Below are 57,671 nucleotides of genomic sequence, written 5' to 3' on the forward strand. Positions count from 1 at the left end.
TCAACAAGGACGGCAGCCTGCGCGGGCGTGCGGTGATCGTCGGCGAGGCCGGGCATCAATCGATCGACCGGGCGCGCAGCAAGGAGTTCATGGCCTATGGCGCGATCGACTACGACTTCACGCCGCGTACGACGCTCTCGCTCTCGGGCGGCTACGAAGTCCTGCCGATGTACGGCCTCGACTACGGCGCGAGCGGCGTGCTCAATGCGGATCAGACCGCACTCGTCGGCCGCGTGCCGAGTTCGTATGCACAGAACTTCAGCCCGAGCTGGAACACGTCGTACACGTCGATTCAGGAAGCCAACGCGAACCTCGTGCATCGCTTCGAAAGCGGCTGGAAGTCCTCCACGACGTTGTTCTACCGGCACATGCTGACGCGGGCGTACTACGCGTACTCGGGACCGGGCGCGACCACCGATGGCCTCAGCTTCTACGGCGATCAGAATCAGCGCAACACGTACGACTGGTTCGGCGCGGACAGCAACGTGTCCGGTCCCATCCGGCTCTTCGGGCAGACGCACACGTTGACGGTCGGCGCAAATTATTCGGTGATGTCGTCGACGGCGCTCTCGGGCTTCCAGTCCGTCGATGGCCCGTTCGACGGCGGCACCTTCAGCCTGTTCGATCCCAACGCCGTGCCGCAGGTCGATACGCCCTTCAGCTTCGGCACGAACGAGCGCACCGTCCAGTACGGCATCTACGCGCAGGCGCGCATCAAGCTCGCGAATCCGCTGACGCTCGTGCTCGGCGCGCGCGAGGCGTTCGTACAGGATCGCACGCAATCGACACTGCCCGACCTCTCGGACTGGGCGACGAACTCGCAGATCAACCATCGTTTTCTGCCGTCGGCGGGACTCGTTTGGGATATCGTGCCGGCGGTCACCGCGTACGCGAATTACGCGCGCTTCCTCGACGCCCAGACGCAGACGACATTCTCCGGCGCGGGCATTCCACCGCGTTCCGGCGAGCAATACGAAGTCGGCGTGAAGAGCAGCGTGCTCGGCGGACGCCTGAATACGAACATGGCGCTGTTCCGTATCAACGACAACAACCGCGCGGTCGACGATCCCGATCATCAGTTCTATTACCTTGCCGCCGGCAAGGCACGCAGTCAGGGCGTCGAACTCGAAGTCACCGGACAGCCGATGCCGGACTGGAACGTCTATGCGGGCTACACGTATTTGAACGAGCACTTCGAGAACGATGCGCCCGGCCTCACCGATGGCACGGACCCCAAGCATCTCTTCAAACTGTGGACGCGGTATCAGTTTACGCAGGGCGTCATGCGCGGGGTATCGGTCGGCGGCGGCATGCTCGCGCAGACACGCATATCGCGCGGCGTCGAACAGGGCGCGTATGCCATCTTCGATGCGCAGGTCGGATATCGCTTCAACAAGCATCTCGAAGCGACACTGCAGTTGAACAATATCTTCGATCGCGGCTATTACATTCGCCCACCCGGCCAGTTCTACAGTGTATTCGGCGACAGGCGTAACGTCATGTTGAGTGTGCGGACCGACTTCTAAATTTACGATGACGCTTGGGCGACTGTCGGGACGGAAGCACTGACCTTCCACCGTCGGGTTGTCCGCAGACAGGCGATGATCGCCATCGGCTGTCTGCTTCTGAGTAACATAAAGAATCAGCAAGAAATTTCGTGGGACGAAGTCGCCGCTAACGACATATGACGGAAGTTGGTAAGTCTCGGTCAAAGATTCTCAGTGACACCAAGCAACGCAAGTTGGTGCTCAGCAGCCGCCGTCATCCAACCCAGCAACCTAGAGTAGACTGCAACCTCAACATCAAAACCCCGCACCTCGGTCCTCACTGTTGGGAGCACTTCAAATGAAAGTTCTCGTAGTGGACGATTACACCGACACCACCGACATGCTCGCCGAAATCGCGGGGTCCATGGGTCATGCGGTCACTCGCGCCTACACCGGCACCGAGGCGCTGAAAGCGGCCGCAGGCGAAGGCGCGTTCGAACTCATTCTTCTGGATATCGGGCTTCCCGATATCAATGGCCACGCTCTGTGCATGCGACTCCGCGCATCCGAGAAATATGCCTCCCGTCGCATCTTCTCGCTGACCGCACACGACGACATTCACGAACATTTCGATATGTCGTGCTTCGATGGCCACTTGTCCAAACCGCTATCCGTCGCCGCCATCGAATCGTTGCTGTCGGGAAAGAAAGCCGAAGAGCCGGTTCGCTAATCGAAACTCCGTCGCTTGCACCATCGTGCGCTTCGACGTATCGAAACCACGGTGCAGACGATCAAATCAGGGAGGCCGCAGTGCCAGACATCAATGGATTCGCTGACGACCGTTCCGATCACAAACTCGAATCGTTACGCCCACTCGCCGATTATCTGGAACGCGCGCTCGACAAGGCGACAAGCGTCGTCCTTATTCGGCATACCGCCGACGTTTGCACGGTTTATCTCGGCGACCCATCCGGGCCCAAGGAAGAGTTGAAACAAGTAGGCTCGATTCCAAAATCGCTCGCCGATGAAATGCTGGAACTGACCTCATCGGGTGCAAATCGAATCGAGATCGACGAGCAGTCGTATCGCTTCGTGCGCAGCTTCACGCAGATCGACGACACCGCCGCCATCGTCTTCAAGGCTGACTAATCGCCGCTGCCACTTCAACTGCATCAAGCAACGGAGGCGTCAGTTGAGCAACGCTTTGGATGCGATTCTGGCGCAGACGTGGAGCCATCTGCTTTCAGGCGCCAATCCCGGCCGCGAGCGTTCCGCCTACACGTTGACGCAGTTCGCGACCATCGGGCTCGATGGCGCGCCGAAACTGCGCACGGTCGTAATGCGGCGTGCCATCCAGGACCGCGCGCTCGTGAGCTTTCACACGGACGTGAGATCGGAAAAGGTCGCTGAGATCGAACAGGAGCCGAACGTCTCCGCGCTTGTCGGCGACTGGCGTGCCGGCATCCAGATTCGACTCGAAGGGCGCGCGCAACAAGTCATCGACGATGACGAAAGACTCGCCGTGTGGAACGCGAGCCGCCCCGGATCGCTCACGCTTTATCGTGCGCCGTTGCCTCCGGGAACAGTAGTGGACACTCCGCCCGATGCGCGCCCGGAAGCCGACGACACAACAGCGCACACTCAGACGGATGGCTTCGAACACTTCTGCCTCATCGACGTCATCGTCAGTAAGATCGATTTCCTCGACGTCTCGGGCGAAATGCACCGGCGCGCAAACTTCTGGCTCGAACGCAACGAGTGGCACGGTCATTGGATCGCGCCATGAATGCTGCCAACCTCGACTTCATGCGTGTGAAACGAGCGGCAAGCGAATAATGAAGACGCAACCGTGGCCAGGAATGTCCTTCACTTCCACGGTTCCCCTCAAAGTTTCTACGTTGCGCCTCACAATAGTCAGTCCTAAGCCCAGTCCGCTGCGATCTGCGTTGAATTGCACGAAAGGATCGAACATCGACTCGCCGTTCTTACAAGGAAGTCCTCCGCACTGATCGTGGATTTCAATAAAGACGTCGTGATTCACGTAGATTCTCAACGCGACCGCGCTTTTCTCCTTGGTGAACTTGAACGCATTCTGTAAGAGGTTGATTATCGCCTCATACAACAAGTCGCGATCTCCACGAACCTTGATGAGCGCGTCGACCGGAGTAACGGAAAAACTTTTTCCACGGGCTGTCGCGTCCACTCGCGCCGCTCCCTCGATTTCCAGGATTAATGGAGCGAGACTGAAGATAACGTCGTCGTAACGTACGGTCGCCGGGTCTGCCGAGTCGCGAAGCATTCGGTCAGTCAGCTTGCCGAGTCGCAAAAGACTACGCTCAGCAAGTAATCCGGTGGCTCCTTTCGCGCTCAGATTTCCTCGTTGTAAAGCGGTGAATGCGAGCAGCGTAGTGTGGATCAGATTACGCATCTCGTGCGCGAGCATTCTGTTCTCATCGGTCTGCGTCTGAGCGCCGCTATTCGTGCGCGCGTTGTCTCGCGCGGCCGAATAAGCCATCACGGCATTGGCAACCGCCGTATCGATGCACAGATTGAGTATTCGAAACTCCTGTACCTTGAAAGGCGCATCCCGTTCTACGGCCAGTTCGGTAATCGCCTGGCATAGATCGCCGTAACCTACGACGATGTCTTCGATCTTGAGTCCCGTTCCGAATAGCACCCTGCCTGCTTCGCGTGCGGTTCTGCCTATCGGGGTATCCTTCGATTCACCCCGTTCGGGAAGCCCCGATGTCGAATTCGGAGTTTCGGTGGTACGGTGCTGGCGCAGAAGTTCGGTTATTTGCGTAAGCAGTTCGGGAAGGACGATCTTTATATCCGCCATCACCGGAGATTCGGCGTTCCGCTTGAAAGTCATGATGCGGCAACGTTCAAGCAAGATGCTTCGATTATTCTTGAGAAATTCGTGCATCATGGCCCTGCTCCTGATGAAGTCCAAAGCCAGGAAGCGTCCTTCAGGGAGACGATCTTGCCTGCATCGACAAGGATCGATCAGACCTTGATCGCCCGCCTTGAAACTTCGTTGGTCAAACTAATGTCGCGTTGTCGTTCGAACCGTATCGTCTTTCTCTTGTTGTGGGCGACGGTTTCACCGCTGGACTAGCGCAATCGCTATTCCCGTGCCGTGCTCCCGTGCCCATAAATAACAGTTTGGCGACGTCCCGCAGGCAACGACTAATAATCGGCGATTTCGGCTGAAGCACGACGAGAAGCGAGCGAATAACGCCCGCTCGCGTTCACACGAACTCGACTCCCTGCGCCGTTTACCGACCGGCATGACACCGCTCGGAACGCCGATTGCTCTTTCGTCGGTCCGTATGTGGTTCAAAAAGGAGAAGCTAAATGGCAGGCGACAGTTCGTACAAGCCCGGTGAAATCGTCAAAGTATCGGGCATTTACTCAGTGGTCTATGAGGACGGGAAAGATACCTTTGAAGTCACCTGCGTCGAAGGCGAACATTTTCCGCCCACGCGAAACGGAAAAGGCGCGCACTTCGAGCTGAAATACGGAGCGACGCATTCGCACAAGCATGAAGCGTTGAAGGAAACTCAAGCGCAAGCCTGAGCGCATATAAGGTATTGGTCGCGGTACGTCCTACAGACTCGGGACGCACCGCGAACACTGCATCGGCGGATTAAAGCGCTCGTGCCTTGTTTTCGCGCGGCATAAGGAAAGCCAGCACGGCCGCGACGATAAATAACGCAGGCACATCGCCGAGCAAATGACCGACGTGGCGCGTGCCGTCCATCTCGGCGCCGAACGACTGCACAGCCATGATTGCGCCGTGCACGACGCTCGACCATACCGTGAACCAGATCAGGCTCAGATGCTTCATCGGGTTGCGCGATGCCATCAGTAGAAACACGCCGAGCGTCGCGTAGATGCCGACGATCATCAGCGGGTAGTCCGAATGGCTGCTTTGCCAACTCCATCCGGAAGGCCACAGGATCATGAGCGGCCATAACGCGAAGATGGCGTTAAACCCACGGCAATCAGCGCGATGCGCAAGGCGGCGAGTCGTCGGGCGTCGTTCATCATGCGCTCCCAAAGAAGGCGTGCTTGTCGCACACGATACTCCCGCGCACCGCTCCCTACTCGGCGGCTCCTTCGCATCGGCAACGTAGTCGAGCGTCTGCGCGCCTGACGGACAATTACTCGTAGCGCTCCGTCACAGAACGCCGTCCCCGGAACGATAGGATCATCACAAAACCGGTCGATATTGTTGCGATTCTCTCGTTCAGAACACGAAAACTAGGGCTATCTGTTATTGACGCACCATTTACATGATGCGAAGATCACAACACAACACGCGGCCCGACCGCGAAAACATAAGAATTCGTCTATTTGACGAAGGAGACATCAGGATGAGTCAGCCGGTCGCGGCCGCTTCATCGCCGCCAAATCCGTTGATCCGTGTAACCGGCGTCACCAAAAGGTTCGGTGGCGTCCAGGCGCTGCGCGGCGTCGATCTCGAAGTTCTGCCGGGCGAGGTGCACGCGCTGCTCGGCGAAAACGGCGCGGGCAAGTCCACGCTCATCAAGATATTGAGCGGCGTCCACGCCTACGACGAAGGATCGATCGAAATCGCGGGCAACCGGGTCGCATTCGAATCGCCCGCAAAGTCGCGCGAGGCAGGCGTTGCCGTCGTGTATCAGGACTTGAGTCTGGTCGAATCGTTGTCCGTCGGCGCCAACCTCATGCTCGGGCGCGAACCGCGCACGCGCCTCGGCTTCGTCCGGCAACGCGAACTCATGGCGCAGGTCAGCACCTTTTTGCGCGAACACAATATTCCGCTCGATCCGCGCGTGCCCGTGGATTCCTTGCCGTTCGCCTATCGCCAGATGACGGAGATTTGCAAGGCGCTGATGGGCGACGTGCGCGTGCTGATTCTCGACGAACCCACGTCCGCGTTGACAGGCGGCGAAGAACGGATTCTCTTCGACGCTATTCGCACCGTGACGGCGCGCGGCGTCGGCGTGATCTACGTGACACATCGGCTGAACGAGGTCTTTCGCATCTCGCAGCGCGTGACCGTGTTCCGCGATGGTGCAAACGCCGGAAGTTTTGCCACGGCCGGAACCGACATGAAGCAACTCGTCGCGGCTATCGTCGGCCCGCGTCATGCGGCCATGCAGGCGCGACAGGAAACCTCGGCGGGTGCGGCGGCGCAAACCAAAGTCGCGATGGCCGATCGCGCTGCAGATGCGCCCGTGCTGAAGCTGTCGAAGGTAAGCAACGCGCATCTTTGCGCCGTCGACCTGTCCGTGAGCAAGGGCGAAGTGCATGGAATTGCCGGACTGATCGGCAGCGGCCGCACGGAAATTCTGCAAACCATCTTCGGTCTGCTGCCCGTGGAGTCGGGCAGCCTCGATCTCGACGGCGAACCGCTCGGCGCGCGCAATCCCTCCGATGCAATCCGGCGCGGCGTCGCGCTCGTGCCTGAAGACCGTCATGTGCAAGGGCTCGTGCTCGATCATTCGATCGAACGCAATCTGACCTTGCCGCGCCTGCCGCGGTTTTCGAGCGGCGGATGGCTGCGCGCGAAAGCCGCCGCGCAACAAGCACGCGTCGCGATGAAGCAGCTTTCCGTGAAAGCGCCCGATGCATCGACACACGTGAAGTTTCTCTCCGGCGGCAACCAGCAGAAGGTCGTATTCGCGAAGTGGAATCATCCGCGCCCGAAGTTGTTGTTGCTCGATGAACCCACTGTCGGCGTCGATGTCGGCGCGCGCGAGGAAATCTACGGCGTAATACAGGACGCGGCGCGCGCAGGCACGGGCGTCGTGGTGGTGTCGTCGGATCTGGACGAACTGCTGCGGCTCTGCGACCGTATTTCCATCGTCGCCAATGGCGCGATTACACGCACTGTCGAGCGCGCCGAGATTCGTCACGCGGAAGAACTGCACCATCTCATACAACTGGCCCGCCCTACCGAAGAGCTTGCAACATGAACGAGTCTGTTTCGCCGATGCCCGCCGAACAACAAAGCGCCCAGCGTCATTCGCGCGCACGGCGCATTGCGCAGCTTCTGCTGCAGGGCGACCGCCCCTACATGCTGTACTTTGCGTTCGCGATTCTGCTGGTGGTGTTCAGCTTCGCGTCGCCGTGGTTTCTCTCCATCGACAACTTCCTCAACATCGGCCGCCAGACGGCGCTCGTGTCGATTATCGCTATCGGCATGACATTCGTGATCATCGCGCGGCAGATCGACTTGTCGGTGGGATCGTCGCTCGCGCTGTCCGGCATGGCCGCCGCGCTCGCGATGTCGCATATCGGCGATAGCTGGGTCATCGGCGCGATCGCGGGCATTGGCACGGGCGCGATCGTCGGCGCGATCAACGGTCTCGTCACGACGCGTTTGAACATTCCCTCGTTTCTCGTGACGCTCGGCAGCTTGAGCGCGGCGCGCGGACTTGCATTGATGGTTACGACGACGCGGCCCGAGATCATCACGAACGATCATTTCATTGCGATCTTCGGCGAAGGCGACATTGCAGGCGTGCCGGTGCCGATCATCTGGACCTTGCTTGCCGTGATCGGCGGCATTCTGCTTCTGCATTACAGCGTGTTCGGCCGGCAAATCTATGCAGCCGGCGGCAATCCCACGGCCGCGCTCTACTCGGGCATCAACATTCGCCGCGTGACGACGCTCGCATTCGTGCTGACGGGCGTGCTTGCCGGCCTCGCCGCGCTCGTCTTGTCCGCGCGTTCGCATGCAGCGCGCCCGGACGTCGTGCAGGGCATGGAACTCGACGTGATTGCCTCCGTCACGCTCGGCGGGTGCAGTCTTTTCGGCGGACGCGGCTTCATTCTAGGCACGCTGCTTGGCAGTCTCATCATCGGCACGCTGAATAACGGGCTCGTGCTGCTCGGCGTGAGTTCGTCGCTGCAACTCGTCATCAAGGGCGTGATCATCGTTGCGGCAGTCGCGTTCACGCGCAAGTAGTTTTGGTTGCTCGCGCAGATCGACATTGCGTGAGAGACCACGAAGGGCAAGTCAAAAAAGCAGGAGACGAAGTACAACGCGACCAATGGAGGAAAGACATGAACTATCGTCGTGGATCAGGTGTAAAGCTGGCGAGTGTCGCGGCGGCGACTGCCATGGCTCTGTGCTGTGCGCAGGCGTTCGCGCAATCGTGCGAGAAGCTGAATGTGGCGTCGATCGGGCCGACGGGCATCGTCGGCCAGGGACCGAATGGCGAGAAGGCGGCAGCCGTCGATGCCGTCAAGCTGACCGATGCCGAAGCCGCCAAGGTCAAGGCCGGCAAGTTCAAGGTCGGCATTTCGATGCAGACGATGAACCTCGACTGGTCGCAACTTCAAGTGCAAGGCATTACGGATACGCTCAAGAAGTACGGCGTGGAAGTGATCGGCACGGCGTCGGCCGAGTATCAGGTCGACAAGCAGATCGCCGATATCGAGAACACGATCCAGCGCCATCCGGACGGCATCATCTCCATTCCCGTGGATGGCACGGCAACGGCCGCGACCTACAAGAAGGTCTCGCAGGCGGGCATCAAGCTCGTGTTCATGGACAACGTGCCAACCGGCCTCAAGCATCCCGAGCAATACGCGGCCATGGTCTCGGCCGATAGCGAAGGCAACGGCCAGATCGCGGCGAAGGTGCTTGCGTCGTGCGTGCCAAAAGGCGGCACGGTCGGTCTCGTGAACTTCGGCGTCGATTACTTTAGCACGACGGAGCGGACCAAAGCCGTCAACGACTGGCTGAAGAAGAATCGCGCGGACATCAAGATCAAGCAGGTCGCGTTCACCGATCCGTCGAAAGTCGGGCAGATTGCGGGCGACTTTCTGACGGCGAATCCGGACGTCAAGGGCGTGTTCGCCGTGTGGGATCAGCCCGCGCTGGACACGCTTACGTCGATGCGCGCGCAGGGCATCAACACGCCTGTGACGACGGTGGACCTGGGGCTCGAATCGGCAATCGAGATCGCCAAGGGCGGTCCGCTCAAGGCGACGGGCTCGCAACGTCCGTACGATCAGGGCGCAGCCGAAGCCATGGCGATGATGAAGGCGCTGATCGGCCAGACACCGCCCGCGTGGATCGGCGTGCAGTCGCTGCCGGTCGTGCAGTCGAATGTGCTCGAGTCTTACAAGACCGTGTTCAAGAAAGACCCGCCGCCGCAATTGGCCGATGCCTGCAAGAAGGCGGCGCCCGCTTGCGGTTGATCTCCTGACCGACAGTCAGCGCGGTACTGCGAGAGCGAAGCCTTTGCGGGCTTCGCTCTTTTTGCGTGAGGCTCGTCCGATGAAGCACCGCCGTATGCAAAGTACGCGTTTGCACGATCCCGCCTACAATCGAGCGACACCAAGATTCGCATCGATCCTCATCACAGGCACATCTCCATGCAAAAACGAGCACTTATCATCGGCGCGACGGGTATTGTCGGCGGCAATCTCGCGGAACATCTTCTAACGCTCGACGACTGGCACGTAACCGGTCTTTCGCGCGGCCGCTCGGCCCTACGCGAAGGCGTCGAATCCGTGACCGCCGACCTGACTTCAGCGGAGTCGGTCAGCGAAGCACTCAACGGGCAGCACTTCAGCCACGTGTTTTTCACGGCATGGGCGCGGCAAGCCACCGAGAAAGAAAACATCCGCGTGAATGGCGCCATGGTGCGACATGTACTCGATGCGCTTGGACCCACCGGCAAGCTCGAACACGCCGCGCTCGTGACCGGCCTCAAGCACTATCTCGGCCCGTTCGAAGCATATGGTAAAGGCAAGGTGCCGCTCACGCCGTTTCGCGAGGAACAAGGGCGGCAGGACGTCGACAACTTCTATTACGAGCAAGAAGACAAGGTCTTTGAAGCCGCGAAGAAATATGGCTTCGGCTGGAGCGTGCATCGGCCGCATACGATCATCGGCTTTGCGCTCGGCAACGCCATGAACATGGGCGTCACGCTTGCCGTGTACGCGACGCTTTGCAAGGAAACCGGCGCACCGTTCGTGTTCCCCGGTTCACCCGCGCAATGGAACAGTCTCACGGACATGACCGATGCACGCCTTCTGGCGCGTCATCTCGAATGGGCATCGACTTCGCCCAATGCGCGTAACGAAGACTTCAACGTGGTCAATGGCGATGTCTTCCGCTGGAACTGGATGTGGTCGCAGCTCGCGGAATACTTCGGCATCGAGGCCGCGCCGTTCGATGGCGAAACGCGTCCGCTCGAATCGCGCATGCAGGACGCGCCGCGTTTGTGGGCCGATATCGCGGCGCGCTTCGGTCTTATCGAAGCGAACGTGGAGAAGCTGGCTTCGTGGTGGCATACCGACGCCGACCTTGGCCGGCCAATGGAAGTGCTCACCGATATGACCAAGAGCCGCAAAGCCGGATTTCTCGACTATCAAAGCACGCCTGATTCATTCTTTGAGTTGTTCGAGAAGCTGAAGGCGGCGAAGGTTATTCCCGGCTAAGGTTCGTACATGGGGCAGGCCATCGAGACCGATGGCCTGCCCTGTGATGTTGCCGCCGCTGGCAACGCTAGCGCTTCCCGCAGACGCGGCAATCGTGCATTCCATGCGTTCGCGAAGAATCACGCCGCAACTGCTCGACCGCTTACGGATGCGCGCTCGCCGCACCGCCTTCAGTCACACGCGATGCACTCACATCTTCGCGTCGAATCGCTCTCGCGAACACCGGAATAAGCGCCAGTCCAAGCACGGACGCCCCGAGAATCACCATGAAACCCGAATCGCTGCGGCCCGTGATGGTCTCGGTCATACCGAACAGATACGGCCCGACGAAACCGCCGATCAGCCCGACGGTGTTGATGAAAGCAAGCCCCGCCGCCGCCTGAATGCCTTGCAGTCGCTTCATTGCGATAGCCCAGTACGAAGGCAACACGCCGCCCGCGAAGAACGCCGTGACCGCGAGCAACACCATGCGCGCTGCGGGAACAGATGTCGCGACGAACACGCATCCGGCCGCGACGAGTCCCGCCGTCAGAATGCCGAGATACACGCAGTCGTTGCCGTAGCGCCGATGAATACGCGGCAAGATCAACACGCCCAGCAGAAAGCCGATACCCACGCTGCTCGACAACAAGCCGACGATAAACGGCGTCTTCACATGCATCTGCTGAATCATTGCAGGCGTGAAGAAGTAAAGCCCGACGAACGCCACCTGATTCAAGAAATAGATGAGGCCGATGAGCACGGTCGTCGGCCGCTTGATCGCGGCGAGCCAGTCTTCCGAAGTGAGTTCGGAATGACCGTGCGTATCGATGACGGCGCGTGCTTCCAGCACTTGCGCTTCATCGGTCGAAAGCCAGCGGGCATCGCGCGGACGCTCCGGCAGCTTGAAGTAGAGCAGCACGCCCGCCAGCACGCTCGGGATGCCTTCGATCATGAACATCCATTGCCAGCCGTGCAGACCGCCGATGCCGCCTAGTTGCATCAGCGCGCCGCCGAGCGGATTGCCAAGAACGAGTGCAAGCGCGGGCGCCGTGTAGATCCAGCCGACCGCGATGGGCCGGTCGGTGGGCGCGAACCACAACGTCACCATGTACATGAGCGCCGGAAAGAGCCCGGCCTCGGCGATGCCCAAGAGCACGCGCAGCGCATAGAACGACCATTCGCCTTGCACGAACATCATCGCGGTGGAAAGAATGCCCCAGCTCACCGCGATACGCGCGATCCATCGCCGTGGACCCACGCGATGCGCCGCGAGATTGCTGGGCACTTCCAGCAACGCATAGCCGATGAAGAAGATGCCGGAGCCGAGCCCATATGCCGCCGCGCTGATGCCGACATCGGCGGCAAGCTGCGCCTTTGCAAGCGCGACGTTCGTGCGATCGAGAAAGGACATGAAGTAGATCGCGCACATGAGCGGGATCAGCTTCAGCATCGCCTTCTTCGTCGCCACGCGATGCAACGCATCGATACTGTCTTTGACCAAGCCGTGGTTCATGTTGTCTCCTGATAAGTCCGCTGCTGTTCTTTTATGTGGCAGCGTTGAGCATGGGATTCAGAGCGAGACTTCGTCGCGTCCCTTGAGACCGAGCATTTGCCGTGCATCGGCAGGTGTTGCGATCTCGAACGAAAGCTCTTCCAGAATGCGGCGAATCTTTCTGACCTGCTGCGCGTTCGAATCGGCCTTCACGCCCTTTGCGATATACACGCTGTCCTCCAGACCCACGCGCACATTGCCGCCAAGGATGGCGCTCATGGTGACGAGCGGCATCTGATGACGTCCGGCGCCAAGCACCGAGAAGTGATAGTTGTCGCGTCCGAAGAGACGATCCGCGGTTGCGCGCATGACCGTCATGTTCTCCGGGTCCGCGCCCATGCCGCCGAGAATGCCGAACACGGATTGGATGAAGAACGGCGGCTTGACGAGCCCTTGATCGACGAAATGCGCGAGATTGTAGAGATGCCCAAGGTCGTAGCATTCGAACTCGAAGCGCGTGCCCTTGTCGCCGAGTTGCTGGAGGATTCGCTTGATATCCCTGAAGGTATTGCGAAAGATCATGTCCTCCATGCCTTCGACGTAGTCCTTCTCCCAGTCGTAACGCCACGTCGACATCTTCGCGGCGAGTGGATGAATCGAGAAGTTCATCGAACCCATGTTGAGCGAGCACATCTCCGGCGCGGCATGCAGCGGATAAGCAAGCCGTTCTTCGAGCGTCATGCGCGTGCTGCCGCCTGTCGTGATGTTGATGACAGCGTCGGTCGCCTCCGCGATGGCCGGCGCGAACTGCCTGAAGATATCGAGGCTTGGCGTGGGCCTTCCGTCTACGGGATCGCGCGCATGCAGATGGATGATCGCGGCACCCGCCTCGGCTGCTTCGATTGCCTGATCGCGAATGTCCGCGGGCGTGAGCGGAAGATGTTCCGACATCGACGGAACGTGAGTCGCGCCCGTGACGGCGCACGAAATGATGACCTTGCGGGCCGGATTGCTCATCTGACTATCCTTGTCTCCACTGAGTTTTCATCGGGTCTCGATGCCGCCCGTATCGACGGACGAACTCTTGTGACACTGATAGTAGTGAGATAGCATCTCGTCGAAAAGGTCATTTTCGGACACACGGAAGTCCCGCGAGGACATTGCGAGGAGAGTCATGGCGACGACCCGCCCGCCGCTCAACGAGCGCATCTACGCGCCCTACAAGATCGCCGCGCTGGTCGAGGTGCTGGCGGAGCAAGGCATCGCTGCGGCGGACAGTCTGCGCGGCGTGGGCGTGAGCGCGGAGGAGTTGCAAGACGCTTCCGTGCTGACCTCCATCGGGCAATACGCTACCGTTTGCCGGAATGCAGTGGCGCTATCGTGCGAACCGGCCACGCCGTTCAAGGTCGGCGGCAAGCTGCATCTGTCGGCTTACGGCATGTATGGATACGCGCTGATGTCGTGTCTCTCGTTGCGCGACTACTTCAAGCTGGGTGTGCGCTATCACCGGCTCGCGACACCGACAGTCGCTATCGAATGGACCGAATATCCCGACAGAATGGTCTGGACTTTCCCGGATGCATTTATCTCGAGCCCTTCGCGTGAACTGCGCGAGTTCATCATCGAACAGCAATACACGCAGCATGTGACGCATCTTCAGGATGTTGCGGGCAGCGTCTGTCCGCCGGTCAAGGCGTGCTTTTCGTATCCTGCGCCCGCGCATGCGGATATCTATCCGAAATATCTCGGCTGCCCGTGCTATTTCGATCAGCCGCAATGCGAGCTCGTCTACGACAGCGCCATTCTCGACCGTAAGCCGCAACTCGCGCACAAGCTCACGGCAGCGCTGCTTCAGGAGACGTGCGACCGGTTGATTGGTCAGGCGAAGACATCGAGCGGTGTATCGGGTGAGGTGTATCAGGTCCTGATGAGCACACCCGGCGTCTTTCCGGGCATGGAAGCGGTCGCCGAATCGATGCATCTCACCACGCGCACGTTGCGGCGGCGTCTGGATGAGGAAGGGACGTCGTTCGTGGCTATCGTGGACGATGTAAAACGTTCGCTCGCACTCGAATATCTGAAGACGACGAAGATGAGCACCGACGACGTTGCGATGCTTCTCGGCTTCAGCGATGCGGCGAACTTCCGCCGCGCGCTCAAGCGGTGGACGGGCAAAGGGCCTGGCGAGCTGCGACGATAAAAACATTACGGACACGTTCGCACTCTGCCGGTGCACTACTCACTCAAAGCTTTCCCTTTTAGTTCGGTTACCTAAGGTGTAATCTGCATTCCATTCGAGGCCTTGCAACCCGAAGGCCTTCGTCTTCGGACCACGCTTCGGTCCTGAACTCGTGAGCAACCGCGAGGCAAAGATCATGGACGCAGACAATAAACCGGTCGGACATCAAGACCGGCTCGGTCCGGTAATCAGCCTTCTCTACGATGCCGCGCTCGACGACGCTCAATGGGCCGGCGTGGCTTCGGCCATTGCACGAGCGTTCGACGCCACGAGCGGCGTGCTCAAGACATGCGGCGGTCCTCGCGGTCCAAAGCTCGCAAGCGTGACCGACAATCTGCGTGTCGCGCCGAACGAACAGGCCTGGGCGGATTACTGGCATCGGAACGATCTATGGGTCGAACACTCCGCGCGGCTTCATCCGGGCGAAGTATTCACGAGCCAAAGCCTCATGCCCGATACGCAATTCGAGCGCACCGGCTTCTATCAGGACTGGACGCGGCGGCTCGATATTTATCATATGGTTGGGGTGCTGTTTCCCGTTGGCAATGGTGAGACAGGTGTGCTTGGCGTGCATCGGCCGCTTTCCGCAGGGCGTTTTGTAGAGAACGATCGTCAGGAACTGGGCGTGCTGTTTCCGCATGTGCGCCGCGCGCTCGGCTTGCGCGAACGGTTGCGCGACACCGCGCTCGCACAACGCGCGGCAGTGGATGCGCTCGATTGCATCGAGACCAGCGTGCTCGTGGTCGATGCATCGTGCATGGTCTTGTATGCGAACCGCGCTGCCGAGAATCTACTGGCTTCGTCATCCGAGATTCGCACGCATGCACGGCGCGTGTGCATGAACAGTCCCGCATTGAACAGCCGGCTTGCAAAGCTGATACGCGACGCCGTGCAAACCTCGAACGGCGCGGCTCACGCGGCTGGCGCGGCGCTCGCCGTGCCACGGCAAGGCAGATTGCCGCTCACCTTGCTCGTGGCGCCGTGGCGTGCCAATTGGGCGTCGGCGGATGTGTCACGCCCAGCGGCAAGCATTTTCATTCGCGATCCTGAGGTTTCCGGGGATTCCGCCACGCGCACGCTTCGGGACCTGTTCGGACTGACGCGCGCGGAAGCGGCAATAGCGGTCGCTATCGGCGAAGGACAATCGCTCGATCAGATTGCCGCCACGCTCGGCGTCGGACTCGGCACCGTGCGCTCGCATCTGAAGAAAGTGCTTGCCAAGACCGGCACCAGCAGACAAGGCGCGCTTGCCGCACTGGTGGCCCGTAGCGTCGCGAGCATTTCGCCTCATCCGTAAGCCCTCACGCATCTCCTATTTGGGAGACGACTGCCCGCCCCGTCCGCCGTAGATTCATAGCGTCTCGCGTTCCGACCGCGTCATTCACGACCGAGCGCGATCACGACATGGCCGCCCTGTTCTGGGTGCGCCGCCCTGCGTTTTCATGCTGGCGCGACGAATCGTATCGCGAGGAGACCATGCATTACGAGCGGCCCGCGTCGGTTGATCGTCGCGTGGTCTTCGTGCTGTACATCCTTCATAAGATGCGGATACCAGGGCAATTCATCAGTCATTTGGGAGAGCGAACATGATTACCGCCCGGAATGCGGCGCGCGCTGGCGTCGTAGCGAGTTCGTTGTCGTTGCGCCGCACCGGCGTCGTGCTCGCCGGTTTCTGTTGTGCGACGCTCGCGCCCGATGCCTTCGCCGACGGCCTCAATTTCGGCCAGATCATGAACAGTCTGCGTGGCGGCGGAGCGAACCTTCATGTGCAACCGCTCGTCAACGCAGCGAAGGGACAATACGAGAAATACGAAGCAAAGGCGCAGTGCGACGACGTAAAAACGTGGCTCACATCCGGACCGCTTCCCGCTGGCGGCGGTGGCATGAGTGCGGCGCAATCGCCGCAATCGGACCCGGCCGTGACAGCGCTGATTCAGGATGCGCGCTTTGCTCCCGTGTTCGGCAAGACCTACGATCAGATAGACCCGAAGATGCTGACGGAGTACACCAGCAAGATCTTGCCGCACTGTTTCAGCACGACCGGACCGCTCGCATCGATTCCGCCCGATCAGAAGGCCGCCGCCACTCGCGCGATGACTTCTTTCCGCTATAACAGCAACCTGCGCCTGCTCGCGCAGTCGCGCGCCGCGACTGGCGGACTCACGGAACTCGCGACGGAAGCGGAGTCGCTCAAAGCCGATGAAACGGGCCACGCGTGCTTGATCGAGATCGAAGCATCGGCGCAAAAGATTCTGCCGCAAGCACCCCGCGCCGAGCGCGATGAGTTCGCGAAACGCATGACGGTTGTCGAGCAACGCGTGGCGATACCTGTCGAGGACGCGCAGACGGCGCAGGCCATCGACAACGCGCGCGGTTATCCCGGCATGGTGGAACTGGCGAAGTTGTATCGCATGCAAAACCGGCCAGCGTTCTCCACGGCGCTCACGACATCGCGCAACGCCGAGATGGCGAAGATCGGCGTCGCGCTCAATCAGTTGGGCACGGCGCAGGAAGCCGTCGAGCGGCAGAGCATCGATGCGCTCGGCACCGGGTTGGCCGGCCTGCAGCAGGGGCGTACGTGGAGCGCGGACTTCCGCCGGCGCTACGACGGCATGGAGCGTGTGCCGAGCGTTCAGGAAACCTACCAATATTTTCTGAGCCGACGCGCCCAGGCGCTCGAAAGCTCGCGAGGAGAAATCGAGCAGCAGATCAGGCACGCTCGTTCGGGCGAGGAGATCGCGCAGATCAAGTCGCGTTATCTGATGGATAGCGATGCCAACGCGCCGGCCGGCGTGGCGATTGCCACAGCGATGGTCGCGCAGCAAGAAGACTTGCGCAAACGCAGCGCGCTCGGCGATGCTTACGAGACATCGTCCGGCAACGACTCGGCGCGTCCGGTCGCCGTCGCCGATGCACAGCCGCGCGCCACATCGAAGTCATCCGAGCGGGCATCGCATTCGGGCGGCGAACCCACGGCGGCGGAAATGTACGATGCGGTCAACAATCGGGCGCAGGCCATCGCGCAAGGTATCTCGTCGCAAAACGAGCGTTGCCAGCAGGCCGACCGTTCAAGGCTCACGAGCGGCGATGCCATGCTCTGCCTGACCACCATGTTCATGGGCAGCAAGTCGGTGCGCGGTAACGAACCCATGCGGATCGACTCGTTTCAGAAGCTCGGTTGCGCGCCGGCATCGGGCAAGCCGGGTTATGTCTGCGACTATTCGATGAACATATCGGGCGGACCCGCCGATGCCATGCGTGGCATGTTCACGACGCTTGGCAGCGGTGGCGGTGAGACTTCCGAGGCGCGGTTTCTCAATGCGGGCGGCCACTGGATCATGCAGGTGGATGACAAGAAGGAGTAGCAGCCGAGGGCAACGTGTTCCGGCGTTCACCCGTTTTATATCAACACTTAAAACCCAGTCCACCTAAACATACTAGTAAATAATCAACACGAAACACCGTATTTTCACGGAGATTCCGAGAGAGACCGGTTTTGCCTGTGGCCCACCCCACACGTCGGGGCTTGCGCGGCGCGTATTCTGGGAGCGAAGTACTCACGGAAAGGGACGGCCGCCATGACTCAAGCCGATACTGACATTCAGTCGACTTTCCTCGAGACCTTGATCGCCGAGCGAAAAACCGTATGGGTCTTTCTCGTGAGCGGGATCAAGCTGACAGGACTGATCGAATCGTTCGATAAATACGTGCTCGCGGTGCAATCGCCGAACGGCATACAGACCATCTACAAGAACGCGATATCGACCGTTTGCGAACCGCACACGCTCCCGCCCAAACGGACGGACGAACGCGCTTCGATGACGCGCGTCGAGCGCGCGCATCGGAAATAGGCCGCAGTACCTTTACGCCGGTCTGACGCCGGTGCCTCGCCCGCGACGCTTCGCTGCAACGGCCGGTGTCACCACGGGCGTGGGCGCCGTCTCGATCACACCGAGCGGCGACGCTGGCGCAGCCAACCCCAGCACCGTGCTCACGCGACTGACGAAAGGCACCGCGAGCTTGCCGTATCCGGCTTCGGTCGCGTGAATTTCGTTTTCCCAATCATTGCTGATGCCCAACGCTTGCGCATCGGCGCGCGTGAGGATGCCTCGCGTATCGATCACATGAAAATTTTGCAACGTGAGGCTCATGCTGATCGAAGCAAGGTTATCGATGAACGCGTCCGCAATGGTGTTCCAGTCGTTCGCAGGGATTTTATAGTCTGTCAGCGCAGGCAAGAGCCACGGTCCAATTCCCAAACCCGCGCCGCTCGCGCGAGGCGTCGGGTAGTCATAGGTGTGCGTGAAGATCGGCGTATTCGTGTTGTGTTTGCTCTTCGAGCGCATGAAGTCCAGCGCCTTGAATTGCTGCTCCAGATGCAGCCTGAAGGTCTCCCAACCTTGCGCCGAGATGTAGCGGTTATCGGCGGCGGCGAGCGGGCCGCCCCATTCGTCGCTCGTGAGAAGCAGTCTTTCGTGCGGCGCGACAGGCACACCGTTGTCGCCGATCGCCGCAACCTGCACGGCATCGATGAGGTCGTTGCCGCCGCCCGAAAGCAAAATCGCGCTCCACGGCTGTTCCTTGGGACCGGCCAGCAGCGAATAAAACAAAGGGTCTCGACGAAGGTCGACCATGTGAGTGAGCGTATCGCCGGGGTCGGCGCAATTCACGGCGACCGCCGCCTGCGCGAACTCCAGGTTTTTTAGCAGATTCGACGAACTCCAATGCTCGACCGTATTGGTCGTGAACCACGAGTCCCCTTGCGCCAGGAACTGCCAGTTGAACGTGCCCACGTCCGGCTCGCCGTGCGCGTTCATCTGCTGCGACTGAATCACTGTCAGTTTGTCCGGCATCGTCTCCCCCGCCCTTTTCGTCATGGAAGCTCAAGGCAGCCGGGACGAACCCGGCGCTCTGAAAGCTTAGGCGATAGGCGACGAACCCTCGCGATTTGCATTCGTCTGCGTACGCAAGCGCACACATTCGCCGATGCCGCGCACCGCTCAGATAGCAGGCCGCCGCTCGCCGAGGCCGCCCTTGCGCTCGATGAGCGCGCCGAGCCGCAAGATCGTGGCTTCATCGAGCCACTTCGCGACCAACTGAACGCCGATCGGCAAGTTCTCCGAGCTGAAGCCGAAGGGCACCGAAAGCGCCGGCAAGCCGGTCAGATTAAACGGTGACGTTGCGCTCATCACATGCGTCCACGGCACCGTCACGCCATTGACCACGAGTTCCTGCGCGCCGTGCGGCGTTGCGGTCATCGGATTCACGGGGCAAAGCAGCACATCGTATTGCTCGAAGAATCCGGCGAACGCAGACCTGAGTGCTTCCGCTTTCGCTTCGGCGCCGATGAAGTCGGCGAACGCAGGGTCCGGCGTCTCGACGATGCCCTTGCCTATCGCGTGCAAGTCGTGCTCGCGGCCTTTTACTATGGCCTTGACGGACGGCACGAGCTCGCCGAAGACAAGCGTCATCAGCGCACTGAGCGGCTCGCCGAGAAACGGCAGGCGTACCTCTTCGACATCGCAGCCGAGATCGGCAAGACGCGCGGCGGCGGCCTTGACCGCGGCGGTGATCTCGGGATCGACCGGGCCGAACGCGGCATCCGATACCCATCCTACCCGCACGGGCTGACCTGCAATCCCGGCACGGTCCGCGTCGGCGTTGCGGGCATGCACGGCGTAACCGTCGACGCCATCGGGGCCTTTCAGAATCGAGTAACCGAGCGCGACATCGTCGACCGTGCGAGCCATCGGCCCGACATGCCACCAGCGCGCGATCACGCCCGGATAGTGGCCCGTATAAGGCACGCGGCCATGCGTGGCCTTGAGTGCGGCGATGCCAGTGAACGCCGCCGGCCCGCGCACCGAAATGGCGACATCGCTGCCGATACCGATTGGCGACATGCCAGCCGCGATCGCCGCCGACTCGCCGCCCGACGAACCACCCGGCGTGCGTTCGAGATTCCACGGATTATTGGTTCGGCCGGTAACGAGGTTATCGGTCTCGGTCCACGCCGAGAACTCGGGCAAGTTGGTTTTCATGAGCGGGATGCCGCCTGCAGCCTTGAAGCGCGCGACCGACGTAGCGTCCTGCGCGGGTACGTTGCCGGCAAAGAGCCGCGAGCCGCGCTGCGTGAGCACGCCGGCGGTATCGAGTGCGTCCTTGATGGAGAAAGGCACGCCATGCAGCGGCCCGAGCGCGGCGCCGCTCATCACGGCTCGTTGCGCCTGCCTGGCGGCTTCGAGGGCCTGTTCGCCCATTAGCGTCACCACGGCATTCACTTTGGGATTCACGGCCTCGATGCGATGCAAATGAGCCTCGATCACTTCGACACTCGACAATTCGCGAGTGCGAATGAGGCGCGCGAGTTCGGTTGCGCTTGCGTAGTGAATGCGGGTTCGATCGTTGGAATTCATCTGATACTCCTTTGATGGTTTTTCGGTGCGTGCGCTTGAGCGTTGCGACGACGATGCAGCGAACGAAACCAGAGTACATCCATCCGCCAAGTCGATTAACATCGCCAGCGTGGATATGAGAAATCGAGGAACCGCATGAATGGCACAGGCTTGCTGGAAGCCGAAACGTTTCTCTTCGTCGCCGAATACGGTGGGTTCGGCGCTGCGGCGCGCGAACTGGGTGTCACGCAATCCACCATCAGCCGGCGCATTTCGCTTCTGGAGAGCAGAGTTGGCGTGCGCCTCATCGAACGCACGACACGACACGTCGCATTGACCGATGCCGGCAAGTCCTACGCGAGTGAGTTACGCGACATCCTCTTGCGTCTTCGACACGCCGAAGCGCAAGCGCAACGCGGCGCGGCCGAACCCGAAGGCCTGTTGCGCATTACGATGCCGACCGCATTCGGCCGCGCCTGCGTCATTCCATGTCTTACGCGGCTTGCAAACCGTCATACGCGGCTGCGTTTCGAGGTCGATCTCTCGGATCGCTATGCCGACCTGCTCGAAGGCAATTTCGATGTCGCCGTGCGCCTTGCATCGACATCGCAATCGGGAATCAGCGAGCGGCACATTGCCTCGGCGGATCTTTGCTTGTGCGCGTCGTCGGCGTACGTGGCGATGCATGGGCCGATCACCGAGCCTGCGCAAATCGTCGCGCACGAATGCCTCGCGCTGCAGACCTACGCGCCGCGCACGAGCTGGAATGTCATCTGGCAGGGCAAACGAACCGAGATCAGCTTCACGCCGAAAATGGTCGTGAGCGATTTGTTCGCGCTTGCGGACTTTTGCCGCGCGGGGCTGGGCGTCGCGGTCCTGCCCATGTATGCGATAGGGTCTGCGTTGGCCGATGGCAGTGTCGTCGATGCCGCGCCTGAACTTTCCTTCGTGCCGCTCGAAGTCTTCGCAGCTTACGCGCATGGCCGCGAAAAATTGCCGAAGGTCGCGGCCTTTCTCGAAGCGTTGAACGACATCGGCAGCGTGGGCGCGCCTTTGAAAAAGCGTTGAAGATGCGATTGGTCACGCACGCTTTTGGATGTTAAATTACATCCATTTGGAAGAGAGATAGACACGTCATGCGCAAGTCCCGACAGGAAGCAGCCGAAACGCGCGAACGCATAGTGGAGTCGGCGTCCACGCGCTTTCGTGAGAACGGTATAGATGGCACCGCGCTCGCCGATCTCATGGCGCAAGCCGGCCTCTCGCACGGCGGCTTCTATAAGCATTTCGGATCGAAGGAACAAGTGGTGCTGGAGTCGCTCGAACTGGCGAGCGACACGTTGCGCGAGACCATGTCGTCGGCGCTTACGCGCAAGAGCGGCATCAACGCCGCCGTTGCGGATTACCTTTCGCCGGAGCATCGCGACAACGCGGGCGCGGGTTGTCCGTTCGTCGCGCTGTCGAGCGAACTCGCGCGTTCCAGCGACGAAGTGCGCACTGCCGCGACCGCGGGCATCGAGCGCCTGGTCGAACTGTTCGCCGGTAGTCTCGACGAGCCGCCCGCCGCCGCGAGGAAGCAGGCGCTCGTCATGCTCTCCACCATGATCGGCGCGCTGACGCTGGCGCGCATGGTCAACGAGCCAGCGCTATCTGACACCATCCTTCGCGAGGCCAGAAAGGCGCTCGCTCAGTGAGGCATCGTCTGCGGTAGCGGCGGGTTGCGTGCGCCAGCCGCCGCCAAGCGCGCGGAATGCGCCGACCGCCGCACGCGCTGCATCGGCGCGCGTGGCATCGAGATCGTCGCGTGCCACGAGCAACTGACGGTCTGCATCCAGCACGTCCGTGAGCGTGATCGCACCGGCCTTATAAGCGCGCTGCGACAAGTCGCGTGCGCGCGTGAGCGCGGCCACCTCGGCATCGAGTTCAATACCCCGGTTCTGCGTTTCGCTCAATGCGACGAACGCGTTCTCGACATCTTCCGCCGCACGCAACACGCTCTGCCGATAAACCGCAAGCGCCTCCGCATTCGCGCCACGCGCCGCCGCGACTTCCGCATCCACCTTGCCGAAGTCGAAGAGACGCCAGCGCAGTCCCGCCGTAATCGCCGGTTGAAACGCGCGCGCCGTGAACAGCTCATGCGAGCCGCCGCTATCGAAGCCGAGCAGACCAGTCAGCGAAAGCTTCGGATAATAGTCGGCAATCGCAGCGCCAATACGTTCATTCGATGCCGCGAGACGCCGCTCCGCCGCGATCACATCGGGACGTTGACGCAACAGCGCGGTGGCATCGGGCGACGCATCGATGGATGGAATGCCGGGGATATCCGCCGCTGTTGCCAATTCGCTCGCATACGTGCCGGGCTGCACGCCCATCAGCACGTCCAGTCGATTCAACTGCGCGTTGAGTTGCACACGCAGCGTAGGAACCACGGTGCGCGCTTGTTTGAGCAGTGCATCGGCTTGCGCGACTTCGCGTTCGTCGGCAGCGCCCGCGGCTACACGCAGACGCACGATGTCGAGCAGTCTCGCATCCGTCGATATCTGGTCCTGCGCCACCGCAAGACGCGCCTGAAAGCCGCGCACTTGCAGATAGGCATCGGCGGCATCGGCGGCGACTGTCACGCGTGTGCCGGCCTGCTCGGCCTGCGCGGCTTCTTCCTCGCGCGTGGCGGCGGCCGCATCGCGACGCAGACCGCCTGCCAGATCGATTTCCCAGCTTGCCGCCGCGCCTACCGTGTATTCGCGCTGATCGCGGCTATAGCCAGGGAAAGTGTGCGCAAGCGAGCCGAGCGGGCTGACGAGGCTTTGATGCTGCGCGCTCGCCGATGCATCGAGGTCCACCGTCGGCAACAACTGCGCACCCGCCGATGCCGCCGCCGCCCGCGCCTGCTGTACTCGCGCGAACGACGCCGCGAGATCTAGGTTCTGCGACAACGCACGCTCGACCACGGTGACGAGCATGGGATCGTCGAAGCCGGTCCACCAGGTATCGAGCGGTGGAGCGGTCTTGCCGGTTTGTGTGGGCACGTGCTGCAGCGGTTGCAGGGCCGTTTGCGGCGTGACGTAGTCGGGGCCGACTGCGCAACCGGCAAGCGCCGCGAATAACGTCGATGACGCAATCCATGTGAGCGATGGCTTCATCATGCACGCCCCTTGCCGAACCGGCGAATGAATACATAGAAGGCTGGCGTGAAGAGCAGACCGAAGCCTGTCACGCCCAGCATGCCGAACAACACGGCGGTGCCGAGCGACTGCCGCATCTCCGCGCCCGCGCCGGTTGCCACGGCCAACGGCGCGACGCCGAGAATGAACGCGAAAGAGGTCATGAGAATGGGCCGCAAACGGGTACGCGCCGCATGCACCGCAGCGGTGACGGCGGACACGCCCTCGTCTTCCTTCTGCTTCGCGAACTCGACGATCAGAATCGCGTTTTTCGCCGCCAACCCGACGAGCACGACGAAGCCGATCTGCGCGAGGATATCTATCGGCATGCCACGCAACGAAAGCCCGGTGACTGACGCGAGAATACACATCGGCACGATCAGCACGATGGCAAGCGGCAACTTCCAGCTCTCGTATTGCGCCACGAGCACGAGGAACACGAAGAGCGCCGCCGCGCCGAACACGACGAGCGTGGGCGTGCCGCGTTGTTGCTGTTGATATGCAAGCTCGGTCCATTCGAAGCCGATGCCCTGCGGCAGCACCTGATGCGCAAGCTCTTCCATGCGATGCAGCGCGGTGCCCGTCGCCACGCCCGGCGCTGCGACGCCCTGCACTTCCGCTGCCGGATAGAGGTTATAGCGCGGCACGCGATACGGAATCGTGCGGTCTTCCAGATGCGCGACGGTTCCTATCGGCACCATATCGCCGGCCTGATTGCGCGCCTTCAACCGCGTAATGTCCTCACCTGTCCGCCGGAAACGCCCGTCCGCCTGCACGATCACTTCATACGTGCGGCCCAGATAGTTGAAGTCGTTCACGTATTGCGAGCCGAGGTAGACCTGCAAAGTGGAGAACACATCCGTGGGCGTCAAGCCGACCTTTTGCGCCTTGACCCGGTCGATGTTGGCGAACACCGATGGCGAGCCCGCATTGAAGAGCGTGAACACGCCCGCGAGATTCGGATCACGATTGGCCGCCGCGACGAGTGCGTTCGCGGCCTTCACGAGCGCTTCCGGTCCAAGGCCCGCACGATCTTCGAGCATCATCTTGAAGCCGCCTGCATTGCCGATTCCTTGCACCGGCGGCGGCGGAATGGTCAACACGTATGCGTCCTTGATGACCGAGAGGCGCTTGCGCATATCGGCGAGTACGGTGTTGGCCGTCACGCCCGGCAGCGAGTGGCTATAGAGCGAAGGCAAGCCTGAAAACACCGTGCCAGAATTCGATGCCACCGTGAGCGTGGTTGCATCGAGCCCGACGAAGGGCGCTACGTGCTCGATACCATGTGTCGACAAGATGATATCGATGGCCTGACGCACGACCTTCTCCGTGCGTTGCAGCGACGAACCTGGCGGCAACTGCACGACGGTAATCAGGTAACCTTGATCCTGCTCGGGGATGAAGCCCGTCGGCGTGCGCGCGAATTGAAGCGCGGTCAATCCGATGAGCGCGACATACACTGCAAGCACCACGGTCAACCCGCGCACGAGCCTTCGCGTGACGTTACCGTACCCGAACGAAAGGCGCTCGAAGCCGCGATTGAAGCACGCAAAGCCGCCGTGCATGATGCGCGAAGCCCAGTTCGAACGCTCGGCATCGTGTTCGCTATGCGGCTTGAAAAGCACGGCGCACAGTGCCGGACTCAGCGTGAGTGAAACGAAACACGAGATCACCGTCGACGCCGCGATGGTCACTGCAAACTGCCGGAAGAAAAGTCCCGAGATGCCGCTCAAAAACGCCGATGGCACGAACACCGCGCACAACGTGAGCGCAATCGAGAGCAGCGCGCCGCCCACTTCGTCCATCGTGCGATGCGCGGCTTCAACAGGCAACATGCCCGCGCGCATGTTCCGCTCGACGTTCTCGACGACAACGATGGCATCGTCCACCACGATCCCCACCGCAAGCACGAGCCCGAACAGCGAGAGGTTATTCAGCGATATCCCGAACGCAGCGAGCACGATGAAAGAGCCGAGCAACGACACGGGAATGGCCACCACGGGAATGATCGTCGCACGCCAGTTCTGCAGGAACACGAAGACCACGGCCACCACGAGCAGGATCGCAACGAAGATGGTCGTCACGACTTCATCGACGGACTTGCCGATGAAGATCGTCGGGTCATAGATGATCTTGTAGTCGAGACCCGCCGGAAAGTCACGCTTGAGTTCACGCATCTCGCCGAGCACGGCCTTCTCGACCGCGAGCGAGTTCGCGCCGGGTTCGGCATAGATGAGCAAGGTCGACGCATCGCTGCGATCCATGAACGCGGTCGAACCGTAGTCCGCCGCGCCCACTTCCACGCGGCCGATATCGCGAATACGCGTGATGCGCCCCTGTCCGTCCGACTTCACGACGATATCGCCGAACTGCTCCGGCGTGGCGAGACGCCCGAGTGCCTCGACGTTGATTTGATACGCCTCGCTGTTGCCCGATGGCGGCTGGTTCAGCACGCCCGCGGAGACCTGCAGGTTCTGCGCACGCAGTGCCGTCAGCACTTCGCTTGCGGTGAGGTTGCTCGCCGCGACACGATCGGGGTCGATCCAGATGCGCATCGCGTATTCGCGTGCGCCCTGGAACTGCACATCGCCCACGCCCTGAATACGTGCGAGCGCGTCCTTCACATGCAGCGTCGCGTAATTCGAGAGATACAACGTGTCGCGCAGCTTGTCGGGCGAATAGAGATGCACCGCGAGCAGAATGCTCGGCGTGGACTTGCGCACTTGCACGCCGAGTCTTTGCACGTCTTCAGGCAAGCGCGGCAAGGCATCCTGCACGCGGTTCTGCGTGAGCATCTGCGCAACGTTCAGATCGGTGCCGATGCGAAATGTCACTGTTACGGTGAGCCTGCCGTCGCCGGTCGACTGGCTGCCCATGTAGAGCATGTTTTCGACGCCGTTGATCTGCTGTTCGAGCGGCGTCGCTACCGTACGCGCGATCGTCTCCGCCGACGCACCCGGATACGATGTCGTCACCTGCACGGTCGGCGGCACGATCTCGGGATACTGCGCAACCGGCAGCACGTACATGGCGCCGAGTCCGATCAACGTCAGGAAGGCACTGACGACCGTCGCGAATCGTGGACGGTCGATAAAGAAGTGAGCAATACGCATGAGTGTGTCGTTCCGCTATTTCGATTGCGCTGTCTGCGTGGTCCGCGTCGTCTGCGCGTCGTTTGCTTCGTAGCGGACCGCACCGTCGCGCGTAGTCACCTTCGAGCCGGGCGCGGCGAATGGCAGACCATCCACGATCACACGGTCATCGCGTGTCAGTCCCGCACGGATCACGCGCAAGCCGCCGCGCATCTCGCCGATCTCCACACGCTTGGGCGTGACGGTGCCGTCGTTTGCAACGGTCATCACGACATGCTCGGATTGATCCGGCAACACGGATGCATCCGGCACCAGCAAGGTCGCCGCGGGATGCGCCACGGCAAGCCGCACGCGCGAGAACTCGCCGGGCGTGAGCCGCAAGTCGGCGTTCGGCACGGTGGCGCGTGCATGGATGGTGCCGCTCGCGCGGTCGATCACGTTATCGAGGAAGTCGAGCGTGCCCTGACGCGAATAGTCCGCGTCCGTGCCCTCGCCGGAGGCCAGCTCGACCCTGTTCGCAAGCGGCCCTTTCGTATCCGCGCGATAGCGTGAGAACGACTGAAAGTCAGACTCGCTCATGTCAAAGTCGAGATAGATGGGATCGAGCGAAACGAGCGTGGCGAGCAGCGTGGTGGGGCTCGTCGCCGCGCGGCTGCCCGCGATCAGATTGCCCGCCGACACCAGATGCCTGCCAATGCGTCCCGTGAACGGCGCGAAGATCTTGCAGTGATCGAGATCGAAGCGCGCGTCGCGAATCTGCGCGGCGGCATCGTCCAACGCGGCCTCTGCGCCATGCAGTTCGGAAGTGCGTTGTTCGACGCTTTGCCGCGTGCCGGCATCGCCCCGCTGCAACTCCTGCGCGCGCTCCAGTTCCTGCTTCGCAAGCACGAGACGCGCTTGCGCGGTCTGCTGCTGCGCCTTTGCCTGAGAGAGCCGAATCTCGTACGGCACGGAATCGATAGTGAAGAGCAGATCGCCTTTGCGGACCACATCGCCATCCTTGAAGTGGATGCCCGTGAGCGTTCCGCCCACTTGCGCGCGAAGCTCGACCTGATCGACAGCCGAGAACTGACCGAGAAACCCTAAGCGCGTATCGAGGTCGCGCACCACTGGCTTGCTCACGGTCACGTCATGACGAGGCGGTGCGGCTTGCACACTTGCGGTGCTTCCGGCATTGCGATGGTTGATGTAGAACCATCCGCCGCCTATGGCCAGCATGGCTGCAATGGCGATCCACGTGGCGGTGCGGCGCCGGGCTGGCGGACGATGGCTTTGCCGCGCCTCTGCCTCGTCATCGAGTTTTGCTTTCGTATCCACCTGCGTTCACCTCAAGAGAGTTGGGATCGTCCGCCGAGCGCCGCTCGGGAAGACGTGTCCCGTCCGGCTCGTTTGGATGTCGACCATCGTCTAAAGGCGTTTAGATTACGTATACAATCTTATTGGTCAAGCGTTTTCAATAGTCGCAATCGGAATATGAAAAACGGAACGTGCGCAAGCTTCGGCCGGACAAGGCTCTGCGCGATTGTTCGCGCGCCGTGTCATGTGTGTTCAGACAGAGCGATTTATGCGGCGAATGCCGTGCTGTAGTGTGGCGAGTGATGGCTCTCGTCATGGAGCCGTCAACGGTTGCGGATAGAGGTTGTTTCTCGTCCGCTTTGCAGGCATCGATGGGTGGACTCCTCCAACCCCCGCCCTTTGCTGCCGGAGCGCACGGCATTGCGCCGTGCGCTTTTTTTTGTTCAGTACTGCAGGCCCAGGCTTGCCGACCAACCCCGGATGTTTGGTCCGAACAAATAGCTCACGCCTAGTTTCACGCTGGTTCCACCCTGAGTTTTGGCGCTCAACGGAGTCAGCAAGCCGAGGCCGACTTCGGCAACAGTGGAAAAGCCGAGCGCACTTCGGTTCGCGCCGAAGAAGCCGCCGTAGCCGCTGCGCACGAACCAGTCGAGCTTGCGCTCGAACACGCTGAGCGATGTCGGCCGCGCATATTCCACACGCAGCGAGTACACGCCGGCGGTTTCCCGAAAGCCCTCGAGTCCTGGCGATTCATCGAAGGTCGAGATCCACGACCATGCAATATGTGCCTTGACGCTGAGGCTTTGCTCGTCCTGCTCACGCATCCATTCGATGCCGGCGTTCGGCGTGACGAGCCATGCATTCGTATGCCAGTTGAAGAGCACGCCATCGGTGAGTGAACTCAGCGGCTTCGCGGAGCCTTCGTAGCTGGCGCCGTTGATGAGGCGCGCGAGTCCGGCATCGATGGCGGGCGTGAGTGTAAAGCCATAGCCGAGCTTCTGGCGCCACACTACGCCGCCGCCCAGACTGAAAGCGGACCATTTGCTTCCGATACTGCCCGCTCCGGGCGATGGCGAATCCACTGGCAAGGTCGCGCGATTGGAAAGATAGCCCGCGGAAACACGCCAGAAGATATCGCTTCCGGGTGTGATCGTCGCGAGCTTCGACTCATACGGCACGCGAAAGATGTCGATGGTGGGCTTGATGCCCGCATTGGAGAGGTCGAAGTGAGCGGAATTGATATCCGGCGTGGCGGCGAGATTCAGCAGTTGCGCATAGCCCGAGCCGAGCCGGACGCCCGCGACCTGATCCGCGACCGACTGCGCAAACGCGACCCGAGGCGTGGCCACGCTCGCAAGAACGCCAGCAACGATGCAACAGCCAAGAGGCATTCGACGCACGCTCGGGCTCCTTCGGGCTATACGTCGCATCATCGCACAGCGGCGCGCTTGTCACGTGACTATCAGGCGATGCGTTGCATATACGCCGGCAAGTCGGGATCGGGCAAGACCGCCAGCACTTTCAAGCGCTGCAGCGTGCGCTTCTGTCCGGCGCGAAGATGTTGCGTGAGCGCATCGGCGGCAGCCTGCGCATTGCCCTTCAGAAGAAGACGAACGACCTCGCGATGCTCGCTCAACATACCCGCTTCCGGATGCAGATTGAAGGCATCGTAGAAGGCATGATTGACGATGAGCGGCATATGCGCATGACCGATGGCCGCGCGTAATTTGCGGTTGCGCGAAAAACTCAGCAAGCTGTCGTGCAGCGTGGTTTCGATGCGATAGAGCGCTGCGGCATCGACGGAATCGGGCAGTGCAATCGCACGCTCGATCTCAACCAGCGCCGCTTCCAGTTGCGCGCGTGACAACGAAGGCGCGCTTGCCAGCAGCGCAGCAGGTTCGAGCAACACGCGCAACTCGTAGTCTTCCGCCACGGCACGCGCGGTAAGCGGTCCACATAGCCAATGCGAATACGCCGACTTCTCCACCAACCCGCGATCGCGCAAACGGTTGAGCGCCTCACGCACCGTGCCGCGACTCACGCCGAACGCTTCGGCCGCGTCGCTTTCGTCGATCCGAAAATGTCCGAACACGATGCCAAGCGAAATCACGCCTTCGAGCGCGTCGTAAATGCGCTCGCTATTCGAGGGAATGTCGAGCGGCTCGGGCGGGCGGTCGAAGCCGAGCGCATCTTCGGAAAGCGGCGCACGTAGCGGCTCCGGCACGCCGCCGTCGGGATGCGCCACGAGATAACCGCGTCCGTCGAAGGTATGCAATAGGCCGCCCGCATGCAGCATCTCAAAGGCCTTTCTCACCGGCACGCGGCTCGTGCCGAAGATACGCGCGACGGGACCTTCGAGCAGCACGAGACCCGGCGCGATATTGCCGAGTGCAATCGCGGTCTTGAGATGATCGTGAATCAACCGGTAACGCAGACGGCTGTCCGGTTCGATAGAGTCGACCGATGCCATCGATGCGTCTGCCGTGTCCTCTGCGTCTGCGAGAGGAGCGGTGGTTCGGGAAGCGCTTGCGCGTCTTGTCATCGTTGAACGAACTTCGCTGTCAGGACCGCATGAATTCGGTCCAGCGGCGTACGAGATAGTTATGCTCGTCCATCACCGAGTCCCACACGGCGACCCGGCTCATGCGCGAGACGTAGTTGCCGCCGTCGCGCATCTGTCCGGCAGGCACGAGATGCTTGCGCGTCGGGCCGGGAAGGTCCTTGGGCGCTTCTCTGCCATCGTACCAGTACGCCCATTCCGCGTCGCTCATGTGCTCGCGCGAACGCTCCGGGTTCGAGATATAAAAGCCCTGACGCGCCATGGTCGCGCCTGCCCATCCTTCGAGCCACCAGTTGAGATATTCGTAGGAGGCATCGAGCATGCGTCCATGCGCGAGCCGCGATATACCGATACCGCCGAACCAAGCACGATACCCCTCACGCGGCCGCGCGAGCCGAAAGCGCAAACCGGCGCGTTCGAGTTCGACCGTCGCCGGCGACCAGATGCTTTGAATCACGACCTTGCCCGCGATCATCAATTGCGCGGCTTCGGCGAAGCTCGACCAGAAGCCCGCGAAATGACCGCGCCGTTTGAAGTCGATGAGCGCGGCGATCAACGCATCGATCTCTTCGATACTCAGGTTGCCGATATCCTCGAAGCGCATCAGCCCGCAGGCTTGCACCGCCAGCGCGGCATCGATCGCGCCGATGGCCGCATCCGCCTGCAGCGCGACGCGTCCCGCAAGTTCGGGCGCAAGCAGCCATGCCCAGCTTTCCTCGCCTGCAAGAAGCGAAGGCGGCATGGCATCTTCGAGGTAGACGAAGCTGTCCGCATTGTGCGTGAGCGGCAGCATGCTGATGCGTTTGCTCGGCTTGCGCGCAAGCGATCCGTCCGTCTGCACGAAGAGGCGGTCGGCGGGCACGCAGCCCACGCCATTGCTCAAATTGCGTCCGGTATGTCCGGTGCGCGCAAGTGTGTTGACCTCGTCCCAACGACGAATGCGCGCGACATCGATAGGCTGCAACGCATGCGCGGGCCACAGGCATTCGATGCTATGAAACCATTGATCGTAGAGTTCGTAGCGGTCCGGGTGCATCACGCCTTCGCGCTGCACACTCGAACCGTCATCGACGATGAAGCGCAGTTTGATACCCAGGTCCTGCTCCGCGCGCTTGCGCAGATGTTCCTGTAGCGTGACGGATGTGCCGAGCACGCGCAGCTCGACCTTCGACGGATGCACGGCGGGCGCTTGTGGACCGGAGAGATTCGAGCGGACGGGATTCAATCTATGGCTTCTGTCTCGAGGTGCCGGCAAAAGCGCCGGTAGGAAGCAGCCACTGCGTCGCGATCCAGTCCTTCCGCAATGAACACGAGTCGCGAAAGCGGCGCGCCGCCGGGCCAAGCGTCGAGATGCAATACGGGATGCACGAGATGATGCACGGCATGCAGCACGACCGGTTGGGACTCGCCGCGAATGGCGAGCAGTCCCTTGACGCGCAGGATGTTATCACCGTGACGGTTGAGCAGCATGGTGAACCATAACGTGAACACGGGCCAGTCGGGTGCCTGGTCGAAATCGATAGAGAAGGAAGTCAGCGTCGAGAGGTTCTCCCGGTGTTGCGAAAGACGCGCCAATGGACGCTCGCCATCGTCACGTCGTGCGTTCGATGTCATGCCCGTGCGACGCACGAAGTCCGCGAAATCCGGCACATGCGCTGCAAGGCCGAGCACCGCGGATGCATCGTCGGTAACGGTACGGCGCGCCATGCTCGCGGCCGGATTCACGCGTTCGAGTTCGGCTTCGAGTGCCGCGACGTGAGCTTCATCCACGAGGTCCGTCTTGCTGATGAGTAGACGGTCCGCAGCCGCCACTTGCGCGAGCCATTCGGAATGCCGCTCGCGTTGCTGACGCGCGTTGACGGCATCGACCACAGTGACGACCGACGCGATCGAATAATGACTCGATACCACGCGATCGCCGAGCAAGGTCGCCATGATCGGCGCGGGCGTGGCAAGCCCCGTCGTTTCCAGCACCACACGCGAGAACGGCGGCACTTCACCGCGTGCGCGTCGTGAGAACAGGTGCGCAAGCGCGTCCTTCAACTCGCCGCGAATGGCGCAGCAGACGCAACCGTTGTCGAGCAGCACGGTCTCCATTTCCACCTTGCCGATCAACAAATGGTCCAGCCCGACTTCGCCGAATTCGTTGACGAGCACGGCCGTATCGCGCGCGGCATCGCCCTTGAGGACATCTGCAAGCAAGGTCGATTTACCGCTGCCGAGAAAGCCCGTCACGACGATCACCGGAATCACATCGTAGGCAAGGCTCATGGCGCGGTCTCGTCATCGGCGAAAAGTGTCAGCGGATCGAGCGGACGCCCGAGCATGCTTTCCGCGGCCTTCCATATCTGCATGAAGTCTTCGATCATCAATTGCGCGCCGGTCGGCGAAGAGAGTACGAACGATTGGCCGTGAAAGTCGGCAAGACGCAGACGAAACGTTTCGAGCACGCGGTTCGCATGCGCGACCTGCGCATAGCGCTGCGCGCGCGCATTCACGCCCGCGCCCGCCGAAACCGTGTTCGACCAGTGCCGTCCGCCGCCCAGTAATCCGCACATGCCGCACATGAAACCTCCCTCTTAAGGCATGACGTCGCCGGAATTCGGTCCGAGCGTCTGCCCGACGAACAGGTTGCCGCCCGGGTCGGAGGCGAGCAAGACCGCTGTGGGCGCAACTTCTTCCGCGCGGCCGAAGCGGCGCAGCGGCAGTTCTTTCGCCTTCATCTCCTTCCATGATGCGCTGATTCCATCGACGAGCGGTGTCTCTATCGGCCCCGGCGCAATGGCGTTGACGAGCACGTTGTCGGGCGCGGCTTCCAGCGCGAGCGATTTGGTGAAGCCGATCACGCCCGCCTTGGCCGCCGCGTAATGTGTGAGTTCCGCGCCGCCCTTGATGCCGAGCTGCGACGCCACGTTGATGATGCGTCCCCAGCGCTGCGCGGTCATCGAAGGCAATGCGCGACGCGAGCAGAGAAACACGCTGCGTAAGTCCACGCGCATCATGTCGTCCCACATTGACGTGGTGAGGTCCATGCAGCGTGCCTGCGTGAGCATGCCCGCATTGTTCACGAGAATGTCGATGCCGCCATAAGCCTCGATACAACGATCCACGATACCGTGCGCGCCCGCCTCTTCGCCGACATCGGCGATCACGGTTTGCACTGTGACGCCGAGCGCGCGGCATGCGTCCGCTTGTGTGGCCAGACGCGCTTCGTTGAGATCCGCGAGCACGAGACGCGCGCCCGCTTCCGCATAAGCGAGCGCAATTGCCGCGCCGATACCGCTTGCCGCACCGGTCACGACCGCGCGACGGCCTTCGAGTGAAAAGGATGCCATGTGCTGTTGTTCCTGTGCGTGAGAATCAGCCGGGCCAGCGCACGGTGAGTCCGCCATCCGCGATGATCGACTGGCCGGTGATGTAGGAGGCGTCGTCGCTCGTCAGATAGCGAATCAGCACGGCGATTTCTTGCGGCCTGCCGACGCGTCCGAGCGGAATGCCCTTCGCGGCTTCGCGCAAGCCATCGGGGCCGAGCGAATTGACGGCATCGAGCGATTGCGGCGTTTCGATCAGGCCCGGAATGACCGCGTTGCAACGGATGTTGCGCGGCGCGAGTTCCATCGCCACTGCGCGGCACAGTCCCGGCACGCCCGACTTCGCGGCGGAATAATGCGTGTGGTTCTCCCATCCATAGACACCACCCGCTATGGACGATATCGCGACCATCGCGCCGCCATCGGTCATATGCCGCGCTGCCGCACGGAAGGTGCGCATGACACCGGACAGATCGACATCGAGCATCTGATGCCATTGTTCGTCGCTCATCTCGGTGAGCGGCGATGCGCGCAGCAAGCCCGCATTCGCCACCGCATAGTCGATGCGTCCGAAGCGCGTGATCGCTTCGTTCGCGAAGGCTTCGACTTCCTCGGCGGAAGTCACGTCCACCGCGTACATCACGCACTGACCGCCCGCCTTCTCGACTTCGGCTGCCGTGACTTGCGGGTCATGCGGGTCGCCCGGAAAGTATCCGCCGACCACGGCCACGCCGATCTGCGCGTATGCCACGGCCAGCGCTTGCCCAATGCCGCTCGCCGCGCCCGTTACCAATGCTGCTTTCACGAAAGACCTCCAGTGGAGTTACTTGATTTCGGTGGGATCGACATGACGCGCGAACATAATTAGCACGCCGGAAAGGAAACACGGCAATGCGCCGAACCAGAGCGCCGCGTGCAGCCAGTCGCTACCGTGATTGAGCATCGAGGTGACGCCGACGCCCGCGAGGATCGCGCCGATGGGACCCATTGCATGGACGATCGAGCTGCCCGTGCCGCGAATGGCCGTCGGATAACTTTCGCCGATGAAGAACAGCGCCGCCGAATACGGTCCGATCAGGAAGAAGAGACCGAGGCTATAGAGCGCGACGACCACGCCCTGGCTGCTCGGACCATAAAGCATGCCCGCGAACGACAGACCGCCGAGCATCCAGCCGATGGCGAGCGTGTTGCGCCGGCCGATCTTGTCGCCGATCCATCCGTGACTCAGATAACCGCAATAGCCGATCACGTTCGACAACACAAGAATCAGCAGCGAGCTTTCGAACGACACGTTATGCACGCGAGTGAGCACCGTCGTGCCGAGCACGCTGAACACCTGAATCGCGGACCAGTTCAGCAAAATGCCGCCGCCGAGCACGAGCGTCGCACGCAATGCGCTGCCGCGAAACGCTTCGGAAAGACCTGCGCGGCTGTGCTCCTCGTAGTCCACCGAATGCGTGCCCGCGAGACTGCGCGCTTCGCCGTCGTGACCGGCTTCGCGCAACTGTTTGATGCGCTTGTGCAGCAGGAATTGCGGGCTTTCCTTCAGACGCCGCGTCATGAAGAAGATGACGATGGCCGGGAACGTCGCGAAGATGAAGCACCCTTGCCAACCGATACGCGGCAACAAGAGCGCCGTGAGACCGGATGCGATCAGCGCGCCAATAGGCCAGCCGCCTTGCACGAGGCTATAAATGAAGCCCTTGTTGCGATTGAGCTTCGGATCGTTGGCCGCCGAATACAGTTCGTTGAGGTAAGTCGCGTTGACGGTTTCCTCGGCATAACCGAGACCCGAGAGTGCGCGGATGAACACGAGCGGCCACTGACCCATTGCGCCGCCCACGACCGTCAGTCCCGAGCACAACGCCGCGCCAGCCACCGTCCACAAGAGCCCTGCCTTGCGGCCGAGACGATCCAGTAATGGCCCGATGGCGAAGGCGATCACCGCCGTGCCGATTGCCACCAGCGTGGCGATTTCGGCTTGCGAGGCGGCGTCCCAGTTGTAGTGCTTGCCGATCTCGGGCAAGAGCGTGCCGAACAGGATGAAGTCGTACACGGCAAAGACCCACGCGAAAAAAGCGACCACGGTTGCGCGTTTTACGTCGCCGGGCGTTATATGTTCGAGTTTGAAGCTTGATGCCGACAGCGGGTTCGCTTTCGCCGGCGCGCTCTTGCTGAGCTCGGAAGGAGTCATGGGATGGGCTCGTATCGGTAGGGTCAGGACTTGCGTGGCTGGCGGCGCAGGAAGTCGTCGGCGATTTCATCGCAGGTGCAAAAGCGCACGCCTTCGTGCTTGCGGAAATGCGCGATCAGACGTTCGAGCATGAGCAATACTTGCGCGCGGCCGGATACATCGGGATGGATGGTGATGGGAAACACCGCATAGTCGTGCTCGCGGTACACCCAGTCGAATTGATCGCGCCACATCTCCTCGATATCGCGCGGATTGACGAAGCCGTGACTGTTGGGCGCCTTCTTGATGAACATCATCGGCGGGAGATCGTCGAGATACCAGTTCGCGGGAATCTCCACGAGATCCGTTTCCTGTCCGCGCGAAAGCGGCTTCATCCACGTATCCGGATGCTTGCTGTAGTCGATCTTCGTCCAGCTGTCGCCGACGCGCACGTAGTACGGGTGGTAGTCGTTGTGCATCAGGCTGTGGTCGTACTTGATGCCCTTCTTCACCAGTAACTCGTTCGTCACGTTACTGAACTCCCACCACGGCGCGACGTAGCCCGTCGGCCGCTTGCCCGCGAGTTTCGTCACCAGGTCGATGCTGCGATCCAGCACGGCTTCTTCCTGCTCCGGCGTCATCGCGATGGGGTTTTCGTGGCTATAGCCGTGGATGCCGATCTCGTGGCCCGCGTCCGCAACCGCCTGCATCTGCGTGGGAAAAGTCTCGATCGAATGGCCGGGAATGAACCATGTGGTCTTGATCTTCTCGCGCTCGAAGAGCTTGAGAAGGCGCATGGAGCCGACTTCGCCCGCAAAGAGGCCGCGCGAGATGTCGTCGGGCGAGTCTTCGCCGCCGTATGAGCCGAGCCATCCGGCGACCGCATCGACATCGATGCCGAATGCTACGAGTATTTCCTTGGCCATCTGCTTTTCTCCTTTGAGCGCTGCGTTGTCGGTTCGAAGCATTGCTTCGCTTTCACCGGGCACTTAAATGTACATCGTTGACAACATACGTTTACGATGCCGGGTTAAAAAATAATCGGCAAATGAGGGATTACCCTTAGTAACGATCTCGAAGATGAAAAGGGACGGGCGTGCGGAGGCGCGGCCCGTGCATTGAGCGTGGACCGGATTGAACGGAGGCGACGGCGAGGGGTTTAGGTTTGCGCGTGCAGCGTTAGTAAGGCATCGGCGAATGCCTCGGGTTTTTCTTGCGGCAGGTTGTGTCCCGCGCCTTCGACGACGCGATATTCAAAAGGTCCGCTGAAATGCACAGAGTGATGCGCGGTGCCGCCGGTGGACATGACACCGTCGTCCGCGCCGTCGAACGAGATCGTGGGAACAGAGATGGGCGGCGCCTTCGCGAGTTGCTGTTCGAGCGCGTCGTAACGCGGATCGCCATTCACGAGCCCATAGCGATGCCGATACGAATGGATCACGACGTCGATGAAGTCTTCGTTGTCGAACGATGCGGCCGTCGCGGCGTAAGTGTCGTCGTCGAAGCGCCAGCTCGGTGACCATAACGTCCACAGCAAGCGGCAGAGTTCTCGGCGGTTCGCGGTCAGGCCGGCACGGCCGCGCTCGCCATGAAAGTAATACTGATACCAGTAGCGAAGCTCGTTTTCCGGCGACGACGGCTTGCCCGATGCCGCGATGTCCTGAATGTTGTAGCCGTTGAGCGTGACGAGCGCCCTGACGCGTTCGGGATGCAGCGCCGCGACGATGCACGCGGCGCGTCCGCCCCAGTCGTAGCCGCCGAGCATTGCGCGCCCGATGTCGAGCGCATCGAGCAATGCGAGCAGGTCAGCGCCCAACGCCGCTTGCTCACCGGAACGCGGGGTATCGGCGGAAAGGAAGCGCGTTGGACCGTAACCACGCAGATAAGGAACGATGACGCGTGCGCCTTGTGCCACGAGAAGCGGTGCGACTTCATCGAATGAATGAATGTCGTAGGGAAAGCCATGCAGCAACACAACGGGCCAGCCGTCTGTCGGCCCGGACTCTTCATAAGCGATATCAAGCAAGTCGGTCTCGATGCGGTTGATCATGCGCTTATCCTCGACGTAGACGTTCGATGACAGCTAGCGTATACGATCCGCATGATTCGCGTGGCGCTTACGAGATATCGAACACGCTCGAAAGCGGAGGTCATTGGCAATAGAGACTAAGCAATCCGCAAATGCTCGCTGATGTAGTCGATGAACACGCGCAGCTTCGGCGATGCATAACGCGTCGCCGGCCAGAGAATCCAGAATGTCACCGTCTGATCGATGTAATCGTCCAGCACGATCTGCAGCGCGCTGCTCGCAAGCGCATCGCGCACGAGAAAGGTCGGCACGAAGATAAGTCCTTTATCTTGCAGCGCCAGGAACGCCAGCACTTCGATAGTGTTGCTCAGGAACGTCTGCGGCAACTCGGGCTCCGCTTCCGCCGTGCCGAGCTGAAACGGCCAGCGTTCGAGCTTGCCGGTGGCGGGAAACTTATGCAGCAGGCATGCGTGATTCACGAGTTCCGCCGGATGACGCGGCACGCCATGCTGCTTCAGATATCCGGGTGACGCGACGACCACTTGCCCGCATGAACCAAGACGCCGCGAAACGAGCCGCGAATCGTGCTGCGCGCCCGTGCGAATCACGGTGTCGAAGCCTTCCTCGATGATATCGACCATACGGTCTGACAAATCGACATCGATTTCGATATCCGGATACTGCGCCATGAACCCGTCCAGCGCGGGCATGATGAGCGCGGACAATTGCGGCGTGCTGATTCGCAAACGCCCGCGCGGGCTGCCCGCTGCATTGGACAGTTCGGCTTCGGCGGCTTCGACTTCGCCGAGGATGCGCCTGCAACGTTCGAGAAAGAGCGCGCCCTCGGCGGTCAGCGTAATGCTGCGCGTGCTGCGATGAAAAAGCCGCACGCCGAGACGCTCTTCCATGCGGGCAATGCCCTTGCCCACCGCCGACGACGACACGCCCAATTGCCGTCCCGTCTCCGTGAAGCTGCGCGTTTCAGCGACTTGCACGAACATCGAAATGCCGCCTAGGCTGTCCATGAGTATCCCGAAGAACTGGCCGACTCGCGCGACGCGATCCGCCGATTAAGGAAGTTCTTGTCCGATATATTCGGAACCTTAGCCCATTTTTCTTATGTCGTCCGGTTCATACACTCTCTTCAAGCCTTAACACCTGCCGTCGAGGAATTCGACGGTCATCCGCATTCCGGAGAGAGAACATGTCCAAACTTCATTCAGCCGTCAGAGTCGGTCCCTACGAGTTTTCGCATCGCGTCGTGCTGGCGCCGCTCACGCGCATGCGTGCCGAGGAAGGCGCCATCCCCGGCCCGTTGATGGCCGAGTACTATGCGCAACGCACGTCGAAAGGCGGCTTCCTGATCAGCGAAGCGACCATTGCCGCGCCGAACGGCAACGGCTACCTCGGCGCGCCCGGCCTTTACGACGACAGCCAGATCGAAGGCTGGAAGCAAGTCACGGAAGCCGTGCATGAAAGAGGCGGCCGCATCTTCCTTCAGCTTTATCACGCGGCCGCCAGTCCAATAGCCAGTTGCAGCCGGATGGCGGCGCGCCGGTGGCACCGTCGGCGGTTTTGCATGGCGGCGTCGCTTATACGGAAGCTGGCTGGATTCCCAACACCCCGGCCCGCGCGCTCACCAGTCCGGAAATCGCGCAACTCGTCGAGCGCTTCCGCACGGCAGCGGAGCGTGGCAAGAAAGCCGGTTTCGATGGCGTCGAACTGCACGCCGCGAACGGATATCTCTTCGATCAGTTCCTTCAAGACGGCAGCAACAAGCGCACCGACATCTACGGCGGCTCGTTCGAAAACCGCGCGCGCTTTCTGCTGGAGGTCACGCGCGCCGTCATCTCCGTGTGGGGCAGCCAGCGCGTCGCGGTGCGCCTCGGGCCGAGCGGCACGTGGGGCGATATGTCGGACAGCAATCCCGAAGCGCTCTTCTCCTACGTGGCGCGTGAATTGTCGAAGCTCGATCTGGCGTATCTGCACTTGATCGAACCGCGCGTGCTCGGCAATGTCGATGACGACAGCAAAGACCCCGCACCCGTGGCCGCGCAACTGATCCGCAAGCATTACGAGGGCGTCATCATCGCGGCGGGCGGCTTCAAGGGGCCGACGGCCGAAGCCATCCTGCAAGCAGGCGATGCCGATCTAGTGGCGTTCGGACGCGACTTCATCGCCAATCCGGATTTGCCCGAACGCCTTCGTAATCGGTGGCCGCTCAATGCGTATGACCGTCCCACGTTCTTTGGCGGGACCGAAGCTGGCTATACCGACTATCCGTTCCATCGCGCCGAAGCACGGGCCGCGTAAGCCGGAGGCCGCCATGAACGCTACTTCCCCGCCGGTGTCTCTGACGCCACTCTGCTGGCTCGCGCTCGGCACGTTGCGGGGTTGCGCGGTACGCCTGTCGCGTTATCGCTCAATGCATGGTTCATGTGTCTCGGCTTCTCACTCGGTGCCGCGCTCGGGTCGATCACGCTGAATGTTGCGTCGTGACCGATCTTGGCTTGACCGCGTCGGTCTGCAAGATCGCGGCGTTCACGCTGACCTTGTGCGAAGCGGCGCCCGCCGCGGCATGACTAACGAAAGCGCCTGAAGAACGTGCGCATTTCGACGGCAAGAAGTTCGGGCTCTTCCATCGCGGCGAAGTGGCCGCCGCGCGGCATCTCGGTCCATTGCGCGACATCGAAGACACGTTCGAGCCATTCGCGCGGCGGCCGGCTCAATTCTTTGGGAAAGCGCGCGTAACCCACTGGCGGCAACACGCGCTGACCCGCAGCGAAACGCATGGGTTGCAGGCGGTTTTCGTAGTACATCTGCACCGCCGTGCCAATGCTCTGCGTGTGCCAGTAGAGCGAGAGATTCGTCAGCAACTCGTCCTTCGAGAAACTGCGCTCCACATCGCCGTCGCAATCGCTCCATGCGCGGAATTTCTCGCAGATCCACGCGGCGAGTCCCACGGGGGAATCGTTGAGCGATGCAGCAAGCGTCTGCGGCTTCGTGCTGTGCATGTGCGCGTAGGCGCCTTCTAGTGCGACCCACTCGCTTCGCGCGCGCACGAAGTCTTGTTCGGCAGCGTTCATCGGCGCGTTTGCGGAATCCACGGATGGTTCGTAAGAGCCAGGCAGAAAGTTGAGATGAATACCATCGACATGCCGTCGATGCCGTAACGCCAGCGCAACCGACACCGCCGAACCCAGGTCGCCGCCTTGCGCACCGAAGCGCTCGTAGCCTAGACCTTGCATCAGCGCGGCCCAGATATCGGCGACTTGAAACGCGGACGTGCCGGGCTGCGCGGGCGCGGCGGAAAACGCGAAGCCCGGCAGCGACGGCACGATGACATCGAAGGAATCGGCCGGGTCCGCTCCGAACGATGCGGGATCGCACAGCATCTCCGTCAGCGCATGAAACTCGAAGAACGATCCCGGCCAGCCGTGCGTGATGATGACCGGATACGGCTTTGGACCCACGCCCCGCCGATGCACGAAGTGCACGCGCTGGCCGTTCACATCCGCAATGAATTGCGGTTGCCGGTTGAGCTCGCGTTCGGCGGCGCGCCAGTCGAACGTATCGGTCCAGTACTGCACGAGTTCGCGCAGCCACGCGATATCGATACCTTGTTTCCAAGACTCGGATGGCGTCATGGGTGGCCAGCGGGTATCGCGTAGCCGGCGGCGCAGGTCGTCGATCGCTTCGTCGGGAACGGCAATCTTGAATGGCTCGATGTGCATGGCGGGTCGCTACTCCAGCAAAGTCGGAGGTTCAGTGTAACTCGACCTTTTGCCGCGCTCCCGTCTTCTCGTGATTCAGGCAAAGCGCCGCCGCGAGGCTGATCGCCGCGTTGATCGCGAGCCACACGCCGACCATCGCGCTGCTATGAAACGTGTGCGTGAGCCATGTGAGGATGGCGGGCGTGAAGCCGCCCAGCACGGCCGCTGCGATAGCCTGCGCGAACGCATAGCCGGATGTGCGCGCATTGGGCGGCACGAGTTCGACCATGGCCGCGACCTGAACGGCGCTGTAGGCTGCATAGATGAACGAGAACCACAGTTCGACCACCGCGAACCTCAGCACGGTTGCATGCGTGGCGAGCCATGACATCAGCGGATACGCGGTGACGGCGGCCAGCAACGTGACGACGATCAGCACCGTGCGACGGTTGAAGCGATCGGCCACGAGCGCCATGATCGGCAGCCAGACGAGCACCGACAAACCGCCGAAGAAGAGAATGATGAAGCCCGCGGATGCGCCCAGATTCAGGCTCTTGATGAAGGTCGGCGCGTAAGTGGTGATGGTCTGCGAGGTCACAGTCGCCATCGACACCATGCCCATGCACAGCACGATGGTGCGCCAGTCCGAGACCAGGCTCGTGCAGATCTCGGACATCTTCGGCGCGCGCTTTCTGGCCGCGAACACCGACGTTTCCTGAAGACTCGAGCGCAGCCAGAACATGACGGGAATGACCACGCAGCCGAGCAGAAGCGGCACGCGCCATCCCCATGCGTGCAGTTCGTCTTGCGTCAGCCAGTAAAGCAGAACGAGTCCGACGAGCGACGCCACCATCACGGAGATTTGCTGGCTGCCGGCTTGCCAGCACGTATAAAACGCGCGGCGTCTGGCCGGCGCGATCTCCGCGAGATAGACCACTACGCCGCCGAGTTCGGCGCCTGCGGAGAACCCTTGCATCAGCCGTCCAAGCAAGACGATGATCGGCGCCGCGATACCGATACTCGCGTAGGAAGGCGTGCATGCCACGGAGATGATGCCGAGCGACATCAACGACAACGCGAGAATCAGACCCTTGCGGCGCCCATGACGGTCCGTATACGCGCCGAGCACGATAGCGCCCACGGGCCGCGCGAGAAAGCCGAACGCGAAGGTCATGAGCGACATCATCAGCGAGATGTATTCGTTGTCGCTCGGAAAGTACGTCTGCGCGATGTATCTCGCGTAATAGCCGTAAATCATGAAGTCGTAGATTTCCAGCGCATTGCCGGCGACGACCTGAATGATCGGCTTGATCGCGACTCTCGATCTGTCGACCTCCGGCGCACTCGCTGACGCGAGGCCTGGGCTTGCAACCGCGGAATCCTTCATCGCTACTCCTGTCGAAAAGCGTTCTTTCTGGCCGATGGAAACGTCAGGCGCGTGCGCCGATTTCCACTTCCTGCGCGGTCCAGCCCGCAACGCGGTCGCTGAGCGTGAGACCGAGACCGGGACGCGTCGGCACGAGCATGCGGCCATCGCGCGTTTCGAGCCGTTCGTTGAAGAGCGGTTCGAGCCATTCGAAATGTTCGACCCACGGCTCGCGTGCATAGCTTGCCGCGAGATGCACATGCAGTTCCATGGCGAAATGCGGCGCGAGCATGAGACCCGCGTGATCCGCGAGCGTCGCGACTTTAAGAAACGGCGTGATGCCGCCGACGCGCGGTGCATCCGGCATCAGATAATCCGCCCCGCGCAACCGGATGAACTCCCAGTGCTCCGACACGCTCGTTAGCATCTCGCCTGTGGCGATCGGTGTATCGAATTGCGTGGCGAGCGCTGCATGGCCTTCGGCGTCGTAGCAATCGAGCGGCTCCTCGATCCAGACGAGATTGAACTGTTCGAACGTTCGGCACATGCGTTGTGCGGTCGGACGGTCCCATTGCTGGTTGGCGTCGACCATGAGCGGGAAGGCATCGCCCAGATGCTTGCGCACGGTTTGCACGCGATGAATGTCGAGCGCCGAGTCCGGCTGGCCCACCTTGAGCTTGATGCCACCGATGCCTTTTTCGCGCGATATGTCGGTGTTGGTCATCAACTGATCGAGCGGCGTATGCAGGAAACCGCCCGACGTGTTGTAGCAGCGCACCGACTCGCGTTGTGCGCCCAGCAGCTTGGCAAGCGAGAGGTTCGCGCGCTTTGCCTTCAGGTCCCACAGCGCGACATCGAACGCGCCGATGGCTTGCGCCGCCATGCCGCTGCGCCCCACCGACGCCCCCGCCCACGCGAGCTTGTCCCACAGCCGCGCGATGTCGCTCGGGTCCTCGCCGATCAGCACGGGCGCGATCTCCTTCGCATGCGCGAACTGGCCCGGACCGCCCGCGCGTTTTGAATAGCTGAAGCCGAGTCCGCGTTGACCATCGGCCGTTTCGATCTCCACGAAAAGAATGGCGATCTCGGTCATCGGCTTCTGCCGGCCGGTCAGCACCTTGGCGTCGCTGATGGGATTGGCGAGCGGCAAGAACGTGGAGGCGACGCGAATCCACCTTATTGAATCGTTCGATGTTTCTGCGAGAAGCGAAGACGTTGCGTTCATGTGCCGATTCCTTGAATGACGAGTTCGAAGCCTTTAGCGATGAGTCGATCATACAATGATTGCGCAATCATTCAAGTTTAATTGATTGCCCAATCATCATGGTTTACGCTTAATGCACGAGTGCGAACGTCTTTGATCGGTGGGGCTTCATGGTCTAATCCGATGCGTGGCGCTTTGAAAAAAACGAAGTCGGGGAAATATGGCGAAGAAAGACGAAGGCATTCAGGCGACGGCGGAAAGCGTGACGCTTATCGATGTCGCGCGTGTGGCGGGCGTCGCGCCGATGACCGTGTCGCGCGCACTGAACCGGCCGGAACTCGTGCGCAGCGACACGCAGAAGAAGGTGCTCGACGCTGTTCGCGCGACGGGTTACGTGCCCAACCTGCTCGCTGGCGGATTGGCGAGCAGCAAAAGCCGTCTCGTGGCCATTCTGTTGCCGACCATTGCCAACTCCATCTTCGCCGACACCGTGCAGGCGCTGGTGGACCGTCTGACGGCATCGGGATATCAAACGTTGCTGGGCGTGACCGCTTATTCAATCTCGCGCGAGGAAGCGCTCGTCGAAGCCATTCTCGGACGCCGCCCGGATGGCATCGTGCTCGCTGGCACCAGTCACAGCAAGGCCACCGTCGCGCGGCTGGTGAAGGCCAACATTCCCGTTGTCGAGATATGGGATCTCACGAGCAAACCTATCGATACGGTCATCGGTTTCTCGCACGAACAGGTGGGTAAAGAGGTCGCGCAACATCTCGTCGCGAAGGGCTATCGTGACTTCGGCGTGTTGTCCGTGGACGATCCACGCGGTTTGCGGCGCTGCAAGAGTTTGATTGCGCAACTCGCGACACAGGGAATCAGGAACACCGCGTTCGAGATAATGCCCGCGCCGGCAACGTTGCAGGCAGGACGAGAAGGCACGGCAAAGCTGTTGCAGGCACGGCCGCCGCGCATCATCGTATGCAGTTCGGACACGCTCGCGCAGGGCGTGCTCGCGGAAGCCGCCAGCCGCAAGTTGAACGTACCGGACGATATCGCCGTGATGGGCTTCGGCGACTTGAGCACCGCCGCGCACGTGTACCCTGCACTCTCGACGGTACGTGTGGATGGCGCGACCATCGGCATGGAAGCGGCCGATACCTTGCTCGCGCGTTTTTTGCAGGGCCGCACGGGCGCCGTTTCCTCGCGCGTGAAGATCGACACGGGCTTTGCGATCATCGACCGCGAAAGCACATGACACGCCCGCAAGCAGCGGGGTATACGATAGTGACATCGTCCAATTCGTCGTCCATATTTACTTGGCTATCCTTACAGGATGGTCAAATAAATAACGGAGACATCCATGAGCGAACGTCTGTTCTTCCGCGCGGCTGGCCGCGCGATGGCGCTGCTATGCGCAGCGTATCTCGTTCTCGCCGCGCCGAACGTCTCGGCATCGCGAGGAGACGGCCGCGACGATGGATGGATCTCCACATGGACAGCAAGTGCCGATCGCAATAACAACCTGACCACGCCGCAGAGCTTCAATGCGTCGACGACGATTCGCCAGGTCGTGCACTTGAGCGTTGGCGGCGACCGCGTTCGCGTGCGTCTCACCAACGAGTTCGGCACGACGCCAGTAACGGTGGGACCGGTACATATCGCGTTATCCGTCGGCGGCGCGAAGATCGCGCCAAACTCCGATCGCACACTTACCTTCGGCGGAAAGACCACGGTGACGCTTTATGCGGGTGCGCCGATTCTCAGCGATCCGGTAGATATCAAGCTGCCGCCGTTCGCGGACATTGCCGTGAGCTTCTTCCTGCCTGACGCCACGCAAGCACAAACCGTGCATCAACTGGCCGTGCAGAACGCGTATGTATCGAGTGGCGACAACACCGCCACGGCCGATCAACCTTCTCCGCAAAAATACACGAACCGCTTTTTCCTGTCCGGCGTGCTGATCGATACCGACCGCGACACACCCGCCGTCGTGACCTTCGGCGATTCGATCACGGATGGCTACGCCTCCACCGTCGATGCGAACCGCCGCTGGCCCGACGATCTCTCGCAACGGCTGAATGGCGGCTCGGCGCGGCGCAGCTATGCCGTGCTGAATCAGGGGATCAGCGGCAATCGCGTGATCAAGGATGGCTCGGGCATCAGTGCGCTCGCGCGCTATGACCGCGATGTCCTCAGCCAGTCGAACGTCAAGCTGGTGATCTTCCTCGAAGGCATCAACGATATCGGCTGGCCTCAGACCGTGCTCGACCCGACGGCGGGACTCGTTCCGGCGCAGGACATCATCGACGGATACAAGCAGATCATCGCGCGGACTCATCTGCGCGGCATCAAGATCGTGGGCGGCACACTGACACCGTTCCACAACGCGCTGCAAGGCACGCCGAACCAAGGCTACTGGACGCAGCAAAAGGAAGCGATCCGTCAGACCGTCAATGCCTGGATACGTACGAGCCGCGCGTTCGATGCGGTCGTGGATTTCGATGCGGTGCTGCGCGATCCGGCGCATCCAATCGACATGCGCGCAGTGTATGACAGCGGCGATCATCTGCATCCCAACGATGCGGGCTATGCGGCCATGGCCAATGCTGTCGATCTCTCGCTGCTCTACAGGGCCGACGACGACCGCGACCGCGATCACGACCATCATTGATTGAGGAACATGCGGACGCGCATCGCGCGCGTTCGCATTCGCGTCTTCCCGCGCACTACCCACCTGTCCGCGCTATCCTGCTGATTCGCCCATTCTTCGCATGGACCCTGCACCCGCTTGGCCTGTCGACTCTCATGCTATTAGCGCAAATCAGCGATCTCCATATCAAGCGGCCCGGCAAGCTCGCCTATGGACGTGTCGATACCGCCGCCTATCTCAGCCGATGCATCGAGCACCTCAACGCACTCGATCCGCGACCCGACGCCGTGCTGATCACGGGCGATCTCGTGGATTTCGGCGATACCGAGGAATACGCCTATCTACGTACGCTACTGAATCCGCTTGCCATTCCGTATTACCTTTGCATCGGTAATCACGATGGACGAGAAGCGCTGCGCGAGGTATTCGGCGATCACGCGTATCTGCGAGACCAAGCGCGTTTTGTTCAGTATGCGTTCGAGCTAGGCGGCGTACGCATTGTCGTCGCGGACTCGCAAGACCCGCCACACGGAGGCGGCCGGCTGTGCGATGAACGGCTCGACTGGATTGCAGAGACGCTGGCAAGAAGCGCTGCGCAGCCGACCTTGCTTGCCATGCATCATCCGCCGTTCGATTGCGGTATCGAGCATATGGACGAGCAAAAGCTCGATGCCGCCGATGCAGCGAAGCTCGCGGCTATCGTCGCGCGTCATCCGCAGATCGAGCGTCTACTGTGCGGGCACGTGCATCGCGCCATTCAAATGCGCTTTGCCGGCACGATCGCGAGCGTGTGTCCGTCGACCGCGCATCAAGTCGCGCTCGACTTGCGCAAACGCGGCCCGTCCCGCTTCGTGATGGAACCGCCCGCATTCCAGTTGCATCGCTATGTCGCGGGCGAAGGGCTCGTCACGCATACGGCATTCATCGGCGATTACGGCGGTGCTTATCCGTTCTATGACGAGAACGACGCGCTCATCGACTAAGCGGTGCTTTTAGCGTCGCGCCATGCCGAGATCATCGGCTGCGTCCGACGCACTCGCCGCGCGCTTGCCTTTGTTCCCTTCTTCGAGCGCGTTCAGTTGTTCGAGGCTCAGATTGCGCGTTTCCGGCGCGAGCCACACGGAGATCAGCAAGCCCGCGAGCGCGATGCCGAAGAAGAACCACAGCGCCGCACTCGCGCCCCACCACGCGACGAAATTGGGGAACACGAGTACGCCGAGAATCGAGCCGATGCGGCTTACGGAAGTCGCGAGACCCGATGCGCCCGCGCGCACGTTCGTCGGAAAGAGCTCGGTCGGATAGACGAAGTTGAGAATGCCGCCGCCCGAATTGGCGAACAGAACCGCGCAACTGAACAGCACGACCAGAAAGCCGAAGGTCGGCTTCGAGTTGAGCGCGAGCACGAGAAGCGCGGCGGAAAGCCCGGCAAACGACGTGATCAGCAGCGGCCTGCGTCCCCAGCGATCCACCAGATTCATGCCGATGATCGCGCCGATCATCCCGAGAATGGCGATGAGACCCGACCCGATGATGGTCAGCACGCGCGAGCCATGCGAGAACGGCGAGATGATGGTCGGCGCGTACATCGAGATGCCGTAATAGGCAGTTGCATAACAAAACCAGAAGCCAAGCACGAAGATCGTACGGCGCAGCATGGGCCTGGAAAAGAGCGATGCGAGACTGCCCTTCGACTCGACCTCGCGCGCAAGCACGACACGCTCGCCCGTTACCGCGAGCATGACGGCTTCGGCTTCCTCGTGACGGCCTTTGGATTGCAGCCAGCGCGGCGATTCCGGCAGCGTCATGCGAAAGAAGAACACGATCAACGCGAAGATGGCGCCCACGCCCAGCATGTAACGCCATGCGTTATCGCCGAGCGGCAGGCACGCAAGCCCCACGACATACGCGGCCACCGCGCCGACAAACCACATCGCCGCGAGAAAGGTGCCGTGCTGTCCGCGCTTGTGCCGCGAACTGAATTCGGCGACGAGCGTGGCGGAGATAGGATAGTCCGCGCCGATGCCCACGCCCAGCAAGAAGCGAAACAGGATGAGTTGCCACGCGCTCTGTGAGACGGCCGTCAAGAGCGCGAACAGCACGAACGCCAGCAGATCGACGACATACATGGCCTTGCGGCCGAAGCGGTCCGTCAGCCGCCCCAGCCAGGCCGCGCCGATGAAGGCCCCGATGATCGCCGACGACACCACGAGACTCTGCACGCCCGCGCCGAGATGCCACTGCTTGATCACCGAAGGCAGCGCGACGGCGACGATCGTCAAGTCGAAGCCATCGAGGAAAGTGCCTCCGGCGGACAGCAGCGTGACCTTGCGTTGAAAGCGCCGGACCTGCTGTGAGTCCAGATGATCGAAGCTCATTGCGTGACTCCCATACGTAAGCGATTCGTCAGCGTGACGACTTGAGACGGACGAAAATTCGTGTGGCGCGAGTGTGACGGAGGTCTGTGACAGGCCGATGATGTCGATATCGTGTACCGCGCGTGAATCAGCGTATTCCCTCCCCTTCGAGCCATGAGCGGAACAGGACGACGAGTTCGTCGTCGGACTTCGCATCCGGCACGTAGGTGCAATAGCTCCGCGACGGCAGGCGCGGCTCGGCAAACGGCGTGACGAGACGGCCAGCGGCCAGATCGTCGGCAACGAGCGCGGTCGGTCCCATCGCAATGCCGAGTCCGTCGATGGCCGCCTGCAAGGTGAGATAAAAGTGATCGAAGGTCAGGATCGCGGCAGGCCGCAACGCGGGAATCTCCGCACGCGCGAGCCAGTCCGGCCATAAACGCGGGAGGCTCGACGTATGCAACAACGTATGCTGCCGCAAATCTTCCGGCGTGCGCAGCGCGACGCGTTGCATTAACGCGGGGCTGCACACAGGCACTCTTTCCTCGACGAGGAACGGCCGCATAGAGTAGCCATAGAACGTGTCGGGACCGCCGCGAATCACGATGTCGTGAATATCTTTAAGGCTCTCGACCGATGCGTTCGATGTCTCCACCTTGACGTCTACATCGAGATGCTCGGCGTGGAACTTCGCGAGCCTTGGAACCAGCCAACGCAACGTGAAAGTGGCGGGCGCATTCACGGACAGCGTGCGCGAAACCGTTCCAGGGTAACCGTATCGCGCAGTGGCTTGCGACAATTGCTCGAAGAGCGGACCGATTTCATCCAGGTAGGCCTTTGCCTTGGGAGTCAACACCACGCGCCGGTTATGCCGCTCGAACAGCGGTTCGCCGAGCCACTCTTCGAGCAGGCGCACTTGCTGACTGATTGCGCCATGCGTCACATGCAATTCGGCTGCGGCTTCCTTGAAGCTGGCAAGACGCCCTGCGGCTTCGAACGCGCGCAGTGCATTGAGCGGAGGCAGGACTCGTTTCATTCGAAAGAGTTTATCTAACGCGAGCGGCCAATTTAACTGGTTTGCCGCACGCTCACAAGATAGATAACCTGCTTACATCCCTCTTTCGCGTCCTTAGCCTGGAATCCGCATGCTCAGTTATACCGGCGGTCTCGTCCTTATCGCCGCCGTGCTTCACGCCAGTTGGAACGCGATGTTGCATGGCAATCGCGACCGCTTCCTCTCCATGACGTGGATGAGCATTGCCATCGCGGTGGTCTCGACCATCGTGATCGTTTTTTTGCCGATGCCCGCTTCCGCCGCGTGGCCATGCATCGTTGCATCGGGGCTCGTGCATATCGTCTATAACGTGAGCCTCGTGCGGTCGTATCGGCGAGGCGATCTCGCGCAGGCTTACCCGATTGCGCGTGGCTCGTCGCCGCTGCTCGTCACGCTCGGCGCAGCGCTCTTCGCGCACGAGGCCATCGGGCCGCTGCATGCGTTCGGCATCGTGATGATCTCGGGCGGCATCATCTCGCTGGCGCTGCAAGGTAGCCACGTATCGCGCGCGGGTGCGTTGGCGGCATTTCTGACTGGCGTGACCATCGCGGTCTATACCGTGATCGACGGTATCGGCGTGCGCTTGTCTGAGGGCAACGCGCTTGCCTATACCGCGTGGATGTTCATGTTCTACTGGCTGATGCCGCTGCTCTTCATGGCGACGCGCGGGCTCTCTGCACTATGGACGCCGATACGCACCGCCCCGATGTCGATCGGCTCATCGCTTGCGGGCGGGTTGGTATCGATCGGCGCATATGGCATCGTCATTTGGGCGATGCAGTCGGGCGCGATGGGCGCGGTATCGGCATTGCGCGAGACGAGCGTGGTGTTCGCGGTGCTGATCGGTAGAGTGTTTCTGCGTGAAGCGGTCAGCGTGAAGCGCTGGCTCGCATGCATGATCGTCGCGGCGGGCGCGATATGTCTCGGGCTTTGACCGCTCGCTTCCAGTGTCGCTTCTTTCGTCGCTTCAGTCGAAGTCGATATGACCGCTTCGTCTCAGCTCATCCAGCTTGAAAATTTGCTGCGGCAGCACGCGCCCAAGCGATAGTGCGGGAAGATCGTCGAGGCTGAAGAATCCGACGGCACTCGTTTCCGCACCGATGACCTCGCCCGCCTCCACGATCTCGCCGAGAAAAACCAGCTTCCAGATGTGAAAGACCGATGGTGGATGCGGATGTCTGTCTGCATCCCATACCGCGAGCAAGCGCTGAATCTTAACCGTATAGCCACTTTCTTCCCGCACTTCCTTCGCCGCGTTCTCGGCGGGCGAAACGCCTATGTCGGCCCAGCCGCCTGGAAGCGACCACATGCCGTCCGCCATTTCTCGCACGAGCAGAATCTGCCCCATTTCATTGAAAACTGCGGTACGCACATCGAGCTTTGGATTGGCATAGCCTGTTTCGAACGCGAAAAGTTCGGCTATCTTGGTCGAATCAGTCGATGAGAGCGCGGCGAGTTCAGCGTGCGCGATCTGCGCGATCTCATCGTAACGTTCGGTATCGAAAACGCTCGTTGCGTAGTGCAATCCGGTTTGCGCCAGTGCAAGCAGGCGGCGAGCGCGTTCCAAAGATGCCATGTAGTCGGTTCCAATGCGGCCTCAGTTCACGTCAAATGGCCTCTCACGAATTGCAAGGAGCGGCGTGCGCGCTCGTCCATTTGTTCGTCTGTCGCACCGTTCGACATGTCGCGCCAGACTCCCACTGCGCGGCTCACGTTTCCGCCCTTGCGCATGAAAGGCTCCATGACGATTGTCCCGTCATATTCGATCTCTTTCAACGCGCCAAAAATCTCGTCCCACGGCAGACGCCCTTCGCCTGGCGGCAAGCGGTTCGCTTCGCCCAGATGGAAGTGTCCGAGCTTTCCCTTGCAGGCGAGGATTGCATCGCGAAAAGAGTGCTCTTCAATATTCATGTGGAACGTGTCGAGTTGCACCTTGCAGTAAGGGTTGTCGACCGCATCGCAGAACGCGAGCGCTTCGCGCGCATCGTTGGCAAGCCATTGCTCGAAGCGGTTGACCACTTCCAGCGCGTAGATGATCCCATAGCCTTCCGCTACCTTGATGACGCGACGCACGCTGTCCACGGCACGCTCCACGTAGGGACGCCTGTCCGTCATGCCGGGCGGCGGCGATTGCGGCCACGCGCAGAAAGTGAGTCCCGCGAAAACGGGCGCACCGAGCATATGGCAATCGTCGAGCAAGCGCTTGACGTACTCCGTGCCTGCATCTCTCACGCTTTGCTCGGGAGAGGCGAAATCGTACTCGGGCTTGAGACCGATACAGCACATCACGGTGAGGCCGAGATCGTCGGCGACGGTCTTCAGTTCGCGCTTCTTCGCATCGGGAAGATTGTTGAATTCGCCGAGCGAAATTTCCATCATGTCGAAGCCCAAGCCGGATATGCGCTTCGCCACGGCCGGAAAATCGACCAGCCATTCGGTCGACCAATACGTGTAGAACATGCCGACTTTATTCAAGGCACGACTCCTTTGATGTTTGCCTGACTTGCTAGGCCACGAAGCCTTTTGGCTTGACCTCGGGATGCGCGGGGTCAGCATGTTCGAGCGCGGCCAGCGACATGATGCGTTCCTCGGAGGCGTCGTCGAAGCCGACTTCACCCGCAAGCTGACCGCCGCGCATGACAAGGATGCGGTCGGAGATGGTCAGTATCTCCGGGAGGTCGCTGGAGATCACGAGAATGGCGAGACCTTCTCGGGCAAGTTCGCGCATGAGCGCGTAAATCTCGGCTTTAGTGCCGACGTCCACGCCGCGCGTGGGTTCATCGACGATCAGGACACGCGGTTTCGACGCGAGCCATTTCGCCAGCACCACCTTCTGCTGATTGCCGCCGCTCAAGAGACCCACGAGTTGTTCGACGGTCGGCGTCTTGATGTTGAAGCGCCCGACGTAACTGTCGATCATGCGCGCTTCCTGCAACGGGCGAATGACCGTGCCCTTCGAAAGACGCCCAAGCCCCAGCGCAGCGAGCGACAGGTTGCTGCCCACCGACATGCCGAGCACGAGCCCCTGATCCTTGCGGTCCTCGGGCACGAGCCCGATCCCGAGCTTCATTGCATCGCGAGGCTTCGCGATCCTGACCGGCTTGCCTTCGATGGTGACGTTGCCATGCTTCGGCGGCGGCGCACCGAAGATACCCATCGCCACTTCTGAACGTCCCGCGCCGATCAGTCCGGCAAGTCCCACGATCTCGCCGCGTCGCAACGAAAACGATACGTCGCGATAACGCTCGTCGTCGCCAAGACCATCCACTTGCAGCACGATTGGCTGATGCGCGTTATCAGGCTTGATGCGCCGTACTTCGGCGAGATCGCGGCCCACCATCAGGCGCACGACTTCATCGGGTGAGGTATCGACAAGACGCGCGGTACGCACGTGCTTGCCGTCGCGAAGAACGGTCACCGCATCGCAGTTGTCGAACACTTCGCGCATGCGATGCGAGATATAGAGAATGGTCACGCCGCTCGCGCGCAGTTCGTGAACCACTTTGAAGAGCGTCAGGGAGTCGGCTTCGGAAAGACTCGAAGTCGGTTCATCGAGAATCAAAAGGCGCGGCTCGTGAATCAACGCCTTGCATATCTCGATCAACTGCTGCTGCGCGATGGTGAGATCGCCGAGACGCGTATCGGGATCGAGTGCGATGCCAAGCCGCTTCATCGCGCCCTTCGCTCTCGTCAAGAGCACGCCGCGATCGACCAGCACGCGCGCCATGCGCGGCTCCGCGCCGAGAAAGATGTTCTCGGCAATCGTCATGTTCGGCGCGAGCATCAACTCCTGAAAGACGATGGAGATGCCCTTGGCGGCGGCATCGCGCGTACTCGAAAACTCGACCTCCTGACCGTCGAACATCATGCGTCCCGAGGTCGGCGCATGTGCCCCTGCGATCACCTGCATCAAGGTCGACTTGCCCGCGCCGTTCTCGCCCATGACCGCATGCACGGTGCCGGCCTCGACATTGAAGGACACTTCCTGCAGCGCTTTCACGCCGGGATAGGTCTTCGTTATCTGCTCAACGCTCAACAGCACGGTCATGGCAGCACTCTTTCTCACGAATGACGCGGGGCGCAGCGCGTGGCCAGCCCCGCGCGCGGTTCATTTACCGCCGACGAATTTATCGACGTTCGACGAGTTGACGATATCCACGCCCGTATCCGTGACCGGGGGCACCTTGCCACCCTTGGTCAGCGCATCGAGTTGCTTGACGGATTCGGTGCCCATCGTGAGCGGCCGCTGACCGATCAGCGTCGTCGCATAACCTTCCTTCAGCAGCTTGATCTGCGATGGCAAGGTATCGAACGAAACGATCACGAACTTGCCCGCCTTGATATCGGCAGCCTTGTTGCGAACCGCGCGAATATAGGCCTCGGGCGCGAACATGGGCCAGCCGCCAGCGAAGAAGATGCCGTCGAGTTTCGGATTCTTCGCGAGCATGTCCTGAATGAGCTGCACGCCCGTGCTCGAATCGTCGTTGCAGGCGAAAGGCGAGCCCGACACTTCCTTGAAGTCGCCATTGAGCTTCGACTTGAAGCCCTTGATGCGCTCGTTGAGATTCGCCGCCGACAAACCGCCCGTCAGAACCGCATACGTGCCGCCCTTGGGCAGCGCCTTCGCGAACGCTTCGCCCGCCGCTTCGCCGCCCGCTTCGTTGTTCGTGCCGATGAAAGCAATGCGTTTGGACTTCGGCGCGTCCGAGTCGAAGGTCACGACCGGGATGTTCTTCGCCAATGCCGCGCTGATGACGCCGCTGATCGAATCCGCATTGTTCGGCGCGATGGCGATACCCGCGACCTTCTTGGTGATCAGATCGCGCACGATACGGCCTTGTTCTGCGTCGTCGAGCTGGGCCGGGCCGGTGAACAGACATTCGGCGCCGATCTTCGCGGCTTCTTCCTTGCAGCCTTTTTCCGCGTCGGCATAGAACGCGACGCCGAGCGCTTTCGGTACGACGGCGAACACCTTCTTGTCCGCCGCCTGCGACTGGGCAATGCCGATCCCGAGCAGGAGCGTAGCGGCTACGGCACTGAGCATGGTGCGTGTCATGGTCTTCTCCAGAGTCGTTGTAATACAGCTTTCATCGACGTCGCCAGACGCCTTTTCTAAGTTGATCGATAAACACGGCAAGAACGATCACCGAACCGACGAACACCCCTTGCCAGTAAGCGTCCGTGCCGAGCAGAACGAGACCGTTGCGCAGCACTTCGAGAATGACGGTGCCGACGAATACGCCGATCACGGTGCCTTCGCCGCCGGACAATGCCGTTCCGCCGATGACAGCCGCCGCGATCACGCTCAGCTCCTTGCCCAATCCTTGATTGGAGATTGCCGACGAGAGATAGCTCACTTCGATGATGCCCGCGAGACCCGCGAGCACCGACGACATCACGTAGACGCTCATCTTCAGGCGGTCGACGTTGAGGCCGGTGAGCATGGCCGCGCGTTCGTTGCCGCCTACCGCGTATAACTGGCGGCCATAGACGGTACGCTTCAGAACGATGGCGGACACGATGGCGAGCGCCACGAAAATCAGAAACGGTACGGGCAGATCGAGAAAGTCGCCGCCGCCGAGGGCAAAAAACGAATCGCCATCGGGACGAAAGCCGTCGATAGCCTTGCCGCGCGTAATGACAAGCGCCAACGCCCGCGCAATGCTCATGGTGGCAAGCGTAGGCACGAAGGGCAGCATGCGCAGTTTGGTGACGCAGAAGCCGTTGAAGAGGCCGACGCACGCGGCTATGAGCAGCGTCAGCACGCAAGCGGGAAACACAGGCATGCCGGCCTGCATCATCGCGGCTGACGCGACGGCGGCCAGTCCCCATACGCTGCCGACCGAGAGATCGATGCCGCCCGTGATCATCACCGCTGCCTGCCCCAGCACCACGATGCCGATGAAGGACAGGTTGCGCGCGTCGTTGAGGAGGTTGCCCTTGCTCGCGAAGTCGGGCGCGAAAATCGACAGAAGCACGACCATGATCAGCAGGGCGCCGACGATACCGGTTTCGCGCGAGTGCAGCAATTGAGCGGCGAACCCGCGACGGGGTCTCGCCCGCTCGCTGGCTGCCAGCGTTGGCTTGCTCATGGTGTCGCCTCCAGTGCCTCTGTGCGCCCGTCGCGTGTCATGGACAAGCTGTTTTTGTGCTGAAAGAGTTTAGTTTCGGGTCGAAACCCAGTCAAAGCGGGTTTTCCCTGCCGGGCTTGAGGCGCGATCCGGTTCACCTATGAACCTGCTTTCAAATATTGGATTCCTTAGTTTTCATTCGATCACTTTGCCTGCGTATGCATGCGGCAGGCCTCCGCATAAACACGGATTACGTCGCGGACCTTGCTGTAGATAAGGCTCATGGGCGATGCATCGATCGACCCCCGCCTCACCTGCCAATATTGCTCCGGCAGATAGCGGCTGATGAGGTTTTCCCGTATGCCGATGTTCGCGAGGTTCGCCACCAGCTTGCGCGTCGCCTCATCGATATCATGGTCGGACCAGTAGTAGCGCACGCGGTCGCTATAGCTATAGGTTCGCAGCAACCGCTTCTCCGCGTCGCTGCCGTGATAGTACTTCTCCCAGTTGTTGGGTTTCTCGCGCATCACGCGTTCGACTATCTCACGCAGATTCGACCGGACATTCGGCGCGAGGAGTTCGCACTCGATGTCCG

General features: G+C 61.2%; 51 protein-coding genes and 1 pseudogene (2 of these 52 only partly in view). 21 read left to right on the plus strand and 31 right to left on the minus strand.

Features of this window, described 5'->3' with window-relative positions:
* From NCT04_RS30765 to NCT04_RS30780, 4 genes are all read left to right on the plus strand, one after another.
* Positions 1 to 1,526, plus strand: partial view of a TonB-dependent siderophore receptor gene (locus NCT04_RS30765; RefSeq protein ID WP_250469647.1) — the 3' portion only. 673 nt of this gene lie to the left of the window's left edge; only the last 1,526 of its 2,199 coding nucleotides appear in the window; its start codon lies beyond the left edge, outside the window; its stop codon occupies positions 1,524 to 1,526.
* A gap of 319 nt (positions 1,527 to 1,845) precedes the next feature.
* The gene (locus NCT04_RS30770; RefSeq protein ID WP_244831710.1) at positions 1,846 to 2,217 is read left to right on the plus strand and encodes a response regulator; all 372 of its coding nucleotides are present in this window, start codon (positions 1,846 to 1,848) and stop codon (positions 2,215 to 2,217) included.
* Between the two features lie 80 nt (positions 2,218 to 2,297).
* Positions 2,298 to 2,636, plus strand: coding sequence for a hypothetical protein (locus tag NCT04_RS30775; protein ID WP_244831711.1), 339 nt, complete (start codon positions 2,298 to 2,300; stop codon positions 2,634 to 2,636).
* 43 nt (positions 2,637 to 2,679) lie between these two features.
* Complete coding sequence (locus NCT04_RS30780; RefSeq protein ID WP_250469648.1) at positions 2,680 to 3,273, plus strand: pyridoxamine 5'-phosphate oxidase family protein; 594 nt, start codon at positions 2,680 to 2,682, stop codon at positions 3,271 to 3,273.
* A gap of 18 nt (positions 3,274 to 3,291) precedes the next feature.
* Here NCT04_RS30780 and NCT04_RS30785 read toward each other — a convergent pair whose 3' ends face one another.
* Complete coding sequence (locus NCT04_RS30785; RefSeq protein WP_250469649.1) at positions 3,292 to 4,416, minus strand: sensor histidine kinase; 1,125 nt, start codon at positions 4,414 to 4,416, stop codon at positions 3,292 to 3,294.
* A gap of 428 nt (positions 4,417 to 4,844) precedes the next feature.
* Here NCT04_RS30785 and NCT04_RS30790 point away from each other — a divergent pair, with 428 nt between their 5' ends.
* Positions 4,845 to 5,066, plus strand: coding sequence for a YjzC family protein (locus NCT04_RS30790; RefSeq protein ID WP_244831714.1), 222 nt, complete (start codon positions 4,845 to 4,847; stop codon positions 5,064 to 5,066).
* Between the two features lie 70 nt (positions 5,067 to 5,136).
* On the opposite strand, the gene NCT04_RS30795 is transcribed toward NCT04_RS30790, so the two are convergent.
* On the minus strand, positions 5,137 to 5,454 hold the full coding sequence (locus NCT04_RS30795) for a DUF6632 domain-containing protein (protein ID WP_250469650.1): 318 nt from the start codon (positions 5,452 to 5,454) through the stop codon (positions 5,137 to 5,139).
* Between the two features lie 412 nt (positions 5,455 to 5,866).
* Here NCT04_RS30795 and NCT04_RS30800 point away from each other — a divergent pair, with 412 nt between their 5' ends.
* From NCT04_RS30800 to NCT04_RS30815, 4 genes are all read left to right on the plus strand, one after another.
* Positions 5,867 to 7,453 (plus strand): sugar ABC transporter ATP-binding protein, encoded by a 1,587-nt coding sequence (locus NCT04_RS30800; protein WP_250469651.1) that lies wholly within the window; start codon positions 5,867 to 5,869, stop codon positions 7,451 to 7,453.
* Positions 7,450 to 8,448 carry an ABC transporter permease gene (locus NCT04_RS30805; RefSeq protein WP_250469652.1) on the plus strand — a complete coding sequence of 333 codons (999 nt, stop codon included), beginning with the start codon at positions 7,450 to 7,452 and terminating at the stop codon, positions 8,446 to 8,448. Before NCT04_RS30800 ends, NCT04_RS30805 begins: the two co-directional genes overlap by 4 nt.
* 98 nt (positions 8,449 to 8,546) lie before the next feature.
* The gene (locus tag NCT04_RS30810; protein ID WP_244831718.1) at positions 8,547 to 9,689 is read left to right on the plus strand and encodes a substrate-binding domain-containing protein; all 1,143 of its coding nucleotides are present in this window, start codon (positions 8,547 to 8,549) and stop codon (positions 9,687 to 9,689) included.
* A gap of 177 nt (positions 9,690 to 9,866) precedes the next feature.
* Positions 9,867 to 10,937 carry an SDR family oxidoreductase gene (locus tag NCT04_RS30815; protein ID WP_244831719.1) on the plus strand — a complete coding sequence of 357 codons (1,071 nt, stop codon included), beginning with the start codon at positions 9,867 to 9,869 and terminating at the stop codon, positions 10,935 to 10,937.
* Positions 10,938 to 11,079: 142 nt separating this feature from the next.
* Here the strand turns inward: NCT04_RS30815 and NCT04_RS30820 are convergent, their stop codons facing one another.
* Both NCT04_RS30820 and kce read right to left on the minus strand, forming a co-directional pair.
* Positions 11,080 to 12,432: an MFS transporter gene (locus tag NCT04_RS30820; protein ID WP_250469653.1), complete on the minus strand. Its 1,353-nt coding sequence runs from the start codon at positions 12,430 to 12,432 to the stop codon at positions 11,080 to 11,082.
* A 57-nt stretch (positions 12,433 to 12,489) separates the two neighbouring features.
* Positions 12,490 to 13,428: a 3,5-dioxohexanoate:acetyl-CoA acetone transferase gene (kce, locus tag NCT04_RS30825; RefSeq protein ID WP_250469654.1), complete on the minus strand. Its 939-nt coding sequence runs from the start codon at positions 13,426 to 13,428 to the stop codon at positions 12,490 to 12,492.
* Between the two features lie 157 nt (positions 13,429 to 13,585).
* Here kce and NCT04_RS30830 point away from each other — a divergent pair, with 157 nt between their 5' ends.
* From NCT04_RS30830 to hfq, 5 genes are all read left to right on the plus strand, one after another.
* Complete coding sequence (locus tag NCT04_RS30830; protein WP_250469655.1) at positions 13,586 to 14,611, plus strand: AraC family transcriptional regulator ligand-binding domain-containing protein; 1,026 nt, start codon at positions 13,586 to 13,588, stop codon at positions 14,609 to 14,611.
* A 175-nt stretch (positions 14,612 to 14,786) separates the two neighbouring features.
* Positions 14,787 to 15,947 carry a helix-turn-helix transcriptional regulator gene (locus tag NCT04_RS30835; protein WP_250469656.1) on the plus strand — a complete coding sequence of 387 codons (1,161 nt, stop codon included), beginning with the start codon at positions 14,787 to 14,789 and terminating at the stop codon, positions 15,945 to 15,947.
* 107 nt (positions 15,948 to 16,054) lie between these two features.
* Positions 16,055 to 16,240, plus strand: coding sequence for a hypothetical protein (locus tag NCT04_RS30840; protein WP_250469657.1), 186 nt, complete (start codon positions 16,055 to 16,057; stop codon positions 16,238 to 16,240).
* On the plus strand, positions 16,237 to 18,015 hold the full coding sequence (locus tag NCT04_RS30845; protein ID WP_250469658.1) for a hypothetical protein: 1,779 nt from the start codon (positions 16,237 to 16,239) through the stop codon (positions 18,013 to 18,015). Before NCT04_RS30840 ends, NCT04_RS30845 begins: the two co-directional genes overlap by 4 nt.
* A 213-nt stretch (positions 18,016 to 18,228) precedes the next feature.
* A complete protein-coding gene (gene hfq / locus NCT04_RS30850) occupies positions 18,229 to 18,501 on the plus strand; it encodes an RNA chaperone Hfq (RefSeq protein ID WP_250469659.1) in 273 nt (90 codons plus the stop codon).
* Positions 18,502 to 18,513: 12 nt separating this feature from the next.
* Here hfq and NCT04_RS30855 read toward each other — a convergent pair whose 3' ends face one another.
* Together NCT04_RS30855 and NCT04_RS30860 are read right to left on the minus strand one after the other, a co-directional pair.
* Entirely contained in the window at positions 18,514 to 19,527 is a 1,014-nt protein-coding gene (locus NCT04_RS30855; RefSeq protein WP_250469660.1) for a hypothetical protein, read from the minus strand.
* A gap of 123 nt (positions 19,528 to 19,650) precedes the next feature.
* Positions 19,651 to 21,066, minus strand: coding sequence for an amidase (locus NCT04_RS30860; RefSeq protein WP_250469661.1), 1,416 nt, complete (start codon positions 21,064 to 21,066; stop codon positions 19,651 to 19,653).
* 135 nt (positions 21,067 to 21,201) lie between these two features.
* Here NCT04_RS30860 and NCT04_RS30865 point away from each other — a divergent pair, with 135 nt between their 5' ends.
* Together NCT04_RS30865 and NCT04_RS30870 are read left to right on the plus strand one after the other, a co-directional pair.
* On the plus strand, positions 21,202 to 22,113 hold the full coding sequence (locus NCT04_RS30865) for a LysR family transcriptional regulator (protein WP_250469662.1): 912 nt from the start codon (positions 21,202 to 21,204) through the stop codon (positions 22,111 to 22,113).
* A gap of 68 nt (positions 22,114 to 22,181) precedes the next feature.
* On the plus strand, positions 22,182 to 22,739 hold the full coding sequence (locus NCT04_RS30870; protein WP_244831730.1) for a TetR/AcrR family transcriptional regulator: 558 nt from the start codon (positions 22,182 to 22,184) through the stop codon (positions 22,737 to 22,739).
* On the opposite strand, the gene NCT04_RS30875 is transcribed toward NCT04_RS30870, so the two are convergent.
* The 14 genes from NCT04_RS30875 to NCT04_RS30940 form a co-directional block, all read right to left on the minus strand.
* Positions 22,692 to 24,188 (minus strand): efflux transporter outer membrane subunit, encoded by a 1,497-nt coding sequence (locus tag NCT04_RS30875; protein WP_250469663.1) that lies wholly within the window; start codon positions 24,186 to 24,188, stop codon positions 22,692 to 22,694. The genes NCT04_RS30870 and NCT04_RS30875 overlap by 48 nt on opposite strands.
* The gene (locus tag NCT04_RS30880; RefSeq protein WP_250469664.1) at positions 24,185 to 27,319 is read right to left on the minus strand and encodes an efflux RND transporter permease subunit; all 3,135 of its coding nucleotides are present in this window, start codon (positions 27,317 to 27,319) and stop codon (positions 24,185 to 24,187) included. Before NCT04_RS30880 ends, NCT04_RS30875 begins: the two co-directional genes overlap by 4 nt.
* A 15-nt stretch (positions 27,320 to 27,334) precedes the next feature.
* On the minus strand, positions 27,335 to 28,615 hold the full coding sequence (locus NCT04_RS30885) for an efflux RND transporter periplasmic adaptor subunit (protein WP_250469665.1): 1,281 nt from the start codon (positions 28,613 to 28,615) through the stop codon (positions 27,335 to 27,337).
* 422 nt (positions 28,616 to 29,037) lie between these two features.
* Entirely contained in the window at positions 29,038 to 29,943 is a 906-nt protein-coding gene (locus NCT04_RS30890) for a Solitary outer membrane autotransporter beta-barrel domain (protein WP_250469666.1), read from the minus strand.
* Between the two features lie 113 nt (positions 29,944 to 30,056).
* Positions 30,057 to 31,064, minus strand: a complete 1,008-nt coding sequence (locus tag NCT04_RS30895; RefSeq protein WP_250469667.1) for a GntR family transcriptional regulator — start codon at positions 31,062 to 31,064, stop codon at positions 30,057 to 30,059.
* A gap of 91 nt (positions 31,065 to 31,155) precedes the next feature.
* Positions 31,156 to 32,334 carry an ABC transporter substrate-binding protein gene (locus NCT04_RS30900; RefSeq protein WP_459905921.1) on the minus strand — a complete coding sequence of 393 codons (1,179 nt, stop codon included), beginning with the start codon at positions 32,332 to 32,334 and terminating at the stop codon, positions 31,156 to 31,158.
* A gap of 41 nt (positions 32,335 to 32,375) precedes the next feature.
* Positions 32,376 to 33,425, minus strand: a complete 1,050-nt coding sequence (locus tag NCT04_RS30905; RefSeq protein ID WP_250469668.1) for a CobW family GTP-binding protein — start codon at positions 33,423 to 33,425, stop codon at positions 32,376 to 32,378.
* Entirely contained in the window at positions 33,422 to 33,721 is a 300-nt protein-coding gene (locus NCT04_RS30910; protein WP_244831737.1) for a hypothetical protein, read from the minus strand. The genes NCT04_RS30905 and NCT04_RS30910 overlap by 4 nt, the downstream gene beginning before the upstream one ends.
* A gap of 12 nt (positions 33,722 to 33,733) precedes the next feature.
* The gene (locus NCT04_RS30915; RefSeq protein WP_250469669.1) at positions 33,734 to 34,489 is read right to left on the minus strand and encodes an SDR family NAD(P)-dependent oxidoreductase; all 756 of its coding nucleotides are present in this window, start codon (positions 34,487 to 34,489) and stop codon (positions 33,734 to 33,736) included.
* A 25-nt stretch (positions 34,490 to 34,514) separates the two neighbouring features.
* Complete coding sequence (locus NCT04_RS30920) at positions 34,515 to 35,270, minus strand: SDR family NAD(P)-dependent oxidoreductase (protein WP_250469670.1); 756 nt, start codon at positions 35,268 to 35,270, stop codon at positions 34,515 to 34,517.
* An 18-nt stretch (positions 35,271 to 35,288) separates the two neighbouring features.
* Positions 35,289 to 36,659, minus strand: coding sequence for an MFS transporter (locus tag NCT04_RS30925; RefSeq protein WP_250469671.1), 1,371 nt, complete (start codon positions 36,657 to 36,659; stop codon positions 35,289 to 35,291).
* Between the two features lie 23 nt (positions 36,660 to 36,682).
* Positions 36,683 to 37,564 (minus strand): polysaccharide deacetylase family protein, encoded by an 882-nt coding sequence (locus NCT04_RS30930; RefSeq protein WP_244831741.1) that lies wholly within the window; start codon positions 37,562 to 37,564, stop codon positions 36,683 to 36,685.
* 233 nt (positions 37,565 to 37,797) lie between these two features.
* Positions 37,798 to 38,688 carry an alpha/beta fold hydrolase gene (locus tag NCT04_RS30935; protein WP_250469672.1) on the minus strand — a complete coding sequence of 297 codons (891 nt, stop codon included), beginning with the start codon at positions 38,686 to 38,688 and terminating at the stop codon, positions 37,798 to 37,800.
* A 116-nt stretch (positions 38,689 to 38,804) separates the two neighbouring features.
* On the minus strand, positions 38,805 to 39,692 hold the full coding sequence (locus tag NCT04_RS30940; RefSeq protein ID WP_250469673.1) for a LysR family transcriptional regulator: 888 nt from the start codon (positions 39,690 to 39,692) through the stop codon (positions 38,805 to 38,807).
* A gap of 179 nt (positions 39,693 to 39,871) precedes the next feature.
* On the opposite strand from NCT04_RS30940, the pseudogene NCT04_RS30945 reads away from it, so the two are divergent.
* A pseudogene (locus NCT04_RS30945) lies at positions 39,872 to 40,980 on the plus strand (alkene reductase).
* A 269-nt stretch (positions 40,981 to 41,249) separates the two neighbouring features.
* Here NCT04_RS30945 and NCT04_RS30950 read toward each other — a convergent pair.
* Genes NCT04_RS30950 through NCT04_RS30960 form a run of 3 tightly spaced genes read right to left on the minus strand, consistent with a single transcriptional unit; the run spans position 41,250 to position 44,971 of the window.
* The gene (locus NCT04_RS30950) at positions 41,250 to 42,401 is read right to left on the minus strand and encodes an epoxide hydrolase family protein (protein WP_250469674.1); all 1,152 of its coding nucleotides are present in this window, start codon (positions 42,399 to 42,401) and stop codon (positions 41,250 to 41,252) included.
* A 31-nt stretch (positions 42,402 to 42,432) separates the two neighbouring features.
* On the minus strand, positions 42,433 to 43,767 hold the full coding sequence (tcuC, locus tag NCT04_RS30955; protein WP_250469675.1) for a tricarballylate/proton symporter TcuC: 1,335 nt from the start codon (positions 43,765 to 43,767) through the stop codon (positions 42,433 to 42,435).
* A 43-nt stretch (positions 43,768 to 43,810) separates the two neighbouring features.
* Positions 43,811 to 44,971, minus strand: coding sequence for an L-talarate/galactarate dehydratase (locus NCT04_RS30960; protein WP_250469676.1), 1,161 nt, complete (start codon positions 44,969 to 44,971; stop codon positions 43,811 to 43,813).
* A gap of 199 nt (positions 44,972 to 45,170) precedes the next feature.
* On the opposite strand from NCT04_RS30960, the gene NCT04_RS30965 reads away from it, so the two are divergent.
* The 3 genes from NCT04_RS30965 (at position 45,171) to NCT04_RS30975 (ending at position 48,580) form a co-directional block, all read left to right on the plus strand.
* Complete coding sequence (locus NCT04_RS30965) at positions 45,171 to 46,202, plus strand: LacI family DNA-binding transcriptional regulator (protein ID WP_250469677.1); 1,032 nt, start codon at positions 45,171 to 45,173, stop codon at positions 46,200 to 46,202.
* A 105-nt stretch (positions 46,203 to 46,307) separates the two neighbouring features.
* Positions 46,308 to 47,618: an SGNH/GDSL hydrolase family protein gene (locus NCT04_RS30970; RefSeq protein ID WP_250469678.1), complete on the plus strand. Its 1,311-nt coding sequence runs from the start codon at positions 46,308 to 46,310 to the stop codon at positions 47,616 to 47,618.
* A gap of 134 nt (positions 47,619 to 47,752) precedes the next feature.
* On the plus strand, positions 47,753 to 48,580 hold the full coding sequence (locus tag NCT04_RS30975; protein WP_244831750.1) for a phosphodiesterase: 828 nt from the start codon (positions 47,753 to 47,755) through the stop codon (positions 48,578 to 48,580).
* A gap of 9 nt (positions 48,581 to 48,589) precedes the next feature.
* On the opposite strand, the gene NCT04_RS30980 is transcribed toward NCT04_RS30975, so the two are convergent.
* Both NCT04_RS30980 and gcvA read right to left on the minus strand, forming a co-directional pair.
* Positions 48,590 to 49,972: an MFS transporter gene (locus NCT04_RS30980; protein WP_244831751.1), complete on the minus strand. Its 1,383-nt coding sequence runs from the start codon at positions 49,970 to 49,972 to the stop codon at positions 48,590 to 48,592.
* Between the two features lie 127 nt (positions 49,973 to 50,099).
* Positions 50,100 to 50,987 carry a transcriptional regulator GcvA gene (gcvA, locus tag NCT04_RS30985; protein WP_250469679.1) on the minus strand — a complete coding sequence of 296 codons (888 nt, stop codon included), beginning with the start codon at positions 50,985 to 50,987 and terminating at the stop codon, positions 50,100 to 50,102.
* 109 nt (positions 50,988 to 51,096) lie between these two features.
* Here gcvA and NCT04_RS30990 point away from each other — a divergent pair, with 109 nt between their 5' ends.
* Positions 51,097 to 51,939, plus strand: coding sequence for an EamA family transporter (locus tag NCT04_RS30990; RefSeq protein WP_250469680.1), 843 nt, complete (start codon positions 51,097 to 51,099; stop codon positions 51,937 to 51,939).
* Between the two features lie 33 nt (positions 51,940 to 51,972).
* Here the strand turns inward: NCT04_RS30990 and NCT04_RS30995 are convergent, their stop codons facing one another.
* The 6 genes from NCT04_RS30995 to NCT04_RS31020 form a co-directional block, all read right to left on the minus strand.
* Complete coding sequence (locus NCT04_RS30995; protein WP_250469681.1) at positions 51,973 to 52,581, minus strand: NUDIX hydrolase; 609 nt, start codon at positions 52,579 to 52,581, stop codon at positions 51,973 to 51,975.
* A gap of 26 nt (positions 52,582 to 52,607) precedes the next feature.
* On the minus strand, positions 52,608 to 53,480 hold the full coding sequence (locus NCT04_RS31000) for a D-psicose 3-epimerase (protein ID WP_250469682.1): 873 nt from the start codon (positions 53,478 to 53,480) through the stop codon (positions 52,608 to 52,610).
* A 31-nt stretch (positions 53,481 to 53,511) separates the two neighbouring features.
* Positions 53,512 to 55,053: a sugar ABC transporter ATP-binding protein gene (locus tag NCT04_RS31005; protein WP_250469683.1), complete on the minus strand. Its 1,542-nt coding sequence runs from the start codon at positions 55,051 to 55,053 to the stop codon at positions 53,512 to 53,514.
* A gap of 60 nt (positions 55,054 to 55,113) precedes the next feature.
* Positions 55,114 to 56,061 (minus strand): sugar-binding protein, encoded by a 948-nt coding sequence (locus NCT04_RS31010; protein WP_244831757.1) that lies wholly within the window; start codon positions 56,059 to 56,061, stop codon positions 55,114 to 55,116.
* A gap of 31 nt (positions 56,062 to 56,092) precedes the next feature.
* On the minus strand, positions 56,093 to 57,097 hold the full coding sequence (locus tag NCT04_RS31015; RefSeq protein WP_244831758.1) for an ABC transporter permease: 1,005 nt from the start codon (positions 57,095 to 57,097) through the stop codon (positions 56,093 to 56,095).
* 182 nt (positions 57,098 to 57,279) lie between these two features.
* Positions 57,280 to 57,671: the 3' portion of a D-tagatose-bisphosphate aldolase, class II, non-catalytic subunit gene (locus NCT04_RS31020; RefSeq protein WP_250469684.1), read on the minus strand. 907 nt of this gene lie beyond the right edge of the window; the window shows 392 of its 1,299 coding nt (coding positions 908-1,299); its start codon lies off the right edge, out of view — the gene reads right to left on this strand; it ends in the stop codon at positions 57,280 to 57,282.

This window comes from Caballeronia sp. GAFFF2, from assembly GCF_023631485.1.
Classification (GTDB): domain Bacteria; phylum Pseudomonadota; class Gammaproteobacteria; order Burkholderiales; family Burkholderiaceae; genus Caballeronia.

Excerpts from the sequence above, each read along its gene's own strand:
- NCT04_RS30770 (WP_244831710.1), top strand. The coding sequence starts at position 1,846 with ATGAAAGTTCTCGTAGTGGACGATTACACCGACACCACCGACATGCTC.
- NCT04_RS30785 (WP_250469649.1), bottom strand. The coding sequence starts at position 4,416 with ATGATGCACGAATTTCTCAAGAATAATCGAAGCATCTTGCTTGAACGT.
- NCT04_RS30790 (WP_244831714.1), top strand. The coding sequence starts at position 4,845 with ATGGCAGGCGACAGTTCGTACAAGCCCGGTGAAATCGTCAAAGTATCG.
- NCT04_RS30795 (WP_250469650.1), bottom strand. The coding sequence starts at position 5,454 with ATGATCCTGTGGCCTTCCGGATGGAGTTGGCAAAGCAGCCATTCGGAC.
- NCT04_RS30800 (WP_250469651.1), top strand. The coding sequence starts at position 5,867 with ATGAGTCAGCCGGTCGCGGCCGCTTCATCGCCGCCAAATCCGTTGATC.
- NCT04_RS30805 (WP_250469652.1), top strand. The coding sequence starts at position 7,450 with ATGAACGAGTCTGTTTCGCCGATGCCCGCCGAACAACAAAGCGCCCAG.
- NCT04_RS30810 (WP_244831718.1), top strand. The coding sequence starts at position 8,547 with ATGAACTATCGTCGTGGATCAGGTGTAAAGCTGGCGAGTGTCGCGGCG.
- NCT04_RS30815 (WP_244831719.1), top strand. The coding sequence starts at position 9,867 with ATGCAAAAACGAGCACTTATCATCGGCGCGACGGGTATTGTCGGCGGC.
- NCT04_RS30820 (WP_250469653.1), bottom strand. The coding sequence starts at position 12,432 with ATGAACCACGGCTTGGTCAAAGACAGTATCGATGCGTTGCATCGCGTG.
- kce (WP_250469654.1), bottom strand. The coding sequence starts at position 13,428 with ATGAGCAATCCGGCCCGCAAGGTCATCATTTCGTGCGCCGTCACGGGC.
- NCT04_RS30830 (WP_250469655.1), top strand. The coding sequence starts at position 13,586 with ATGGCGACGACCCGCCCGCCGCTCAACGAGCGCATCTACGCGCCCTAC.
- NCT04_RS30835 (WP_250469656.1), top strand. The coding sequence starts at position 14,787 with ATGGACGCAGACAATAAACCGGTCGGACATCAAGACCGGCTCGGTCCG.
- NCT04_RS30840 (WP_250469657.1), top strand. The coding sequence starts at position 16,055 with ATGGCCGCCCTGTTCTGGGTGCGCCGCCCTGCGTTTTCATGCTGGCGC.
- NCT04_RS30845 (WP_250469658.1), top strand. The coding sequence starts at position 16,237 with ATGATTACCGCCCGGAATGCGGCGCGCGCTGGCGTCGTAGCGAGTTCG.
- hfq (WP_250469659.1), top strand. The coding sequence starts at position 18,229 with ATGACTCAAGCCGATACTGACATTCAGTCGACTTTCCTCGAGACCTTG.
- NCT04_RS30855 (WP_250469660.1), bottom strand. The coding sequence starts at position 19,527 with ATGACGAAAAGGGCGGGGGAGACGATGCCGGACAAACTGACAGTGATT.
- NCT04_RS30860 (WP_250469661.1), bottom strand. The coding sequence starts at position 21,066 with ATGAATTCCAACGATCGAACCCGCATTCACTACGCAAGCGCAACCGAA.
- NCT04_RS30865 (WP_250469662.1), top strand. The coding sequence starts at position 21,202 with ATGAATGGCACAGGCTTGCTGGAAGCCGAAACGTTTCTCTTCGTCGCC.
- NCT04_RS30870 (WP_244831730.1), top strand. The coding sequence starts at position 22,182 with ATGCGCAAGTCCCGACAGGAAGCAGCCGAAACGCGCGAACGCATAGTG.
- NCT04_RS30875 (WP_250469663.1), bottom strand. The coding sequence starts at position 24,188 with ATGATGAAGCCATCGCTCACATGGATTGCGTCATCGACGTTATTCGCG.
- NCT04_RS30880 (WP_250469664.1), bottom strand. The coding sequence starts at position 27,319 with ATGCGTATTGCTCACTTCTTTATCGACCGTCCACGATTCGCGACGGTC.
- NCT04_RS30895 (WP_250469667.1), bottom strand. The coding sequence starts at position 31,064 with ATGGCATCGGTCGACTCTATCGAACCGGACAGCCGTCTGCGTTACCGG.
- NCT04_RS30905 (WP_250469668.1), bottom strand. The coding sequence starts at position 33,425 with ATGAGCCTTGCCTACGATGTGATTCCGGTGATCGTCGTGACGGGCTTT.
- NCT04_RS30910 (WP_244831737.1), bottom strand. The coding sequence starts at position 33,721 with ATGTGCGGCATGTGCGGATTACTGGGCGGCGGACGGCACTGGTCGAAC.
- NCT04_RS30915 (WP_250469669.1), bottom strand. The coding sequence starts at position 34,489 with ATGGCATCCTTTTCACTCGAAGGCCGTCGCGCGGTCGTGACCGGTGCG.
- NCT04_RS30925 (WP_250469671.1), bottom strand. The coding sequence starts at position 36,659 with ATGACTCCTTCCGAGCTCAGCAAGAGCGCGCCGGCGAAAGCGAACCCG.
- NCT04_RS30930 (WP_244831741.1), bottom strand. The coding sequence starts at position 37,564 with ATGGCCAAGGAAATACTCGTAGCATTCGGCATCGATGTCGATGCGGTC.
- NCT04_RS30935 (WP_250469672.1), bottom strand. The coding sequence starts at position 38,688 with ATGATCAACCGCATCGAGACCGACTTGCTTGATATCGCTTATGAAGAG.
- NCT04_RS30940 (WP_250469673.1), bottom strand. The coding sequence starts at position 39,692 with ATGGACAGCCTAGGCGGCATTTCGATGTTCGTGCAAGTCGCTGAAACG.
- NCT04_RS30950 (WP_250469674.1), bottom strand. The coding sequence starts at position 42,401 with ATGCACATCGAGCCATTCAAGATTGCCGTTCCCGACGAAGCGATCGAC.
- tcuC (WP_250469675.1), bottom strand. The coding sequence starts at position 43,767 with ATGAAGGATTCCGCGGTTGCAAGCCCAGGCCTCGCGTCAGCGAGTGCG.
- NCT04_RS30960 (WP_250469676.1), bottom strand. The coding sequence starts at position 44,971 with ATGAACGCAACGTCTTCGCTTCTCGCAGAAACATCGAACGATTCAATA.
- NCT04_RS30965 (WP_250469677.1), top strand. The coding sequence starts at position 45,171 with ATGGCGAAGAAAGACGAAGGCATTCAGGCGACGGCGGAAAGCGTGACG.
- NCT04_RS30970 (WP_250469678.1), top strand. The coding sequence starts at position 46,308 with ATGAGCGAACGTCTGTTCTTCCGCGCGGCTGGCCGCGCGATGGCGCTG.
- NCT04_RS30975 (WP_244831750.1), top strand. The coding sequence starts at position 47,753 with ATGCTATTAGCGCAAATCAGCGATCTCCATATCAAGCGGCCCGGCAAG.
- NCT04_RS30980 (WP_244831751.1), bottom strand. The coding sequence starts at position 49,972 with ATGAGCTTCGATCATCTGGACTCACAGCAGGTCCGGCGCTTTCAACGC.
- gcvA (WP_250469679.1), bottom strand. The coding sequence starts at position 50,987 with ATGAAACGAGTCCTGCCTCCGCTCAATGCACTGCGCGCGTTCGAAGCC.
- NCT04_RS30990 (WP_250469680.1), top strand. The coding sequence starts at position 51,097 with ATGCTCAGTTATACCGGCGGTCTCGTCCTTATCGCCGCCGTGCTTCAC.
- NCT04_RS30995 (WP_250469681.1), bottom strand. The coding sequence starts at position 52,581 with ATGGCATCTTTGGAACGCGCTCGCCGCCTGCTTGCACTGGCGCAAACC.
- NCT04_RS31005 (WP_250469683.1), bottom strand. The coding sequence starts at position 55,053 with ATGACCGTGCTGTTGAGCGTTGAGCAGATAACGAAGACCTATCCCGGC.
- NCT04_RS31010 (WP_244831757.1), bottom strand. The coding sequence starts at position 56,061 with ATGACACGCACCATGCTCAGTGCCGTAGCCGCTACGCTCCTGCTCGGG.
- NCT04_RS31015 (WP_244831758.1), bottom strand. The coding sequence starts at position 57,097 with ATGAGCAAGCCAACGCTGGCAGCCAGCGAGCGGGCGAGACCCCGTCGC.